The organism is Pradoshia sp. Z6_59 (genome assembly GCF_058267515.1).
Map to the genome: position 1 here is coordinate 1 of NZ_JBZCPP010000021.1, position 57671 is coordinate 57671.

Consider the following 57671-nt stretch of genomic DNA (forward strand, 5'->3'; position numbering starts at 1 on the left):
GCAAGTGTCGTGCCGACTATAACCCAATGCGTGGATAAAAGAGAAGATAAATATATTCCTAACATTAATATGATTAAGCCAACACAAAACAAGATATGAACTTTTCTCAAACTCTTCACTCCCTTGTTTTAATTAGCTAAATTATACCATTTATTATTGAGCTAACCTGCCCCTTTACTTCTATAAGAAATTCAACACAAAAAGACATTAATCCTTCTTGGACCAATGCCTCTATTCGTATCAGAAAAACTTTTTATATAATTCACGTCGCAGTGTCCCGCTTAAATAAGCGTAGATTTTAGTCGTTTCGCTTTTTTCGTGTCCCATCAAATTTTGAATAACTTCTAGTGGTGCACCATTATTCAATAAAGTAGTGGCATAACTATGTCTCAATTGATGGGGGTGAATGCTTTTATTAATACCAGATCTTTTCGAAATCTGTTTTATGATATATCTCATTTGAGATATACTCATCCGATGGGGAGAACGGATGGTTACGAACAGTGCTTCTTGATTATCAGTTCTCTCATCCAAATACCTCTTCAACCAGATATCACATCTAGTGTTAAAGTAAACTTCTCTTTCTTTATTTCCTTTGCCTAAGACAATTACGGACTGATTAGAAAAATTGATGGACTGTCGATTCAAATGAACGGCTTCTCCAATCCTACAACCGGTTGAATACATAAATTCGAATAAAGCATTTTCCAATGTTGTATGACAAGCTTCTCTTAAATGCTCAATTTCTACTTCAGATAAAAACTTTGGTATTCGAATCTCCGATTTTGGTTCCTTGATTTTCGCGGCTGGATTACCATTTAGGACATTTTCATCTTGGGCCCATCTAAACAGCGATTTTATAAAACGTATCCTATGACTCAAACTAGCAGCCTTTAATTGATCAGCCACATTTCCAAGATAGAGCTTTAATGAATCAGTGGTAATTTCATCAAGTGATCGATCACCAAGATTCCGGATTAGCAAGTTTAATTGGATATTATATGCCTTTAAAGTCTGAGCTGAATATCCTTGAATCTGTTTATCAGCTTTATATAAATCCCACGCTTCAGATAGTATCATCCTATTACTCTCCTCATCTATTTTTATCAGTATAGACAAATAGAAAGGAAGTAATACTACAATTTACTTAAACGAATGCCCCCGTTAGTGGAATAAAGTTGTGTTTTAAGCTACTCCCATTCACTAGCCAAAAGACCATAAATTACGTGATCTACATAATGGTCATATAACCACTCTGCTTGTCTTATACGTCCTTCTTCCTTAAAACCAAATCTTTCTGGAAGTGCTCTACTCTTTTTATTTTCAACTGCGACTCTAACTTCAATTCGATTAAGTTTAAGGTCATTAAATCCGTAATCTATTAATGCTTTGAATGCTTTCGACATTATACCGTTGCCTTGGAATTCTTCACCTAACCAATAACCCACAACACCAATTTTATTAGCTTTATATATTTCATTGAAACCGATTGTACCTGCAATTTTGCCATTATATATAATTGCGAACGATTGGGGGTAACCACCATTCTCCATAAGTTCTTTACATCTTGATTGAATATTTTGTGCAGTATCTTCTACACTCTTTGTATAATCGAGCCAACCGAGCCACTCTTTTAAATAGGACTTAGAATTTATCGTTAAATCATAGAACTCACCAGCATCATCTTTATTAAACAATCTCAAAGAAACTTCATCATCCACCTTATGTATTAACATAATCCCCTAACCTCTTTCTTCTTTTTCTAGTAGCAAAGCATTGCTATATTGATTTTACCAAAATTTAATAAATTCACATTAAACACTATTAAGCTAAACTGCCCCGTTTCTACAATAAGGAATTCAACACTAAAAGGCATTAACCCTTCCTGGATCAACGCCCCTGTTAGTTTAAGTATATTCATTCACAAACAAAGACAATTACAATAGTAACTTTTCGTAATCACTTTTAAGTATTGCCATAATAATTTCATCTGAATATGCTTTATTGTAATATAAGGACTGACGTAAGACGCCTTCTTTTACAAATCCAACTTTTTCATACGCCCTGATTCCACGTAAATTTTGACTAAATACTTCTAACTGTAAACGATTTAAATTGAGTTGATCAAAAACAAAACTTAGAACTATATTGATTGCTTCAGTTCCAAAACCTTTTCCTGTTAATGAAGTAGAAGCCATTGATATTCTAAATCCTGCCTTTTTATTCTCCTCATCAATATCGTATATTGATAATTCCCCAATCATTTCATCACTACTTTTTAAACAAATAGCGAAATCATAACGACTAGAATCATTATTTATATTATTTATATGTGTCTTAATTTGTTGTAATGAAAAATTAAAAGAAGTCCCAGTCATATAACGTATTTCTTTATCCAGCGTACTTCCTAATATAATAGGGGCATCTGACTCGCAAAGCAGTCTTAAATAAATTCTCTTGCTCTCTAATCTCATTTAATTATTCTCCTTTATTCTCTTGTTTCAAATTGTTTAGAGTATATGTACTTACTTCGATTACATTAATCTATTAGGGCTATGATATAAAAAAGACAAATTATATAAGTTTTATACATAACATAATAAAATGGAGTATCACTAAACTGCCCCTTTACTTCAATAAGAAGTTCAACATAAAAGGCCATTAATCCTTCTTAGATCAATGACCCCGATAGCTCAATAATTCATATCATTTTTAGAGCTTTGTTTACTGCCCAAATCTGATGATCGTGAAATAATTTTTCTACTGCTTGAATTGGTTCAGCCCATATAAGAAAGTTATCCTCTTCTGTTGGTTCGCTTACTTGCAATCCCATTTCACATAAATAAAAATGACCTTCACTAAGGTAATATTTACATTCATTTGTTGAAAAGAAATATCTCTGAGCACACCCGATGAAACGTCCCAATTCTATATCCATTCCCATTTCTTCTAATGCTTCCCTTTTCATACACTCTTCGTGTGTCTCAGTATTTTCTATTCCTCCGCCAGGAAGAAAATACTTACCATCACCTGTTTCAATTATTGCGATTTTATCCTTCTGTTTATTAAACATTAGACAATAAACGGCAGGTCTTAATATATATTCTTTATCCTCTTCTTTTTGCCCAAATGTTATGACAGCCATATACAATATCCCCCAATACCAATACCAATACCAATACCTTTGTAATACCAAATCAATTATTCTTATTGAGCTAAACTGCCCCGTTTGTTTAAGTATACTTATTCACAATAATAGCAACTACCTTTAGAAATGTTATTTGTATTTATATTTCACTGATTATATGTCCGTCATTATCTAAGAAGTCTATGTTTATGTTAGAAAAGTTTTTTGGTTTATTGTTCATCAAAATCCAAACTCTCGTTTTATCATTGAGCCTAACAATATCTGCCTCTATTCCATTCACTTTTATGATCTTCGTTTCAGCCACTATATCTTTTGGTATGACCCCGTGCAAAAGGATATCTCCATCAGCAAAACTTGTATAGGAAGAACCTCTATCCTCATCGTGAGAATAATAGGTTGGTTTCCAACCGAATATCCCTTTTTCAAACTGGACTAATGAAACAGTATTTCCAACTTCAAATGGCACAAATGTAGAATTCCCAATTCGGTAAAATTCTTTATCACCGATTTCAGTTTCAACAAATTCATTCTTAAACTTTTCAAATGCTTCATCGACAGTTTTAGAACTTAGTTTTGCACTCTCTATACTTGCAAATATCGCATATGTAACAATCATTGATATAACATAAAATGCGATTGTTTTTGTCCGTTTCCCCAACTCATCTCTTCCCCCCGTCTTATATTGTAACTCTTAAATACTTGAATTAACTTTATGTTATTTTCTCAGTTGCTCCTGTTAAGCTAAACTGCCCCTTTTCTACAATAAGAAATTCAACTCAAAAAGGCATTAATCCTCCTTGGATCAATGCCCATAGGTAAAGTAGAAAAGTTCACAATTCATTCCCCCATATGGAAGTGAATATCAATAGCAACCACTATTCCAATAAGTTCAAATACTACACCCTCTTTATAATCACTATTTTCTATATGATAACCATCATTGTTGAATAAATTTTCTTTTATCGTTTCATAAAATAAGGAGCGTTTCTTAATTGTAGTTAAAAGTTTATTTGTACTGTTGTCCCTAACTGTGAAATCTATTGCATCATAACTACCTATTGCTGTTAATAATTCATTGCCATTTGCATCAATAACTTTTATTGATGGTGACTTACCCTTTTGAAGTTGATTTCACAGTGGCAATATGTTCTCCATTTTTCGTGTATAAAATTAAATCTTTATGAAATCCAATCTCTTTTTTTATATAACCTACACTTTTTCCTTCTTCATTTAATAAATCTATTTCTAAATTTTCTAAGATTATTCTCTTAGGTATAGCTAGGAGAATCAGGCTGGCCAGCTTTATCAATTGATTGCCTGACTTTTTCGAGGAATTTTTGGATTCTTGTAATTTCCCTATGGTTTTACCACCTGTATTTATTGAGTAAACTAACCCTTGTTTATTTAAACTTTCAACCTTTTGTAAGTAAATTTTTGAATATCCTTTAATCAAAATTATCCCTCATACCCTCTTTTATATTTGTTACTGTAAGTTCAAATTAATGGGCCTTTTAAACTAAACTGCCACTTTAGTAAGCTTCAATCAATTTAAACTTTGTTAAATATTCGATTAAGGTTCCTTTTATTCCTTTTTACTAAATCACCTATGATTATCTTAAGCAAATTAACAAGCCCAATCGCAAATTGACAATAGCTATTGTAACGATGTTAAAAAGCAAGCTAAATACTAGACGAATTAAGTAACCAAAAGAGGTATTGTTTTATTTAAATCCTTTTATATCAAAAAAATCGCAACGAAATATTGTTGCGTTTTACATTATTAATTGTTGTGTTATACGTCTTGTTATTTCTATTTTTCTCCCTCAAAAGAGAACCCGTTAGTTTGGCAACCTGGTCTTTTTAAAACAGAAAAAAACGCCGATTCATTCGGCGTTTCAGTAGTATATGCGATTTCCTTTATCCTTCTGCTTTTTATAATACTTGTCGTACGCAACCAATGTTAAGACTGCTAGGATGGGATAACACAGTACCATGGAGTTGTATGAAGTATATCCTGCAAAATTAAAATGGAAAAGCAGGAAGCCAATCGTATTAATAACAAGCAACTTCATTTTCAATGAATGGTTTTCTTTCATCTTCATAAAGAATAAGCCAAATAAAAGAATTGTAATCCCGATGGACATGGAAATATAGGAACCCAGGAACATTCCAAATGAATCAAAGAATACCACTGGTATAAATCCACTGAACATCACGGTCAAATAACAGGTTAGTAGCAAGAGAGAATATCTAACATATTGCATGGTTTCTTCCCCCTTATTGATTTAATAGCTTCGTTTTCATTTCTCTGTTCATATCATCCAGCTTCGTTACAAACTCTTTACTGCTGGCGATAATCCTTCTGCTGGATGCTTCCTGGGTCTCAATAGCAGAATAAATATCCTGGTAAGCCTTTTGGAGCTTTTCAATCGAGATAGATGGATTCTCCAAGAGCTTCGTTGTTTTTTCTGTGTTTTCTTTTAGCATTTGCGCGTTTGCCAAAATCATGTTTTCTGTAGCTTCATTCACATCATTGATTGCTGTAATGATTCTTTCCTGATTTTGCAAGGCCAAATGAATTGCAGATGTAACGGGAGCTAAGTTCTTAGTCGTGTCAATTGCATTCCGAATGGCTTCTTTTAATTTATCATTATTTTTCTTGATAATATCAACGGAAGCAAGGGACTGCTGCAGCACATTTACCATAGAGCTCATATTCTTTGTTCGTACAATGATTTTCTCCTGTGCTTCCATGACAAGCTGCTGCTTATTCTGCCACTCCGGATCGTTCTTTTTATCCTCAATCATTTGGAAAAGATGCTGACCCATATAGATTTGTTTATCTAAGAGGTAAATTTTTTCATGGACATCTTTTTTGATGACATCAAGCTCAGCATTATCCTCCTGAAGCATATCTCTTCCTCTAAGTAAGGACTGAACGATTTCATCAATATTCTTTTCCACCGTTTGATACTTAGCAATAAACTTTTCATTTGAACTCTTGCGCAAAAACTTCGGAACAATCTTTGCTATTCCTTTTGTCTGATAGGCATTTGGATTTAGGTCAGATACCGCCTCGCGAAGCTTCAGCAGATTAGTTGGTATATCGTGATTGTCCTTATTGTCCATCATATCTTTAACCGGTCTGCGCAGACTGTTTAATGATTCCCCAGCCATACGTTGCTCATTGCCGCCGAAATTGCTTAAATGCTCTAGGACGGAGTCAATATTATGTGCATCTGTGTCAGATATTTTTTTGACGACCTGAGTTGCTTCATCATTTAATTTTTTCATATCTTCGGGATTTATGAATGATTGAATCGCTGTTTCATCAAATTCCCTATTTTGTTCACTCATCGGTTTTCCACCTCTTGTCCGACATTATTTTTCGTATCTTTGATCGATTGTAGTCAGTGTTTTCTTTAAATCAAATTCCCTTGTATTGTCTATATGCCTGCGAATTTGTGTAATTCGCTCCTGTATGATAATCAGTCGATTTAATGTATCATGTTCATACTTTTCTTGTTGTTTGGATTCCAATTGACTAAAGTCAGCAATCAGCTTACGTAAATCTTTAATTATTGTCTCCTTAACCTGATGCTCATAATCAACATCAGAGATGAGATCCACATGCTCCAGTAAATAACCCAGGCTTGGGATAATTTGAGTAAAGGCATGGTCAATCGGTGAAGATAGATAGTTTCTATTTCTCGCATCTTCCAGCTCATTTATAAGAGCAGTGAAGTTATTGTTATTTTGATATATCGTTTTCATTTTATCTGGCTGGAAACTCATAATGGCCCATCTTAAAAAGAGATCAATCTTTTCTAAATCGCTTTCTTTCTTTAATAGTTGTTCGGAGATTTTCTTTTCTGTATAAACTCTCGACCTGGTATCGTATCGAACATCCAGTAAAGGCTGTTTTGTTTTAGCTTTTTGCGCATTAATCGTAATGTAATCCGGACCAGCCAAGATGGAAAGTATATTTGAATCCAATTCATATACATAATGGGCATAACGATCATCCAATTGCGTGCATACAAACTGGTCTTTTTGATTTTTACCGGCTATTCGCTTCATCACATTTGCCAAACGTTCCTGTTTTGGTCCTGCTGGTTTTGCGTCCTGCAGAAAAACTACAGCTGTAGCTCCTACCAATCCAAGAAGGATCATATAGAACATAAACAGTCACCCCTTTCTAAGGCAATTTTATCATACTATACATACGAACAAACAGAGAGATAGTTTCAAAAAACATTGGTAATTTTCATTTCTTCTAATGGTTTTGTCGAAAATAATGGATAGCTCAAGAAAAACTATATTTATATACTATCTTTTTTTGAAGCGAATATCTTAATATAAAATTTCAGAATAGCAACTTATATTTTTAACTAGAATATGGATAGTTTTGGTAAAATAGAATTAAAAGGTAACCCAAATCGTAAAACGGCCCATCGATGGGTAGTTTTCATTAAAATTCACCCTTTAATTTGAAGGCTATATATGATCTAAAAACGTTCCAACAAGAATGTATAGATACAAATAAACGGAGGATGGTTGCATGTATTTTCCATCAAAAAGAGACATATGGATGACCGCTATTATTTGGTTATTCGCATTTCTTTTTATTCTTTCACCTATTTCATTTCCAAACATTAGTGTTTGGATGACCCCTGATTTCTTAGACAAGCAATGGGTTAAAATTGTTCTGTTAGTACCAGTTGGTTTTTGTTTATTGTGGATATGGTTTAAAACAGGATATACAATATCGGAAAACCTCCTCACCATACGCTACGGTCCATTTAAGAAGAAAATTATGATTGATACAATTATCAGTATAAGAAAAACCAGAAATCCTTTTACAGCTCCTGCCCTATCTATGGATAAAATAGAAATTAATTTTACAGGATATAATACGATTGCCATTTCACCAAAAAACCAAACTCAGTTTGTTCGTCAATTATTAAAGCAAAATCCACACATAAAAGCGGATAACCCATTTGAAGATCGTACGGAGAGTTAGGATAAAATTAATAGATTACTCCTTATTTTAACGTGCAATCTCCCCGTAGCGTCGGTCTCATACCATGAGCACATAAAAAACACCGGAAAACACCGGTGTTTAAATTCATTATCTATTTGTTGCCGATTAGCTTAAAAGGAAAATGCAGTTCAAAATTGGCTTTTCTTTTTTCAGGCTCTTTCTTAATCACTTCTCCTGTATTCAGCCAAGATGCTACATCAAAGTATTTTTTATAATCCACTAGCTCATTTTCTAATTTGGTTTCTATGTGTTGATTTGAAAAACAAATCACATTGTCTAAATGTCCCATTGGCCTAGCCGTAAAACAGACTTTGTTTTTTAAAGGCAACTGATTGAACGTTTCAATACATTCTTTTCTGCACTGATACTGATCGCTGAATTTAAAAAACAGCTGATCCCAATTTATACGTTTAACTCTTTCATTCCAGTCATTTAATGCTGTTTGTTTATACTTATAGGAATAGAAATGGATCTCTACTTTCTGGCCCAACAGCCCAATGGGATAAACACCCGATACACCATCGTATTTTGAATGGAGTGTAAATTTAAGGGGAGATTTCATATAGTGCTCAAAGTTAGATAACAGTTCAATATAATCCGGTGCAAATATGAACATTCCTACAAATGGAGTTTGATATTCCATACCTAATTCATCATAAACTATCTTGCCCCAATCATTATCTGAGACAATCGTGAAATGTCGGTTTTTCACTTTCGTTTTCATATCCAGATGAAAACAGTAACTAGATATCTTTTTTGTTATATTTTGTAGATAACCTTCCATTTTATCTCCCCCTTTCTACATTATTATTACCTTTATTCCTTTTTTTAATAAAAAAATAACATCTAATTTATGGAATCTTACATTTCTCGCTAAACTTTTCCCAAATTATGCCGATATGTGCTATAGCACCCTCTATGACATTTTATGCTGGAGACATTTTTTAGTTACTCATTTTACCCTTATTTTTTTAGGGGTTGATTTAACTGATCTCTGCTGTTGTCTGACAAAAACATATGCCATACAGCTTTGTAAAACTGAGGGAGAATAAAGGAGGATGTACATTTGCAAAATCAAAAGGCAAGCCATAAGCCATTGGTCTATAAGGGTACAACACTTTTATTATCTGCAGGATTTATCCTATATAGCGGGGATACATCATTAAAATTATTGGACACCAAAAAGGCTGAAGCATCTAGTGTTACGTATTACGAAACCACTTCTAATTTAAATTTACGAGTCAGTAATTCTACTAAAAGCTCTGTACTATTAACCATTCCTAAAGGGGAAAAAATTAGCTACCTTTCAAAAAGTGGTTCTTGGTTCAAAGTGAAATTCAACAATCGCACAGGTTGGGTTAATAATAAGTATGTGAAGAAAGCTGAAAATATTACTTCTGATAAAGCCATTATCTCTGGCTATCAAACTACAGCTAATCTTAACTTACGATCCAAAGCGTCTACCAACGGGAAAATCCTGAAAACCATTCCGAAAGGGAAAACCCTAACCTATATTTCCACTAGTGGTTCTTGGATTAAAGTAAAATATCAAACTACTACAGGCTGGGTTAGTTCAGATTATGTAAAAAAAATAAATGAGAAAGCTAAGGTTGAACCTGCTGCTGTGGTTAAATCTGCTGTTGTTACCAGCAGTTCATCTTCATACACAACGAAAGCTAACCTTAATTTACGATCATCCGCTTCAACGAAAGGATCTATTTTAACGACGATTCCAAAAGGGAAATCCGTTACTTATGTTTCCAAAAGCGGTTCTTGGTTCAAGGTGAAATATAGCGGTAAAACCGGTTGGGTCAGCTCCAGTTATTTAAAAGCTAACTCAGCTGCTGCTAAACCAACGAGCAGCACCCCTTCCACTGTGGCAAAACCTACACAGGAAGTGAAGTACCAAACTAATGCTAATCTTAATTTACGATCTTCCGCTTCAACAAAAGGATTCATTTTAACGACGATTCCTAAAGGTAAGTCTGTTACTTATGTTTCCAAAAGCGGTTCTTGGTTCAAGGTAAAATATAGCGGTAAAACCGGTTGGGTCAGCTCCAGTTATTTAAAAGCTAGCTCAGCTGCTGCCAAACCAACGAGCAGCACCCCTTCCGTTGTGGCAAAACCTACACAGGAAGTGAAGTACCAAACTAATGCTAATCTTAATTTACGATCATCCGCTTCGACGAAAGGATCTATTTTAACAACGATTCCTGAAGGCAAATCTGTTACTTATGTTTCCAAGAGCGGTTCATGGTTTAAGGTAAAATATAGCGGTAAAACTGGTTGGGTCAGTTCCAGCTATTTAAAAGGTGTTACACCGGTTAAAAATGAGAGTCCCTCCCCTTCTGTTGAAAAACCAAAGGAGAATTTGACTTATCAAACAACGGCCAGACTGAATCTAAGAACTGAGGCTTCTACCCAGGGGTCTGTATTAACGCTTATCCCAAAAGGAGAGAAAGTTACCTATCTATCAAAAAGCAGTTTTTGGTATAAGGTGAAGTACGGAAACAAAACAGGTTGGGTTAGCTCTGAATTCCTAAAGGAAACAACTGAAGATAAAAAAGAGGAAGTAAAGAATAATGAGATTTATACGACAACTGCTAATTTGAAGTTCCGGAATTCAGCCTCTACCAGTGGAGCTGTCCTTACTACTATACCTAAAGGAAAACAGGTTACGTATTTATCCAAAAACGGATCATGGTATAAGGTTTCCTATAACTCACTTACAGGCTGGGTCAGCTCATCCTATCTGGTAAAAGGAGCATCTACCTCCGACTCCACTAATCCAATCAGTTCAGATTCCTATGTAACGATTGATTTAAGGACAAAATCATCCGTAACAGCTGCACAAATTAATACGTATATTGCGAATAATGCAACCTCCTCCAACAGTGTTCTATTTAACAGGGGAAGCATATTTATTGATGCAGCAAACAAATATGGCGTGAATGCTTTGTATCTTGCAGCACATGCCATTCACGAGAGCAATTTCGGTAAATCAACTATATCACTAGCCAAAAACAATCTGTTTGGTTACGGAGCCTATGATGCAGCTCCATTTGTGGGTGCTGTCAAATTTAATACAATCAAATCAAATATTGAATTTATTGCTCAAATGATGAAAGCTACGTATTTAAATGAAGGTTACTGGTCCTATAAAGGCGCGTATCTTGGTTCTACCGTTAAAGATAGTAATGGGAATAGAATCGACAGTCTAAGCAGCGGGATGAATTTTTATTATGCGACCGATTCAAATTGGGGAAAAGCGATTGCCAAACATATGTCGGCAATGCTTGATTACAATAACGAGGGTGCCAAAAATGCCCCCCCGAATAAAACGGTGCCAAGCAGACCCTCTTATCCTGATGCAAAAGATGTCTTTCCTACTGGTACTATTGCGGTAGCACATACAACCATTAATCTGGCATCAGCAGATAATACAGGTTCAACCGTTTATAAGACAACTTCTAATCTAAATTTGCGTTCTAGTGCTTCAACAAATGGTTCTATTTTGCTCACCATACCTAATGGGGCAACAATAACCTTTCTTAGTGCAAGCGGTAGCTGGTATAAAGTTCAATATAACGGAAAAACCGGCTGGGTCAGTTCTGAATATGTAACAAAAACAAACTCAGGATCCTCTGCCAGCATTAAAGCTGGAGAAACCTTTAATTTGCTAGAAAAACATAATAATGAGACTTTAAAAATAAAATATAAAGGCAACATGTATTACACCTCCAGTTTTGGGTTAAGCAGTTACTATAAATACATGTCCGTTAAAAATCTGGCGCGTGTGGATGCTACATCCTTAAATGTCCGTTCTGCTGCAAATACAGGCAGCAGTGTGGTCGGCACCCTATCTAATTATCAATATATTGAGCTATCGGTTGATTCAAAAAACAATCCGATAACCAGCAATGGATGGTATAAAGTGAACCTTTCAAATGATACACAAGGATGGGTTTCCGGAATGCATATTATCCGTGAGTTGAATAAATAATAGATTGCGAGATTATCATTTCTTAGTCGTAGCCCAGAGATTAACACTCTGGGCTTTTTTCTATAAGAATATATTTGTTTTGTCACAGCAACCTAATTAAAATCCAAGTAAACATTAGCCATTTATCTGCCCTTACGTTTTGTCCAACTCCTCATATATTAATTATAAAGATTTATATGGAGGTGGAAGTATGCAAAGAAGAAGACGAAGACGTCCTGGCAAAGGATTATGTTATCCAGGATATAATTGGTGCGGTCCAGGCTGTTCCGGTCCATGGGGACCTACTAATCAAGTAGACTCATGCTGCAAGAAACATGATGACTGTTATGAGCGGTTTGGACCCACTAAACAGTGTGACGAAATGCTGTTAAATTGCCTTCAATCCCAAATAAACCCTCGAACAAAAATGGGACGAGATGCTCGATTGTTTTACAATGTTATGCGCCTTAGGTATGATCTCCGATATTAAAACCAGGAACTATAAAAAGCCTCTCAAATCTTTCTGGTTGGAGAGGTCTTTACTTTTAACTTATATATTACTTCAGCATTATTAGATGTCGAAATTTTATATTTAGTTTCATATTTCCCCTCTGCTATATTCACTTTTATATATTATATGTAAATTTCTTTCCTTCTTGTTCTAGTCCTTCTTATTAATCCGTATTGCTTTATCGGAATGTTTAATATCAATATATATGGGCAAAACATTTAATATACTTAAAGAAATGAGGGGGATTTATGTATTTTGAGTTTAATGAAACGAAACATCGTCCTTTTCCTCTACCAAAGTCACCATGGATACTGACCCAGGTATGGAATGATATGCTATTTTTACATTATCAATTAGACTCCACCCTTCTCCGTCCATATGTGCCGGAGGAATTGGAAATTGATTTATATGAAGGAAAAGCATGGATTTCAATTATTCCCTTTAAAATAACTAAAATGAGAGCAAGAGGGCTTCCGCATTTTCCATATCTTCATACGTATTTAGAGCTGAATGTACGTACATATGTTAAATACAAGGGTGTACCAGGTATTTATTTTTTTAGTTTAGATGCGGACAAACTATTAGCCGTCTTGGGAGCACAATTAGGATTAGGCCTACCATATAAAAAAGCACATATGTACTTTCAACAAGCAAAGGATCAATTTTATTTTCAAAGTGTACGAGAAAGCAGTAAACAAACCTATCAACTCAATGTTCATTATGAACGTCAGCAGATTTTATATGAGCCCCTGCCGGAATCTTTGGATTTTTGGTTATTAGAACGGTACAGTATGTATAGCATTTTAGGGAATTTAATCATACGAGGGGATATTCATCACGATCAATGGAAAGTTAGTATGGTTCTTGCGTATATATCAACTAATACGATGCTCGATTTTTTACAAGATGAAACGCTCGATCCTACACCACAGCATATGCATTACTCAAGAAGAAAGCGATTTTTATTTTTCCCTCCAAAAATTGTGGGTAGAATTCAACGCTCCACCGACAAATAATCTATATACTGGGTTTACTATCGATTAAATTATGCTATATGAAAATATACAATCTGTAGACTATATAAGATAAAAGGATTGGGTAATTTTTGCCGAACCCTTCTTAATTCATTCTCCTTTTTATCATTCCCTTCTGTTGGGCGCATGATTTCTAGCGGATCTTAATCCCCATCTCGGTATTATTGGTATTCTTTTTGACTTCTTAATAATATTTAAATGTAAACTCCTATTAATCTGTTCGTAATATTGTAACTATATAATGGTACTATAATAGTTTTTCAGAAGGATAGATGAGAAAATGGACATAAAAGAGCCAACGAAAAAAATCGATTCAATAACCATACCTCCGGTTATTAAAGACTATATCGGAAATAAAACTACATTAGAAGATTTAGAACAACTAAAGTATTTAGTTGCAAAAAGATATGCCGAACTAAAAGTCCCCCGTTTCGATTGAGCGGGGTTTTTATTTGCTTAAATTCAACCTCTATTCATACTTTTCTTACTTAGTGTATTCTCAATATTTTTTTATAAATCTTAACCTCTATTTTTCTAACCTAGTTCATCAAACCTGCACCTTAACTTCAATAAATGTTACCCTTTTAAAAAAGATGCCAAGAACACAAATAACTCTCTCCTCAACTCTCCCTGCTATAGCATCCTCTCAACCCTATACTTAATAGAAGAAAAACGATATATTTTACAAAAAGAAATTTCTACCTTCACAAAATGAGGATTCGGATTCTTTACTTCCTAAAAAATGATAGAATCATGACTATTTACTTATACCATTCCTAACTTTCAACAGAAAGATGAATCTAACCACCCTGTACTGATTGCCCTCTTTTTTGTAGTATATGGGAGAAATGATAGAAATTTAAAGGAGAGTGTCGAATGTCAAAATCCAATATTAATCGTTTCTTCGTCCCAGCCTTTCTCGTGTTCCTGCTCCTCTTATCGTTCATTCCTGCGGTAACACCCAAGGCAGATGGACCCATTACTGTTACAGAGGCAATAGCAAACAATACAGGCAATGCTACTGTTGAAGGCTATATCGTTGCCCATACGACAGGAAATAATAGCTACGATTTTGAAGCACCATTCAGCAGTGATTTTAATATTGCGCTCGCTGATTCACCTAATGAAACGGATAAAGAAAAACTGCTTCCTATCCAGCTCCCAGCTAAATTCCGAGCAGAATTTGGGCTGCAGTCCAATCCTTCCATCATCGGTAGTAAAATTCAAGTTACCGGAAATCTTGAGGCTTACTATACAGTGCCTGGATTAAAATCACCTACCTCCATTGTTTTTGCAGAAGAACATGATCCAACTCCGAAAGCTGCCGTTGCTGAGAGCTCAGTCTCTCCCGGACCAGTATCAGCTGGAACAGCTATTTCCTTAACAACAGAGACAGAAAACGCAACCATCTACTATACAACAAATGGGATGGACCCTACCATAGACAGCCAAGTGTACACGACCCCCATCCTCATCACAGAGAACACAACAATTAAAGCAATCGTCATAGCAGACGGCTATAAAAACAGTGATATTGTATCACTAACCTATTACATTGCCACTAGTGGTTTACAGATACATGACATTCAAGGTGCTGAGCACTACTCTCCTTTTCAGGATCAATATGTGGCAGATGTTGAAGGCATCGTAACTTATATTGCAGATGCTAACAACTTCTATATGCAATCTCTAACGGCTGATAAAAACCCTTCCACCTCAGAAGGTATACTTGTCTATAAAAGAAACCATGGTGCACAAGTTGGTAATACCATTAAAGCAAGCGGTCAGGTCAAAGAATGGGTACTAGAAGGTTATGCAGAAAAATTAACAACGGATTTACCGGTTACGGAAATCAATGCTACTAACATTACGATTGTAAAAGACTCACAACCGCTCCCTAAGCCGATTGAGATTAGCCCGCTTAAAGGACAGCCAACGCAAGTCATCGATAACGACCAGTTCGGCAAGTTTGATCCGTATCAGGACGGCATAGATTATTACGAGAGCCTAGAGGGAATGCTCGTAAACATTAAACAGCCAAAGGTCATTGCACCGCAGGATTATGGCGAACTATATGTAGTGTCAAAATATACGTTACTCAACACCTTGGCAGGTGGCTTAAGGATTTCAGAAAAGGATTATAATCCAGAGCGACTCATCGTTGATACTGGAGATTCAAGCTTTGTTACCAAGACAGGCGATTCATTTACGAGAGATATTCATGGAATTGTAAGCTATGGTTTCAGCAATTACCGGATTCTTTCTGATAAAGATCAATTACCGCAACTTAAAAACGGCTCCCTGAAACAAGAGGTAACGAAATTTAAGCAACATGCCAAAAAACTGACAGTCGCTTCCTATAACGTAGAAAATTTCTCCCCTAAGGAGAGCGATGAAAAAACTACAAAACTTGCAAAAGCTATTACAGACAACCTAAACCAACCTGATATCATTGGACTGACTGAAATTCAGGACAATGATGGTGCCACAAATAGCGGTAATACGGATGCAAGTGCTAGCTATCAAACATTAATTGATAAAATTAAAGAGCTGGGCGGTCCCACTTATTCATTCACTGATATCGCCCCGGTAAATAATCAAGATGGAGGCGCTCCTGGAGCCAATATCCGTGTCGGATTTTTATATAACCCGGAGCGAGTGTCACTCACTTCTGCTCCAAAGGGCAGTGCGAATGAAGCAGTCCGCTATGAAAATGGCAAACTGACAGCAAATCCAGGACGAATTGATCCTGAAAATCCTGCATTTGATAGTAGCCGTAAGCCTTTAGCTGCCCAATTTACCTTTAATGGCAAGGATGTTATTGTCATCGCTAACCATTTCAATTCAAAAGGCGGGGACCAGCCGCTCTTTGGAAAAAACCAGCCGGCTATATTGTCTAGTGAAGAGCAACGCATTAGCATAGCAAATGTGGTGAATCAATTTGTAAAAGAAATTCAGTCCAAGGACAAGTATGCAAATATTATTGCTCTCGGAGACTTAAATGATTTTGAATTTACAGATACACTCAAAACACTGAAGGGCAGGGAATTGACGAATATGATTGATTTGATTCCCTCAATTGACCGCTATACGTATGCCTATCAAGGAAATTTACAAGTGCTAGACCATATCCTTGTTTCGAAACCACTAACATTGCGTACAGCTGTTGATATCGTTCACATCAACGCTGCCTTCATGGAAGAACATGGGCGGGCAAGTGATCATGACCCTGTATTAATTCAAACCATGCTAAAATAATGTTCATTAAAGTCTAGAGAAGGTGGTCTTAAAGGATCGCCTTCTCTTCTTTTATGCATGACAGATTTTTGATAGGATACGTCATAGGTAGCGCATCTTAAGCATAAGAGCTCCTGTGGACTTTATACAACATTGGTTTTGTCATCTCTAGGAACTTCATAACTCAAGGCTTGTTGACTGTCTCCTATTCCTTTAGTTGTCGGATCCTGAACAATACCAATCCCAGCTAATATATCCACAAAAAGCAAAACCAATGTGTAACATCATCTTCTGCGACAGACGGCATGACTCCTATTAAACCGAGCAATTTATATATAAAGCTAGTGACTAAAGTAGTAAATGCAATAATAAGATTGGGTTTTTAAACGTACTTTCCACTTCATATCTATCACTCTATTAACTTAGTATGCTTAACTTCAAATATATTTAAAAGGCTGAATGCAGACAGCAAAAAGAAAATCCCCGTACCCCAGTTTAAAGGCATGTCACTCGCGGCATAAGAAACGGCAATGATTAAATAAATTAAGGCGGATAACCCTAACCCAAACTTTCTCATTACATGACTATTAATAACCATGCCAATAACCTTTATAGTAGCTGCAGAAAAGAAAATGAGAGCAAACAATGTCTCGCTTCCCAACTGACTTAAAGTTCCATATAACTCTGGCAATTGCTGAAACATATCATTGTTGAACATACATACCGAAGCAAGGTAATAGCTCAATATACTGACTAGTGCTTCAAAATATGGTATAGACCTTTTCATCATCCACCCTCCTTAGTTCAGTTTTTGTATAGCAAACACAATAAAACCGATAACCGCTGGAATAGTTCCACCTATAACGGAAGCGGTCACAGTTCTTCTTAACCATACAGTATCTCCTTTAATGTCTTTGAGGGTTTCTAAAATACCAGCAATCTGCTGATCGTGTACAATTTGTGTACTGCGCATTTGGTCCAACCGATCTTCCTGCTTGTCCATCCGGAATTCATGTTTTTCAAAACGCACGTCCTGTTTATCAAATTGCCCTTCCGTCTGACGCTTGTACTCTTTGAATTCTTCTGACATATTCATCACCAACTGTTTTAACATCTGTAACCTTCACCCTCATCATATGCGAAGAATCTTTCTTTTGTTCCATAATTAGACTATATAACTATCATTTAATGTCTAAATAGTTGGCCAAGAGAATGGCTCACTTTACACGAGCATCACTTTAGGCAAAAAAAAGAGGACTCCGGCTTGAAGTCCCCTCATACTATGTGATTTGCTCATTATTACCCGTGAAAAAAATCAGTGGTTTATTACTTATAATAGCATTTAAATCTAAATTACCAGCATATCCATCTACTCTTCCTTTGTCTGTAAACTGCCATAAGTCGCAGGCATAGTTTGGTTTTCGGCTACTTGCTCGCTTGCCGTCGTTATGTCCATAAGAAGGTATCCAAACAGCATCAAAGTCTCTTATATCGATATTAAGGGATTTATAAAGATGATTGGCAATATATATTCCTACTTTCTTTGCCCCAAGAGCTCTCAATTTCTTTACATAGGCCTTAACCCCTGCTCTCATATCTTTCATTCTCTTTTCCTCAACATCAAGCCAGTAAACAGGTGGCCTAAATTCTTTAGTCCGGTTATAAAAATCAGTAGCCTCTTTCTCCATATCAGAGATCGAAATCCCCCTTACCCACGCATAAGCATTAGTTGGTACACCACGCTTATTTAATTCCCTGTGATGAGTTTTATAATGTCTGTCGATTGTAGAAGATCCATACTGAGTACGAACAATAACTAAATCCACTTCCTTGGCTAGTTTGTCATAGTTTATAGAAGATGGCGGCTGGTGATGCGAAATATCAATAATTTTACCCATAATAATCACCCCCCTTTTTATTAGAATATATAAAAGAGCCTCGAGGGACTCTTAAAATAAACGTTGTCTACAGTTTTTGATAGAGGAAAGGCGATTTTGCGGAGCATAAAAACTGCCTCTCTTTTTTTTATATCAAATCCTTAAATGGCAAGACTTCCCTCCTTCCCTTAAGGGGTGGTGTACACTATATAGACCGAGCATACACCTGGTTTTATCAGATTTAAAAAAATAAACATTAGAACGAAAAAAGTCTAAGTATTAAATACTCAGACTTCTTTCTGTAAGGTTATTAAACAAATATCAAAAGTGGCTTCAATGAGAAAGTACAACTAAAGTATATCGTCAAAACACAGAATTGTAAATATTGTAATTTTTCCGAACTCAGGCTATCGCACAGTACATACTATTAGTTTTTGAAAAATAATTGTATCGTAATATATTTTCAATGCTAACGATTAGTGCCAATACGCCACTCCCTTCAGAGGCGATTTATTAAATAAGAGGGGAAAAGTTTTTATAAAAAAGAGGACTCCCACAGTGGAAAGTCCCATTAATTTTAATTTTTTAGCTTTTCTAATTCGTTTAATTTTAAATGCAAAAGAAGAATTTTTTGATTCACTTCCTTAGATGATTCCACATGTTGAAGCAAATAGCGTAACCGCATGGTGTGGAAAATACACAAAAGTTTCTTCATATATATTCATCCTTTATCCGACTTACGTTAATAATAGCGTTGGTATATAACTTCAACAAGAGGCTCAAGATGTGGTTCATTTGCCATATACAAATAAGAGGACTCCCACTTTGGAACCCTCTTATTTATTCTTCACATATTACCGCATAGCGTTCCAATTATACTTTAACAAAATTTTCGCACAGGATAATCAATTCCTGTAACTTTTTAATGCTATGGAACGAATCCATAAAAGAGCCAGATTGCCAAAGATACCAATTCACGCTTTAAGGCATACTCATGTTGTTCTACTCCCATAATCAGGAACTTCGAAATACATTCAAAAACGTTTGAGTCATGGATCCATGCAGATCACCGCTGATGTCTACTAAGAAAATCGAAAAAGATACTATGGAGATATTCGAAGATTTCACAAAAGGTAGTGAAAATTTGGACAATCTAAATACATATGATTGCCCCACCAAATAAAAAACCCTCAACACTGGTAGTGTCAAGGGTTTCGGCTATTAATACATTTGAAGATATTGTTCTCTCTCCCATGGATGAACTTGGGTGCGGAACATATCCCATTCAATCTCTTTTGCTTCTACAAAGTGTTCCAGGATATGATCACCTAGACCGTTCATGATGACAGGATTTTTTTGTAATTCTACTAATGCTTGATATAACGTAGAAGGAAGATCTTTAATACCTTCTTCAGCACGTTCTTGCGCAGACATTACATAGATATTACGGTCAATTGGTGCTGGAGCTTTTTTCTGATTTCTTATGCCATCAAGACCAGCGCTAAGTAATACTGCCATAGCTAGGTATGGATTTGCAGTTGGGTCAACAGAACGTACCTCAACACGTGTGCTCAATCCACGGGAAGCCGGAATACGGATCAACGGGCTACGGTTACGAGCAGACCATGCAACATAACAAGGTGCTTCGTATCCAGGAACTAGACGTTTGTATGAGTTAACTGTTGGATTTGTTACTGCTGTGAATGCAGGCGCATGCTCAATGATACCAGCAATGAATTGATGAGCTGTCTCGCTCAATTCGATATTTCCTTTTGTATCGTAGAAAACATTCTTCCCTTCAGAGAATAAAGACAAGTTCATGTGCATACCGGAACCATTCACACCGAACAATGGTTTAGCCATGAACGTTGCGTGCAAGCCATGTTTACGAGCGATTGTTTTTACTACTAATTTGAATGTTTGGATTTGGTCACAAGCTGTAATCGCATCAGCATATTTAAAATCAATCTCATGTTGCCCTGGAGCTACCTCATGGTGGGATGCTTCAATTTCAAATCCCATCTCTTCTAGCTCAAGAACGATATCGCGACGGCAGTTTTCACCTAAATCTGTAGGAGCAAGGTCAAAGTATCCGCCTTTATCATTTAACTCCAAAGTTGGTTCCCCTGCTTGATCTAATTTGAATAAGAAGAATTCTGGCTCAGGCCCAAGATTGAAATCTGTGAAACCTAACTCTTTCATTTCCTCTAACACACGTTTTAAATTAGCACGTGGGTCACCTGAGAATGGTGTTCCATCCGGATTGTAAATATCACAAATTAAACGAGCCACTTTTCCTTTTTCAGCAGTCCAAGGAAAAATTACCCATGTATCAAGATCTGGATATAAAAGCATATCAGATTCTTCAATACGAACGAACCCTTCAATGGATGAACCATCAAACATCATTTTATTTTCTAATGCTTTATCAAGCTGACTTACTGGAATTTCTACGTTTTTAATTGTTCCCAGAATGTCGGTAAATTGTAATCGAATAAATTTTACATTTTCTTCTTTAGCTAATTTCCTAATATCATCCGCAGTGTATTTCCCCATCTTCCTTTTTCCTCCCTTAAATAATAAAGCTTTTTTATATTTTAATTTTAATTAAAAAACCTATGCATATCACCAGATTGGTTGCTGCCTCTCGTTGTAAAGCGGCCAGCCTTTAAAATTTCATCGCGCAGTAATTTTCTTAATTGCGCATTGGTCAATTCTGGCTTTTGTTCTTCTTTGGAATGTTCATCCTTAGCAATTATTTCAGTTTCATTATAAGCAGAAGGTTCAAGAATTTTTTTAATCCCGGCCATATTTATACCTTGATCAAGCAATTCTTTAATTTCCAAAAGACGATCGATATCGTTTAAGGAAAACATCCTTCGATTCCCCTCTGTCCTGGCTGGATAAACCAATTTATGTTCTTCATAATAACGAATTTGCCGTGCAGTTAAATCGGTCAGCTGCATGACAATACTCATTGGAAAAAGTGGCATGGTTCTTCTGATGTTACCGCTCACCACTACATCCTCCTTCAAAACTCTTCTTGATATTGTTAGTTTATGCCATGTGAACTTCTTTGTCAATCGTATGTGAGGTTTTCTTACATGGAATTTCAGGAGTAATGTATCATTTTAACTACTTTACTTCTTTTACCCTATTTGTCAGTAATTAATCTAGTAATTTATCGATAAGATTTTAAAAAAAAGAACTTCCAATTGCTCGGAAATTCTTAAGCTATATTCAACCCCCTGCTTCCTACCGCGCAAAAGGGAACACAAAGTCCATCAAAAGTAACAAGGACCAGATTAACAATAAAATTATAATACTCAACCCAAGAATTTTAGTGATCCTTTTATAATTTAAGTTTTGCAGCCAATAACTGAGAAAATACAATACTATGACTGCATACGGAAGATTATTGCTGCCAGATACAAGTGTGACTATCATTGCAGTTAAAATGATTATCCCCGCAATTATATTCAAGATATGCAACTTTTTACTCATACTCTCACCCTCAATATCTGAAATTTATACTTTAAAATAGATATACTAAGAGTATCACTAATTTCCATATTTTGTATATAAGCATAACCCCTTCAATATTTTCACGAACAAAAAAACTCCCCTATTCTAAAAATAAGGGAGTTATCATTTATTACTTTATTAATCCTTTTTCAATCATCTGATCGATTGCTTTGCAAATAGCTATTTTAACATGGGAGTACGTTAGTCCGCCCTGTACAAAAGCGGTATATGGCGGTCTTAACGGACCGTCAGCCGTTAATTCGATACTCGCTCCCTGGATAAACGTTCCGGCAGCCATGATGACATCATCCTCATATCCAGGCATATAGGCCGGATATGGTGTCACGTGAGAGTTAATTGGTGAAGCAAACTGAATCTGCTGACAGAACAGCACCATCTTATCTCTGTCATGGAATTGAACTGATTGGATGAGATCTGTTCTAGGTTCGTTCCAAGTAGGTGAAGGGCTAAATCCCCATTTTTCTAGCATGGCTGCTGTAAAGATTGCTCCTTTTAAGGATTGTCCAACAACATGCGGAGCCAAGAAGAATCCTTGGTACATTTCTAATAAACTGTACAAGGAAGCACCCGCTTCAGCACCAATACCCGGTGTTGTTAAACGATAGGCGCATCGTTCTACTAAATCAGCTCTACCGGCAATATAACCACCTGTTTTTGCTAAACCACCGCCAGGATTTTTAATTAAGGAACCTGCCATTAGGTCCGCTCCAACCTCAGTAGGCTCCATTTTCTCAGCAAACTCTCCATAACAGTTATCAACAAAGACAACGACATCCTGTTTGATTGCTTTTACAAACTGAATCATTTCCTTTATTTCAGCAATTTTAAATGATGGGCGGTTATCATAGCCTTTTGAGCGTTGAATGCCAATTACTTTCGTATTTGGTTTAATAGCTTTTGCTACTGCATCAAAGTCAACATACCCATCTTCCTTTAAAGCAACAGATTGATAGGATATTTGATATTCCTTCAATGAACCTATACCACTTCCGCGTATGCCAACAATCTCTTCAAGCGTGTCATATGGCTTTCCTGTAATGTATAAAAGCTCATCACCAGGGCGTAACACACCAAATAAAGAAGTTGAAATAGCATGTGTTCCAGATATGATTTGCGGGCGGACAAGTGCCGCTTCGGCTCCAAATACATGAGCAAACACCTTTTCCAATGTATCTCGGCCCATATCATCATACCCATAACCTGTTGAAGGATTAAAGTGGGCATCACTAACCTGGTTTTCCTGGAAGGCTTTTAATACCTTTGCTGTATTAAAGTCTACATTTTCATCGATTTCTAAAAATCTTTCAGCAACCATTTTTTCAGTTTCTTGAACAGTTTCTTTGATTCTCTCACCGTTCTTTAATTGTTCAAACATGTTGTATTCCTACTCCTACTCGTAATTTTTAATAATTCCCATGATTGCATGGTCCGCTAAAGCAAGTCCCTTTAGATGATAGGTCTCATTGCTTTCATGAAACTCGGTTGATTTAACGATTGTCTCATCCTTTAATCGCGCTATAATCTTCCCTTCATTAGCTGGGATCATAACGGAGTATGGTTCCATAAAGCTTTCAACCAATTTTTCCATTTCTAAAAGAAGTTGTTGAATCCCTTCATCCTGACGAGCAGATATATGAATGGATTTTTCCTTGGATGTCGGCACAAATTCAGAATGGGCCATATCTTTTTTGTTATAGACAATCAATTGGGGAATATCCTCAGCACCCAAGTCCTCGATAATTTTTTGAACAGTCTTCTCATGGTTATAAGCATCAGGATGTGAAGAATCCACTACATGTAAAATGGCATCGGATTCCGTCACTTCTTCAAGTGTGGATCTGAATGCCGCAACAAGAGATGTAGGCAAATCCTGAATAAAACCAACAGTATCACTGATAAGGACCTTGTATCCAGATGGAAGAAGACATTCTCTGGTCATCGGATCAAGGGTAGCGAACAATTGATTTTCCTCATAAGAATCCGCTTCAGCCAGACGGTTAAACAAGGTTGATTTACCAGCATTTGTATAGCCGGCCAATGCAATTTGGAAACGATTATTTCGTTTTCTACGCGCTCTGTAACGTTCTCTGTGCTTAACAACTGAATCCAATTGCCTTTTGATTTCATCCAAGCGACGTCGAATGTGGCGTCTGTCAGATTCCAGTTTTGTTTCCCCTGGTCCCCTCGTTCCTATTCCACCGCCGAGTCTTGATAATTCAGTACCTTGCCCTGCCAATCTTGGCAGCATATATTGCAATTGTGCTAATTCCACTTGCATTTGACCTTCGCGAGAACGAGCACGTTGAGCAAAAATATCTAAAATCAACTGGGTTCGGTCAACAATTCTAGTTCCCAGCTCTTTACCGAGATTTCGTATTTGACTGGGAGACAATTCATCGTTAAAGATTACAACATCCGGTTCGAGCTCTTCAACTAATGCAATGAGCTCCTCGACTTTCCCTTTTCCGATATATGTAGCAGGATGAGGCTTAACTCTCTTTTGAGATACTAATACAAGAGCCTGCCCTCCGGCAGTTTCCGTTAATGATTCAAGTTCCTCCATAGAGGATTCAAATCGACTGTCATCAATATCTTCACGCTGACAACCAACTAGTATAGCTTTTTCATATGTTTCTTCCATTATGTCACTTCCCTCAATAGTTCACTATTCTTCTTATCATACCAAAAAAATCACCCGTTCCAAACCTTGTATTCAAATGATATGATAAATTAGCCAGATTTTAAATGATTATTTGAATTTTATTTAAGGAGAAAAAGAAAAAAGTATGACATGGGATGTATTGAGTATTATCGGAACAATCGCTTTTGCAATCAGCGGAGCATTAGTGGCAATGGAAGAGGAATATGACTTATTTGGCCTTTATTTACTCGGATTTGTAACAGCCTTTGGAGGAGGAGCCATCCGCAATTTGCTGCTCGGAATCCCAATTATACATATTTGGGAGCAACATGGATTATTTTTTATCGCATTCATTTCTATAACTATTGTTTGTTTATTTCAGCATTCGCTTTTAAAGCATTGGAACAGGTGGGGGAATTTTTTTGACGCTATCGGTTTAAGCGCATTCGCTGTCCAAGGCGCCTTATTAGCAACGGAAATGAACTTACCGCTTATTGCGGTTGTATTTGCTGCTATCCTGACAGGAAGTGGCGGCGGTATCGTACGAGATGTCCTGGCAGGCAGGAAGCCAATCCTGTTAAGATCTGAAATTTACGCCATATGGGCTGGTATTGCAGGTCTCTTAATCGGCCTCGGAGCGATGACATCCAACCTTGAATTATACCTTTTATTTATCATTATTACCTTTTTAAGAATGCTTTCTTATCTATATGAATGGCATCTACCTGTTGTTAAAAGAAGTTACTGATTGAAAGTACTGACATGGATAGACTACCAGTTCATTTCATAGATTCGTATTTATATAGGATAAATGACAAGAGCCTTGTTGCATTTCATACTTAGCAAGGCTCTTAATCCCTCCTCTGTTGGAATTTCTTTCCAAAAGACGAATAGCTCAATATCAGAATAGCTGTCATTCCAGTTACGTGAAACAGATCCTCCCAGCAATACCGCTTCAACCTTCGGATTTTGGCGATAAACATTAGAAATAGTAGATGCTATAAACGTTAAATCCAAAAAAACCTCTCCCATACGTTCGATATTAAGCTTGGTATCTATTAGCTTAAGTGCCATACTCCACAACTGGCATGAATCCTTTTATTTCATGATCAGAAATCTCTATCAATAAAAAATCATGACGATGAAAAATGGCTCTGGTTTTAGAGGAGAACTCCCTCTTATACTCAACAAAGCGTTTTGTTGTATCCAATTCCCATGCACATAGTTTATTTTCTTCTATAAATAAGCCGTATTTGTAGGTAAGTGCAAAGGTAATTAAATTTCCTGTATCAAAAGGAATTTTCATTGTTCTTTCTTCTTCAAGTTGCTCATTGAGTAATACCAACTCATTTCTCTCTGAATCGATACAAGCATAGGGCTTATATCGAGCATACAGAGGATTATAGTCAAGATTACAGCGGATAGCCTTGTCATGAAAAGACTCCAAACCACTGAATGGAGATACATAGTTCAATATCTCTTTTCCAGCACCCTCGCCATATACACCTTCATCTCCATATATACATAGAACACCATCTTTATAGGGAAATAACTCATGGATATGTGAACCAACCTCAAATTCAGATACAAATTTACCAGTTAAGGATAAAAAGATAGAGTCGTATTGTATAAAAGACAAAAATGGTCCTTTGTGAATCGAATCATATGGTGACCCTGGGGAAGAGTTAAAATAAGTTCTCCATTTAATTGAATTGTATTTTCACCGGTGTTTTTTAACAAAACAATCAAATCTTCTTTTTTACAATCTGCATCAATGATTACCTGTTTGCTTGTAAATATAGATTCTTCTATCAAATTCATATCGTTTACCCTCTACTCTCATTCCACTTTCTCTAACACAATGGCAAGAGACTAATCTAAACACAAACTCTACCATTAAACCCTATGAAACTAACTAAAATTTACCATATCAATAGAATAATTAATAGATTAGTTACACTTGGCAGTTAATAACCTGCAGTCCGAGGTAGTTTGATTTCTTGTATTCTAACCTCCTTATCAAATCAGCATCTTAGAAATCAATTCAATCTATTCCGCAATGACTGTTCTATCAAAAAAAATGCCCCATAAGCTTTATAACAGCTTACAGGGCATTCATCTTTTTTCGTATCTCTTACTCAAACGTATCGAACACCAGGTCATCACTTCGAATCGTCATTAATTCCCGACGTTCATATTGATCCGACAGCAAAAGACGCATTGCCTGAGTTCTGATTGATTTTTCTATTACATTCCTTACATATCTACCATTGGAAAAGGATTTTAGATGTAGAACATTTGTTAAATAATATAGATGATCGCGCAGTTTTCTTTCCGCGTCCAGACTATAAACGTATTGCCTGGCACTTAACATTCGGTTCCCTATATCCATTAATTGATCAACCGTGTAATCCGGAAAATCAATGACAATCGGAAAACGGGATTGCAGGCCTGGATTCAAGGTTAAAAAATACTCCATTTCCCGTGAATATCCGGCAAGAATAAGAATAAATTCATGCTGCCGATCCTCCATATGCTTTACCAATGTATCAATCGCTTCCTTACCAAAATCCTTTTCACCACCCCTTCCCAAAGAATAGGCTTCATCAATGAAAAGAATGCCCCCAATTGCCTTTTTAATTAAATCTCTCGTCTTTTGAGCTGTGTGTCCTATATATTCTCCTACAAGATCTGCCCGCTCGGCTTCGATTAAGTGACCTTTGCTCAGGACATTCATCTTTACAAATAAATCTCCAATAAGGCGTGCAACCGTCGTTTTTCCAGTACCGGGATTCCCTTTAAACATCATATGAAGCGCCTGTTTTTCCGCCTTAAGGCCAGCTACTTCCCGTTGCTTATTCACATAAATCCATGCGTAAATTTCCTTTATAACTTTTTTCATTTCTTCCATGCCTACGAGACTATTCAATTCAGCTTCAATTTCTTTTAGGGCTATATGATGAGAAGGTATATCCTTTGGTAATGGAGGAACATTTAAAATCGGCTTAACCTGAGCCTTTGTTTGACCATTTTTCAGTACAACATTAATCTGCCCATTATTTCTTACTCGCATTGGCTGTTGCTCCATTTGATCACCTCTTTAATGAAGCCGTGTCCCCCCTTTTTTACCTAACACATTCGACAAAGTGAAGGCAAAATAGACAAGGGCACCCCTGAAACTACAAAATTAATTTATTTTTTACCGATAAAGGTGTGCCTGATTGTCACATACTGCGATTGCCCGGAAAATAATTATATTTCCTCTCCTTATTTATATTCCTAACATCCTCTATACAGAATGAAAAAATCAGTAAAATAAAAAACAGACTCACCTTAGAGGGAGTCTGCCGTACTTATCCTTAACCTTCAAGGTCAACTTGTACATTTTTTTGAGGAGCAAATGTTGAAATCGCATGTTTGTAGACCAATTGATGCTTACCCTCTGTTTCAATTAAGACTGTAAAATTATCAAACCCTTTTATCAGTCCGCGTAACTGAAATCCATTAAGTAAAAAGATTGTTACATATACATTTTCCTTACGCAATTGATTTAAAATTTGATCTTGAATATTGATTCCTTGTTTCATTTTTTTGCCTCCTCTTTTCTCTCTATAGTTTATCTATTCGCCTTTAAAGCGAGCATTCCTGCCACTTCAAGCGATATTTCTTCAGAAATTTTTTCGAAATCAGCCAAATTGGTCATATCAAACCAGTGAACATCCATCTTATTTCGGAACCAAGTAAATTGTCTTTTTGCAAACCGACGGGAATTCCGCTGTATTTCCGCTATGACATTTTCTCGTGTTTCAGTTCCTTCAATTAGTCCCTCAAATTCCTTATATCCAATTGCTTGCATGGATTGTGCATCTTTTAATCCTTTTGCATATAGGTTTCTGACTTCCTCTTCAAGACCCTGCTGCATCATTGTTTCGACTCGTTCATTGATCCTTTTATATAAAAGATCACGGTCCATCGTTAACCCAATCAGAGCCACATCATATAATAATGTTCTCTCTGTGGATTGTTCCTGTTCACTGAAACGCTTTCCTGAATCGTAAAATACCTCTAAAGCACGGATAACTCTTTTTGTGTTATTAGGATGTATTTTTTCAGCAGCAACTGGATCAATCTCAACAAGTGTTTGATAAACAGCATCAGGCCCTTCTTGTTCAATTCGTTCTTCCAGCTCTTTTCGAATAGTGGGATTTGCCGTGGTTTCAGGGAACTGATAATCGTATAGGACGGATTGAATATACAACCCGGTACCACCCACTAAAATCGGAAGCTTTCCCCTATTCGTTATATCATTGATTTTCTGCTGGACTTCTTGCTTAAAATCATAAACATTATAGGATTCAGATGGTTCCCTGCAATCAATTAAATAATGAGGGATCCCTTCCATTTCGTCCTTTGTAACCTTAGCAGTTCCTATATCCATACCCTTAAAAATCTGTGCTGAATCGCCACTTATAATTTCACCATTGAACTTTTTGGCCAAATTGATTGATAGTTTGGTTTTTCCCACTGCTGTTGGTCCAATAATCACGACCAATTTCTGTTTTTCCATTTATGCTTCACACTGCCCTATTCATTTTTTTCTTATCTTAACATAAATCATTATAATCTGAACATGAGCGAGTAACATCTAACCAGTATAGTCAGTTTAAATAGTCTTTATTCAAATCTTTTTTCATTCTTTTGTTATTTTGAAATAATTTATACATGAACTTTAATCTTAAGATAAGTTCTATTTTTACTAATCCTATAATTAAGGTGCTTCAGTAATCAATCATATAACAATTACCTGATCAATATTTATTATAGAGATTTCACACAATTGAAGGTGTAATGTTAGTACGTGCAGCAAGTGGTTAATGGTATAACAAAAGCATCTTACCTATATAGAAATGAGGAAATTGTTTTCATGATCCGGTTCATACAGGTCTTAATTGGTATACTTACGCTTCTCTTACTGGGATATATTTTTTCATATAGAGTCTTCTCCTTAGTACAATTGCTTTTTGTTTATTTATTCTTCTTATTTTTGCTAACAGGTATTAGAGAACTTTATAACTCCAAGGCTTTTATTGGTACTGTGTATGTTCTTGTCTCACTTCTTCTTTACTTATTTTTCATCCAATGATGAGTGGGTTTTTGCCCCGTTAATTTTAATAGGACCACTTGCATCTAAGCTGTCATTAATTTAATTTCCCATATGAAACTTACAAACCCATCTAATTCTTCACGTTGGAAAGTTCTTTCTACAGAGATTACCTTTATCTGTAAGAGTCTACATCTCTAATATTTACCTTAAAATAGATTAATAACATAAAAACATTTCAATTTAAAGGTATAATAGGTATTAATTGGGTTATTTTTCTCCGTGTACAATTGCAAAATTAATGTTGATTTTCATGAGGATTTTTACTTTGGATGCAGTTTTACTTACCTTCAGTAAAGTAGTGACGGTATTTCAGAAGGATTTAAATCCAAAAATTGCGCTATAAAAAATTGTGAAGGAAGTGATGGCTTTGGAAGAACAGCTAAAATTCAATAAAGCCCAATGGGATGACAGCCATCGTCCATGGGATCTTCCGAATTTGCCTTGGACAATGAAGCAGACATGGAGCGATCTCTTATTTGCCCATTATCCAATTAAATTTGAGGTGTTACGAAAGTTAGTACCTGAAGTGCTCCCTTTGGATTCATATAATGGGATGTGCTGGATTGGGGTTGTACCATTTCGTATGTCGGGTGTCAGGCTTCGGGGATTACCCCCTGTACCAGGAACAGATCAATTTCCCGAGCTAAATGTTCGGACATATGTCATTCTAGACGGAAAGCCAGGTGTTTACTTTTTTAGTTTAGATGCTGCTAATTGGCTTGCTGTAAAAGGGGCAAGAACATTATACCACTTACCGTATTGGTATACTGAAATGGAAATGCAGACTAATAAAACAAACATTGAATTTAAAAGCAAGAGACTACTTGACCGTGAAATCGAGTTAGCCTGTAGCTATAGACCAATTTCCGAACCATTTCAGGCAGCTAAGGGGTCCTTCGAGGAATGGATGGCCGAGCGTTACTGCTTTTATACTTTAAATTTATCAGGAGTCCCGCTTCGCTGTGATATTTTACATGACCCTTGGATCATACAAGAGGCAGAAGCAGAATTCAGCAAGAATTCCATACTATCCAAGCAGGGTATTGATATTAATGATGAATTGCCTATCTTTCATTTTGCAAAAAAGATTGAGGTACGCGCTTGGCCTTTGGTTCACCATTCCACTAATCGTTTTAGTACATAGAACAGCATAAGGCCTCAATACCAGGGGACTGAATATACTGTCTCCTTAATACACTTCTCTATAGAACCAAATAAAAAGAGATTCCCTCATCCTTTGTTAGATGCTGAAATCTCTTTTTATGTTTAAATTGCTCCATTTTATCCTTCTTTGTTTTCGTCATTCTTGTACTCAAATCAATTGTATATAGACCGCCCCGTAGAGTTTCAGGATTGCGCTTGCCTTCCCTCTCCAATTTCAGCCTATATTTTTTAGCCCGACTTTTACTCATAATTCTATACACCTCAATTTTTCACAGGATAGGATTAGTATACACAAATTTAGGGAAAAAGACATTAAGCAGCCATTCTAATGATTGGCATTTAATTTATTTTCTGGCCAATCACTGAAATGTTGTTAGTTAATGAAATATACCTTAAAATGTAAACAAGTTGTCGTTTAGGAGGAATGCGTAATGGAAGAACAAAACAAAGGAATACATAAATATAAAAAATACATCGATTCAGCCAAAACCTATTTAAATAATACAAAGAAATCAAATGAGCTCTTAGATGAAGCAACTACGAAATCAAATACAAACAGAAATGCACTGGAAGAGGTTTGGGACAATCTGCAATTACTCATCACCATGTTTCGTTCTTGGGTAAAGGGTGATTACAAAGAGATTCCTAAAAAATCGATTATTTCTATAATCGCAGCCATTATCTATTTTGTATCACCTATTGATTTTATCCCAGATTTTATTGTAGGTCTTGGATTTGCGGATGATGCAGCCATTATCGGATTTACCATTAAGCAAATAACTGAAGACCTCGAGAAATTCAAATTATGGCAAGCGAAGCAAGAGCAAACTATTGATATTGAATAATTAAAAAGGTGTCTGATCAGCTTGATAGGCTGATTTGACACCTTTTTTTGCTTTTCTGGGTGAGTTCTGTGTCCCCCGTATAGCTCGGGCATAGGTGCCTCATAGGTGGGGGATAGCTGCTTTCATCCATACTTCACCTACCTTTCAACCACCTTTACCCCGGTATAGGTCGGTCATAGGTGCCTCATAGCCGGGGGATAGCTGCTTTCCCCCATACTTGACCTACCTTTCAACCACCTTTACCCCGGTATAGGTCGGTCATAGGTGCATCATAGCCGGGGGATAGCTGCTTTCCCCCATACTTGACCCACCTTTCACCCACCTTTACCCCGGTATAGTCCGGTCATAGGTGCCTCATAGGTGGGGCATAGCTGCTTTCCCCCATACTTCACCTGCCTTTCACCCACCTTTACCCCAGTATAGCCCGGTCATAGGTGCCTCGTAGGTGGGGATAGGCCCAAAAAAGCGCAGCTTAGGAGCTTTTTTGTATCCAAACTTATATTACAGACACAAAAAGTGGAGGAAATCGACTCGTTTCCTCCACCTTACTTAAAATTTCATACTTATTTACTTACATAACCCGTTTAAACATTTTCTCCAGCTCATAAATTGAATAATGGACGATAATTGGGCGGCCATGTGGGCATGTGAATGGATCGTTTGTATGACGCAATTCATCCAGTAATGCACTGATTTCATCATTACGCAAATGTCGGTTTGCTTTAATCGAGCCCTTACAGCTCATCATGATTGCCGCTTCCTCACGTAATTTCTTGATATCCACCTTTTTCATCGTTAATACTTGGTGGACCATTTCATCAATGATCGTTTCTTCCATGCCAGCCGGGAACCAGGTTGGGTGGGCGCGGACAATATAACTATTTAATCCAAATGGTTCCAAGAATACTCCAACCGCTTCCAACTCTTCTTTATGTTCTTCGAGCTTCACAAACTCATCTGTTGAATACTCCAGCGTCATCGGGACCAACATTTCTTGCAGTTCCTTGTTGACATCTCCCACCTTATGCTTGAAGAACTCATACTTAATCCGCTCTTGAGCAGCATGCTGGTCAATCATATAGAGCCCTTGCTCATTTTGAGCCAAAATATAAGTTCCATGCAGCTGACCAATCGGATATAAGGGCGGGATCCGGCTTTCTTGAATGTCTTGATGCTCTTGAACCGGCTCTAATTCCTCTTCTTTTTGCTCCACGATCGTTCCGATACGTTCGGAACCGGGTTCTGAACTGATTGCCGGGGCAGTTTCTACCTCTTCTTCTACTGACACCCTTTCAATCTCATCCCGCTCAATAGAAATAGGAGCCTCGAATTCCCGCTTCGGCTGTTCAATCTCCGGCGGATCATAAATCACAGAAAATCCTTCAGTTGCCTTCACCATTGGAGGAGTTTGCTTTGGCGGCTCAGGCCGCTTTTCTCTTTCCTCCGTAAATGTAAATTGAGCTTGTTCCGTTTTTGCTTTTTCCTCACGTTTAACAGGAGCGCCTGTCGGAATTAACGTCTCTTTTTTAAATGTATTCCGGATGGCCTCGCTAATTAATGCCATCAGCTCCTGCTCTTTACTGAAACGAACCTCCATTTTGGAAGGATGTACATTTACATCAACCAACAAAGGATCCATTTCGATATTGAGCATCGCAATTGGATAACGTCCAATAGGCAATAAAGTATGGTACCCTTCCATGACAGCTTTGGCGATTAAATAATTCTTGATAAATCGTCCATTGACCAAAATAGTCATATAGTTACGCGAAGCCCTCGTCATTTCCGGATGTCCGGCATAGCCTTTTATTGAAAAATCAAGTGTTGATGCTTCAAATGGCAGCATTTTTTGAGCAGTTTGTATCCCATATATCCCGGCAAGCACCTGAAGTGGATTGCCATTGCCTGATGTTTGTAATAAGGTACGGTCATTGTGTACCAGCTTGAACGATACATCCGGATGAGACAGCGCCAGCCTATTCACGACATCGGTTATATTCCCAAGCTCTGTATGAACACTTTTAACATATTTCAGACGAGCCGGTGTATTAAAGAATAGTTCACTTACTGTAATATCGGTTCCCTTACGGCTTGAATAGGACTCATGGGTAAGGACCTTGCCGCCCTCTAGTAAAAGACGGGTTCCAGGTCCATCACCTGTTGAGGTCTTTAATTCGAATTTGGAGACAGAGGCGATCGAAGGCAATGCCTCACCCCGGAAACCTAGCGTACGAATTCTGAATAAATCGTTTTCGTCTTTTATTTTACTGGTAGCATGCCTGTGAAAAGCATTTAGGGCATCATCCTCTTCCATCCCTTCCCCATTATCAATGATGCGGATGGACTCGAGGCCGGCTTCCGTAGCATAAATCTCAATTACCGTACTGTTAGCATCTATTGAGTTTTCCACTAACTCTTTTACAACAGATGCAGGTCTCTCTACTACTTCTCCGGCAGCGATTTTATTGGATAATAGATCATCTAACAGTACAATTTTCCCCATTTTCTTCTCTCCTCCCTACTTTAATTTTTTCTGTAATGCATATAAGGCGTTTAATGCTTCCAATGGATTCATCTCTAATATCGATAAGGATCTGAGCTCTTCCGCTACCTTCCATTCTTTCGATTGCCGGTTCACTGTGGATCCTTTTTCCTTTTTCTCTTCTGTAAAGAATGATAATTGCGCTTGTTCATTGACCATTTCTGCCTCAGTATCTGTTTTGACTGGCGGCGTAGGTTTTGGTTGCTTGTCCCCTTGCTCAAGGACGTTTAATATCTCTTGCGCTCGCTTAATCACCGTCTCCGGCATTTCTGCAAGCTTGGCAACATGAATACCATAACTGCGATCAGCTGGTCCATCGACTACTTTATGAAGGAAAATGACTGTGCCATTTTGCTCAATTGCACGAACATGTACGTTACTCAGCTTGCTGAGTTGATCAGATAGAGCTGTCAATTCATGATAATGCGTGGAGAAGAGAGTAGCTGCACCAATATGATGATGAATATATTCAATGATTGATTGGGCTAATGCCATTCCATCATAGGTTGACGTTCCTCTTCCGATTTCATCAAACAGAAGCAAACTGTTTTCTGTTGCATTCGTAATCGCATGATTTGCTTCAAGCATTTCAACCATAAATGTACTTTGTCCTGATATCAAATCATCTGCTGCACCGATTCGAGTAAATACTTGATCAAATATTGGAAGGATTGCTTCGTCTGCAGGTACAAAGCACCCGATTTGGGCCATAATCGCTGTCAAAGCAACCTGGCGCATATACGTACTCTTACCGGACATATTTGGTCCAGTAATTAATAAGATTTCCTTCTTTTTATCCAAGAAGCAATCATTCGGTACATATTCCTGCGCTTTTAAAACCTTTTCTACGACTGGATGTCGGCCATTTTTTATACTCATTTGGCGTGTATGAGAGAATTGTGGTTTTACATAGTGGTAACGTTCACTAATAGTAGAGAAGCATTGTAAAACATCCAATTCACTGATTTCCATCGCTAGTTTTTGCAGTCGAGGAATATAATCTTTAATTTGATCACGTAATTCACAGAACAAATCGTATTCAAGACCTGTACTTTTTTCCTCTGCTTCGAGGATGATTGTTTCTTTTTCCTTTAATTCTGGAGTGATATAACGTTCTGCATTTGCTAGAGTTTGTTTTCTGTCATATCGATCATCATTTAAGAGATGAAGATTAGCCTTAGTTATTTCCAAGTAATATCCAAATACGCGATTATAACCGATTTTCAGCGAACGGATACCCGTTCTTTCTCTTTCCTTTTGTTCCAACTGAGCGATCCAGGTTTTCCCGTTCTTGGAAGCATCGCGATAACGATCTAAATCTTCGTTATACCCTTCGCGAATAATACCTCCCTCTTTAATAGAAATCGGCGGGTTCTCATGCAATGCCTGCTCAAGTAAATCAGTCACTTCTTCACACGGATCCATCCGGGATGCGATTTGTTTAGCCGTATCAATAGGCAGCCTTCCAATCACATCTATAATTGCCGGTACTTGCTGCAGGGAACGCTTCAGCTGCAATAAATCCCGTGCATTTACATTGCCATAGGAAACACGGCCTGTTAAACGTTCCAAATCGTAAACTTCATGTAAAAGCTCACGTAGCTCTTCCCGTTCAAAAAAATGATTCATAAATGTTTCGACCATCGATAATCGAGCTTCTATTTCAGATTCACTGACTAAGGGGCGTTCAATCCATTGCTTTAATCTTCTGCCGCCCATGGCCGTCTTTGTTTCATCAAGGAGCCATAAAAGAGAGCCCTTTTTACCTTTTGAACGAATGGTCTCCGTTAGCTCTAAATTTCTTTTTGAATAATAATCTATTTTTAAATACTGCTCTGTTTCATATAATTCAACTGGCTGAATATGTTCAATCGTTCTCTTTTGAGTTCGCTGTATATAATTGAGCAAACGGGCTACCGTGTGCTTCAAGTCTTTTTTTGGAAGCTCGTTAACCAGGTGGTTAAACTCTTCCTTCGGCTCCGAGTCGGCTTCATAAGAGATTGTGACAATCCCTCTGTCTTTTAATAACAATTCTTTTTCTTCGCCGATATCTGGCTGAACCACAACTTCTTTAGAACCTATAACGGAGACTTCATTTAAAACATCTTTAAAATTGGAAAAATGGGTTACTCGATTTTCGCCAGTCGTTAAATCAATATGAGCCACTCCAAATCCCAGGTCATCTATGGATGAAATAGTTGCAAGATAGTTATTCTCCTTTTCGGCGAGACTCTTTCCTTCCATCACCGTACCTGGAGTAATTAACTGGACAACTTCACGTTTAACGACCCCTTTTGCTGCTTTCGGATCCTCTGTTTGTTCGCAGATGGCCACTTTAAAGCCACGATCTACTAGCGTTTCAATATAAGATTGCGCTGAATGATAAGGAACCCCGCACATGGGAATCTTTTGTTCTCCTCCACCATTCTTCGCTGTTAAGGTTATCTCTAATTCTTTTGATGCCTTAATGGCATCCTCAAAGAACATTTCATAAAAATCACCAAGGCGGAAAAACAAGAATGCATCTTGATAATCTGCCTTTATACTCAAGTATTGTTGAATCATAGGAGTATAGGTTGCTACTGCCATTTTCCCAAAACCTTTCTTTCAATCAAATATATAATAGAAGTATTATATCATAGGAGCCAAGCTCGTCTAACAACAAAAAAACTAGAGAGTTTTTCTCTCTAGTTACTTAATCCCGCTTGCTTTTGCTTTTTTTCCTGCCTGATTCATAGGAGCTGGACTCTTCACTGGAGGATTCACTGTGATCAAGGAAATCAGGATTAATTTCCTCCAGTTCGTCATCATCTACCTCAAGCTCCCAGCTTTCCTCATCGGTGTCTGCATTTTCCCTGATTGAAACAGTTACTTTTGTTTCACCAATAATCTCCACTAAAAATTCACGTTCAACATGAACAGAAATTTTTTCACCATCTGGAGTTATTAGACATTCAATACAATTCGGTTGTTGAACTACTTTGGCTATGACTTCATTATCATCATAGACCGTTTGATCCCGATACTTTAATTTGATGGTATCTTTATAAGGAACCTTTTCTGTTCTAACTTCTGTCTTCGTATTATTACTGTATGAATACCAAACATTGATATCATAATATCCTGCAATTTCTACCTTCTTACCTTGCTTCCTGGCTTCATACGTATGATTAATAATCCAGCAGCCCAGTATACTGGTAGGATCGTTATCCGGACAAACCGTATGATTTGCCTTGGTAAACTTACGACCCTTTGCCACTACTGCCTTCGTGATGATTTCTCTATATTGTGACATACAAGGTTACCCTCCTCAACCATTTTCATTTCATCCTATGCATGATAAATGTCTAGCGTGCAAGTTAATTATCAGTTCAACAAGGATTGCATGCTACAGTTTATGCCCATGCTGAAGAAAGGTGACCTTGATTTAAAAATAGGAGCAAGTTATGCGGAATTTAAATAAGAAAGCTAGGAATGATAAAGTGTTACTACTCATTTCCCTTTACTATTAAAAATAGAGGATAGACTTTAAAGCTCTCAACAGATGAACAAGCATTACTACTGAAAATATAATTAACAGAAAAAATGAGGCATTTATCTACGGAGATCATGCCTTTTTGAGTTTTAGTTTTATCTGGAATTAAAGGACAGGTAGAATTATGACAGTTTTTCACTTAAATAGTACAATAAGGAGTATAAATAACACATATTTATAATAATACAAAAGTTCTGTACTCAAACATTAGTACTTAATTATGTAGGGAGGAGGAAATTATTATCATGAAAAAACAGGAGGATGTAATCTTTCGAGAAGTTCAATACCCTCGCCAACCCTTGCTATGGATTTTTATTATAGCTCTCGCTGCATTATTTTGGTATGCATTTATTCAACAGGTCATTTTCGGAATTCCATTCGGTGATAAACCTGCATCTAATCCGTTTTTAACAATTCTTTGGCTTGTTTTTGGAATAGCAATCCCATTAGGACTATTACTGGGATTCTGTAAGCTAGAAACTGAGGTGCGTAAGGATGGATTGTATGTGCGTTACATGCCGTTTCATCTCCATTATAAATCATTTTTATTTAAAGATATGGTTCAATATTCTAGTATTACCTACAATTCGTTACTACGATTCGGAGGCTGGGGCATACGATTTAATTTAAATGGGGATTCTGCATATAATATAGGCGGCAACAAGGGAATAGAATTGCAATTAAGAGGAAATAGAACAGTAGTTTTGGGTTCACAAAATCCGGATGAATTAATAAAAGCATTAAATTCAAAGTGAATATTTTCCACCTTACTCGATATTATGTATGTTTCTTGAGTTTGATGGTGTATTTTTTTGCTTTTTCACAGAGATATTCGGAAATTATCCATACTATCTATAGAGAGAACACAAGAAGTCAGCCAAAAAACTGTTTCTTTTGAATGCTCCTCTTCACAATAAGTTTTCAGACTATTGATTATATTCAGATATTAATATATAATTTCCCATATTAAACAAATTTATCCCTGAGGTGAAATATGAAAGCTTTAGAACGTATCAGTCAATTTGTAAGTAACACCTTTGCAGTATGGGTACTCATTTTTGCAGCACTTGCCTTCTTTATTCCAGATGGTTTTTCTTGGATTGCAGCCTATATTACCGTTTTATTAGGGATTGTCATGTTTGGGATGGGATTAACAATTTCACCTGCTGATTTTAAAGAAGTATTAACAAGACCGAAGGATGTTCTCATCGGTGTAGTCGGTCAATTCTTGATTATGCCCACATTGGCATTTTTATTGGTCAAGCTATTCGATCTTCCACCAGAAATTGCAGTCGGCGTTATTTTAGTAGGCTGCTGCCCAGGAGGAACGGCTTCTAATGTCATGACCTTTCTTTCAAAAGGAGATGTTGCATTATCCGTAACCATTACTTCCATCACAACATTGCTGGCTCCAGTTGTCACACCTGCACTCATTTTCTTATTCGCAAGCGAATACATCGATGTTGCACCTGCTAGCTTATTTATCTCGATTGTGCAAGTAATTGTTATACCAATCGCACTTGGCTTTATTGTTCAAAAATTGTTTAATAAGCAGGCGAAAGCAAGTGTTAAAGTAATGCCTCTTGTTTCTGTTATTGCCATAGTTGCTATTGTTGCAGCTGTAGTTGCGGCAAATCAGCAAAAAATTGCTGAAACAGGATTGCTTATTTTCGCTGTAGTCATTTTACATAATGGCTTAGGCTATTTAATCGGTTACTTATTCGGTAAATTATTCGGCATGAATCTGGCGAAAAGGAAAGCAGTCGCGATTGAAGTCGGTATGCAAAATTCAGGATTGGGCGCTTCATTAGCGGTAGCACATTTCTCACCTTTGGCAGCTGTTCCAAGTGCCATCTTTAGTGTATGGCACAATATATCAGGACCAATTTTAGCAACGATCTTCAGTAGAATGAAGGATAAAAATGAACCTGTTGATCTGGATGAATCGCAATCTATTTAAGTTGGAGCCTCTGCAAAGCGATAGCCTTGCGGAGGTTTTTAATTAAGTCTTTAGCAACAATTCTACGATTCTGCCCAGAAAAAAGGATCCTGCGATAGCATGCAAGATCCTTTTCCTTCTTTTAAACTGTTTTATTTACTGATTTCTTATACCTATATTGCTGCCACTGGAAACGAATAAAGCAACCAATACAGAATCCAAGAATAGCTACAAATGAAGCAATAGCAACCATGGCCGTAAATACATATCCAGCAATCACCCAATCAAACAAATAACTGATCAGACCGCCTGCAAGACAAATTACAGCGATTACTTGATTAAATTGTTGCTGAGCCCACTCTTCCGGAATATAATCAGAAGGTTTTTTCCTTAAAAATAATTTACCTGCTTGCATGATTGGATTAAATCCAAATACTAAACCCATTATTCCTGCAAGTAAGGGCAGTGCTAATATCCATTCAATACCTGTTACCCAAGTAGCTACTACACTAAGGAATATCACCCATTGATTTAAACGTACCAATGGTCTCGGAACCGTGCGCACCGTTTCCTCCATATTTTCACACCTCTCCAATATGTTTTATATGTTATTCCTCATCTTACTCTGTTTAACCATAAATGGGAAAGTAAAAGAATTTAATTAAATTATATTTTATCGTCAAGCACTTTCAGTAATTAATTGTATGTAAAGGCATATTAATGAATCATTCTAATTGACAGCTAGGAAGTTGATAAAGGATAATAACTTTCCCAATCATTTTGTAAACCGAACTGTTCGACAGAATTTCCCTTACCACATCGTTTTATAAAATTGATATTTTCGAAACTCTAATCAAATAGACATAATTAAGAATACCTGTTTCTTAATTGAGAATCTCCTTGCTAACTCTCCTGCTTGCTTTATTTTTAAAGGTAAGATCCCTTCCAATAAGAAGCCTTTCATAATAGTTCACATTAACATTCTTTCATTAAATCTCCTTTTATTTATAATAATTTTAAATAAATAGTATTTTTTAATTGATAATATTATAAAAAATAAATATAATAGGTTTATCTTACGAAAAAGGGTGGTATAACTAATGTCCAAAAAATTAACTACAAGTTGGGGAGCTCCTGTTGGAGATAACCAAAATTCCATCACAGCTGGAAGACGCGGACCAACTTTAATCCAAGACGTACATTTATTAGAAAAACTAGCTCATTTTAACAGAGAACGTGTACCTGAGCGTGTAGTTCATGCAAAAGGCGGCGGAGCACATGGTTATTTCGAAGTTACAAAAGATTTAACTGAATATACAAAAGCTGCTTTCTTATCTGAAGTTGGCAAAAAAACTCCTTTGTTCATTCGTTTCTCTACAGTTGCAGGTGAACTTGGTTCTGCTGATACTTTACGTGATCCTCGTGGATTTGCAGTAAAACTTTATACTGAAGAAGGTAACTACGATATCGTTGGTAACAATACTCCTGTCTTCTTTATCCGTGATGCAATCAAATTCCCTGATTTCATACATACACAAAAAAGAGATCCAAAAACACATTTGAAAAACCCTAATGCTGTTTGGGATTTCTGGTCACTTTCACCAGAATCTTTACATCAAATAACAATTCTTATGTCTGACCGTGGTATTCCTGCTACTTGGCGTCATATGCACGGATTTGGTAGCCACACGTTCAAATGGACAAATGCTGAAGGTAAATCCGTATGGGTTAAATACCACTGGAAAACGGAACAAGGGGTAAAAAATCTATCCACTGATTTGGCTGCTGAGCTTGCAGGTACTAATCCAGACTACCATATCGAAGATTTACACAATGCAATTGAAGCTGGCGATTACCCTGCATGGAAATTATGCGTACAGATCATGCCGCTTGAAGATGCCAACACATATCGTTTCGATCCATTCGATGTAACAAAAGTTTGGTCTCAAAAAGACTATCCATTAATCGAAGTTGGCCGCATGGTATTAGATAGAAATCCAGAAAACTATTTTGCAGAAGTAGAACAAGCTACATTCTCTCCTGGTAATTTCGTTCCTGGTATTGATGTATCACCTGATAAATTATTGCAAGGTCGTTTATTCGCTTATGCAGATGCTCACCGTTACCGTGTCGGAGCAAACCATAATCACTTACCAGTTAACCGTCCTAAAGTTGAAGTTAATAACTATCAACGTGACGGCCAAATGAACCCAAGTATAAATGGCGGTTCTTCTGTCTACTACGAGCCAAACAGCTTTGGAGGTCCACAAGAATCTCCTGAAGATCAACAAGCAACATTTGAAGTAGAAGGTTATGCTGCAAGCACTTCTTATGATAATGATGACTTCTACACTCAAGCTGGAGATCTATACAGATTGTTAAGCAGTGAAGAACGCGCTAACCTAGTTAACAACATCGTTGGATCTATGCAAGGTGTAACTGTACCTGAAATTATCGAACGTCAAATCCAGCATTTCTACAAAGCTGATCCTGAATACGGAACACTTGTAGCTGCAGGACTTGGTTTAACAGTAACTGAAGAAGTTTAATAGAATAATTTAATCCTATTTAACATTCTCAATTAAATTCTCGTATTCTCAATTAAAAGAGGTACTGCTACTTGCAGTACCTTTTTTATAAGGTTGAAAGAAAACAGCCACATCCAGAAAAGTGGTGACTTTACTTATTATTCGATGAGCATAACCATTGCATGTTAACTTAGCCCTGTTATATATGGTAAGTTATCTAACCCCCTTCACCATCTGCCTGATTGCTCCCAAATGATAAGCTGCATGCGCCAATGTCCCTAGAAGAATAGTAGTTGAAGGAGAATCAATGTTTTGCATGCTATTAATACGGTCAATCATCTTCATGTATTCTCTATGAAGTTCATTCTTCATTTGCTCCCATTCATCTTTTGTTACCAATCCAATTTTCCAGCTCTCATCCCAATTGAAATCCTGTCTATTCCCTTCTAATAATTGATTGTATGCCCATAAGTGGTAACGTGTATGATCTGTATGGGCAGCAATTGTCACACCTTCGACTAGTACAGAGGCTTCCACAGCGCTTAATGAATCAATAGTACCGAACAATCCACTCCCAGGCTTTGATTCAGTGAACCAACTCTCATTCCCTTTAGGTCCTTCAAACGTTTCACTTAATAAGGTTAAAATTCCTTCATTCTTCATTAATCAACCTCCTTTTATAAATGATTCTTCACTTAGAAAATAATAATTAATTTTACATTTGTCCTGTAAATTTTCACTTGGTAACCCTACACATATAAAGTTCTACCTTTTATATGAGTGCTAAGATACTAAGATAGCTAGTCAAAAAAAATGCACTGCAAGAGAAATATGCGGCGCCCCCTTCCCACTTCTAAGCCGTATTTTTCAACCAAGTAAGGACTCGAATAAAATGAAACGGCTCAAACCAGCTAATCAAAAAGAACACAATAAAAAAAGAACTGAGTGAAATGAATTTTAACCACCCTTCTTCCTGTTTTGCTATCGCCACAAAACTGAAAACGATTCCAACCACAAAAGATATACTTCCTAAAAGAAATAAAAATTCCACATGTTGATCTATACCTCTGGTTAAACCAAATAATATCAGCCCTGCAATCATCATTCCTATTGACAATAAACTGAATTTTCTCACTAATACACCTCCACTCATAAGAGTACCATCATTTGGAATAATATTACAAAACATTTTCTGATTAGATTTCATTCATATTTAATAACTTGGCAATAAAGATCCATACCATTGTGAGAAAAGGATCTAATACCCTTTCTCCTTCATCCTTAATACATACGTTATGTGATATAAGTTTTTCCGGATGTCTATGGCATAATGATTAAGCAAACCTATACAGAAAACTAAGTAAATGCCTCTTGAAAAGAATTAATTACGTTATTATAAAAATTTGTTCATTAAAATATAGTTCGAATTTACCATTTATTTGAAAATTATGTCGATTGCCTCGAAAACTAATTATAATCAGATATGAGGCCTATATCTTGGCCATATCAAACAAAAGGGGAGCGGTATATGAAGTATCGAGTGAAGTTTTATCGTATGTTGGCCATTATGATAATGGTTGTTGCGCTTGCTGGAACATTGGTTGCGCCGGCTGTGGATGCAAAGACAGCTGATCGCCAGAATGAAACACGTTTTATTCAGGAACTGGGCGTTTCGTCCCAAAGTATGAAGAAACAGAAATCCATATCTCGAATTGATGCAGCTGCTTTGATGGCACGCGCATTAAAACTCGATAACCAGAAAGCTCCAAAGACAAACTTTACGGATGTGCCAAAATCGTCCCAAAAAGCAGTAAACTCATTAGTCTATGCGGGTATTCTTGATGGAAAAAGCAAGAATAAATTTGGCAGCTTTGAGCCTTTAACTCGTGGAGAGCTTGCTGTTTGGATTGCGAAGGCTTTCGATTTGAAAGGAAGCACAGTAACCGACTTCTCTGATGTACCTGCTAAACAAGCGGAAAGAATCGGTTCTATCCTTCTATACGGTATCGCTGAAGCTATTTCCGATACTGAATTTGGATATAACCAAAAGGTTAGCTTATCTGAGCTCATTTCCATGCTGCAACTAGCCCTAAAAGCCCCAGATTATCAATTGCGCGTTCTTCATGTGAATGATACACACGCTAACATTGAAAATACACCACGACAAATTACCGCGATTGATGAACATCGCAATGGAAATACGAATAATCTTCTTCTCCATGCTGGTGATGTATTCTCTGGCACCCTTTATTTTAACGAATTTAAGGGACTAGCCGATCTTGAATTGATGAATCTAGCCGGATTCGATGCATTTACTTTCGGTAACCACGAGTTTGACCTTGGTACTGAGACTTTGCTGCCATTTGTTCAAAGCGCTGAGTTTCCAATTGTGAGTGCAAATGTAGATTTCAGCGATGATCCCCTCATGAAAAGACTTCAGAATAACACATATACTGCTAAACCACATGATGGAAAAATATACGACGGTATCATTAAAAATGTAAACGGTGAGAAAGTTGGTATTTTTGGCTTAACGACAGCTGAGACTGCTAGTATTTCTAGTCCTGGGGATGTCAGATTCGAGGAATATATCAATTCAGCTAAGGCCTCCGTTAAAGCATTCAAGAAACAAGGTGTCGATAAAATTATCGCCCTTACCCATATTGGCTACAATGATGGCGGCGGTGACAATGACCTCGAGCTTGCTAATCAAGTCGAAGGCATTGACATTATTGTTGGCGGCCACTCTCATTCACAGCTGAATGAACCAGTCGTTGTAGATAAATACAAAGAACCGACTGTTATTGTCCAAGCAAACGAGTATTCCAAATATCTTGGTGAGCTTGATGTGAGCTTTGATAAAAAAGGAAAAGTTATCGCCTATGATGGCGAACTGATTAGCATTGACGCCAAGAATGCGGAAGGCTCTTATATCTTTGCCGAAGACCCGGCAGCAGGTCAAATCCTAGCGAAGTATAAGCCTGTTGTTGACGCAAAGAAAAAGCAAGTTGTCGGAACAACAGCTGTCGATCTGATTGGTGGCAATCCTGCTGCAAGGACAGGCGAAACTAATCTTGGCAACTTGATTGCTGATGGAATGCTCGATAAGGCAAAAGCCATCAATCCAAATACTGTCATCGCCCTACAAAATGGAGGCGGTGTCCGGACAACCTTAAAGGCAGGACCAATCACATTAGCTGACGTTATGACAGTCCTCCCCTTCAGCAATGCACTCGCAATCATGGAAATTAGCGGAGCGGAATTGAAAACAGCTCTAGAACATAGCGTTAGTGCTGCCCCAAGCGCTAGCGGTGGATACCTGCAGGTCGCAGGCATGCGCTTTACCTATGATAGCTCTAAACCAGTAGGCACACGCGTGCAATCAGTCGAAATAAACCAGAATGGTGAATATACTTCACTCGTGGATACACAGACCTACTTCGCTGCTACAAACATCTTCACTGCCAAAGGCGGCGATGGCTATTCTGTCTTTGCTGATATTTATGCAGATGGCCGCGTAAGCGAACCCGGCTTCGTTGATTGGGAGATTTTCTCCGATTACATCCAATCCTTCCCTGAACAAACTGTTTCACCTAATGTTGAAGGCAGGATTATGGATGTAGCTAATTAAAAAAACTTTTCGAGATAAGCAAATTAAAGGCATCAGTTTGAAACTGATGCCTTTTTTCAATGAATTTTACATTAATTTTGTTAACCTGAAATAAGTTTGCTGATGGGACATGCCTTTTTACTTATTCCATAAATACCCATTTTAACTTTATAATGAGATAGGATGTTCAATATATTAAATTTATTAGATAGGATGCGGTGATTATGGATTATATTAATTATACTGAGATTATCTTGAGGTACGCTCTCCTGGCAGTTTCCTTTTTTTGCATTTATGCAGTAACCAGGCAAGGAAGTAAAGGCGAACGCTATACAGCATTAGTAATCTACCTAGCTACCTTTGGCTTGTATACGTTCTTAATTATTGCTGAAGTGATTACCCCCTCTGAAGATGCGAATATCGGATTAGGTTTTTCTATATTGCTAATGGGATTTGTGAGCATTGCGGGAATCATCATAGCAGGTATAACCTACCTGGTGAGGAGAATTAAATCTCGTTAATCGATTTACATCACTTTTTTACAGATTAGTAGTTTATCTATTTAAGATGCAATCAAGAGATAGTAAATGACTAAAAGTATTGATAAGATAATGAATAAAATTATTAACTTGGAAAAACGCAGAAATAAAACCTGTAAAGCAGCCGTAAAAAAAGAAGCTCCCACCCTTATTTGCACGATACCCTGGATAAGGACACTATTTATCAGTGTCCGCGATCCAGTGGTATCGTTCATGTTCTGAATGGAAGCTTCTTTTCTATTTTTTTGTTTACCTTTTAATTAATCAATTTCGGAGGAATCCCAATCCAAGAACGTCTTTTGAACAATGGATTGAACATTTTTACCGCCGCCATTATTTTGTACATCTTCTATTAACAGTGCCATGACAGCCTTCGGATTTTTTTGATCATAGGCTACGAATAACCCATTTTCAATGCCATCTTCTCCTTGTGTGCTTTTCAGCTCAGCTGTACCTGTCTTACCTGCTAATTCCAGTTTAGGTGTGTTTGCAGCTTTACCTGTGCCGCTTGTAACAACCTTTCTTAAGTCAGTTTTCAATGTTTTAGCCTGTTCACCAGTAATAAAAGAATCATGCCAAACAGCAGTTTCAGTATCAAGGTAAAGACGAGGCTTCATCAATTTTCCATCATTGACAATGGTACCGTAAATACTGGATAAATGAACTGCACTCATCAATACTTCTCCTTGACCATAGCCAGTATCAGCTAATAATTTACTGCTCTCCAATTTGCCACTGTTTGAATATTGTGATGCGCGGATAGGATATTCGAGTGAGAATTTTTCTTCGCCAATCCCCAATTCCTTAAACCCATTAATCAAATCAGTCTCACCAATCGAAAGAGCTGTCTGAGCGAAATAAATATTATCTGATATTTGTAAGGCAGTCTGCAGATTAACAGGTTTTCCTGGATCGCTTACCCTTGTAATAGAGGCATTTCCCCATTCTTTCCCTTTAGACCATTTTAATCCTTTAATATTCAGCTGTTTTTCTGGGTCAAGCTTACCCGTTTTTAAACCTATTGCTGCGATAATTGGCTTTATCGTTGAACCTGGCGAATAAGCGGCCGCAAATCGATTTAGCAATGGCTGTTTTTTATCATTTTCCAGCTGACTATATTTCTCTGAGCTAATTCCCAGTACAAAGTCGTTTGGATTAAACGACGGGGAACTTACAAGTGCCAATACATCTCCTGTAGTTGGATGTACCGCAGCAAATGTCCCCGCAGCTCCCTTCATATTTTGAAATGCTTGTTTTTGTAATTCAGCATCCAATACTAACCTAAAGCTTTCCCCATCCTCTGCTTCGGTTTCAGCAATGACAATAGGGTCGTCTTCGCGGTTAATATAAATGGTATAGCCATCCTTCGGACGCAGTTTATCCTCTAATAGTTGCTCAAGCCCTCTTTTGCCAATTATACTGTCATTTGAATAGCCTTTATCTTTATTTTTCTCTAGCTCTTCAGCAGTAATGGTACCTACATATCCTGTCAAATGGGCTGCACTTTCCTTATAGGGATATTCCCGAATCTCTTTTTCTTGGAAACTGACACCATTAATCACTTTTAATTTTTCAATCAGCTCTGTTTGGCTATTTTGGATTGTTTTAATCGGCACAAAATAACCTGGCTGCACCCAGCTTTGATTAAGCTGTTTATCAATATAGTCATCGCTAAGATTCAATAATTTTGTTAACTGAACTTTTTGGGATTCATCAAAGTTCTCTGGTGTTATACCTATAGTTTGAGCAATTCCATTTACCGCAAGCCCATTTCCATTACGATCAAGGATTTCGCCCCTTTTACCCGTTGTCTTTTTAATCCCAATCTTATCGTCTGGCTGCAGTTCAGGGAAAATATACGTTGTATCCCAATCTACATACCAATTCTCTTCCTTATCTTTCGTTTCAAGCTTCATAGTTACTTCTTTTTCAAATTCAATCGGTCCTGCAAGGGAATTCATTTTTACTTGAATAGGAAGTGTTATACTCTTTTGATCCTTCAGCTCTTTCTCATCCTTGAATGCGCTTTTAACTGATAAATCTGAAATCTCCAGATCTTTATAGACCTTTTGATATCGATCAACATATTGTTCCTTCTTAAACTTGTCTTTGGCTGAATCTGCTACATAGCCTGAATACATCTTATCAAATTTTTGATCGTTCCACAGGTTTATGTATTCCTTCAATCGCTCTTCTGGACTGGCGGTATCATTACAACCAGCCAAGAGAAGAACCATTATTAACATTCCTATACTTCCCCATATGGTTTTTTTCACCTTCAACGTGAGAGCCCCCTTTCACATACAAGACTATTATACTAAACTAATCATTGATTTTCACAATGTTTCACCTTCAAAAAAATCTTGTAAACAAAAAAGACCTTTTAAATTTAACAACAAATAGTTAATTTAAAAGGAATTAATTGGAATAACACATTTATTTTTTATGTTTATTAATTGAATTTTCATGCTTATACTTTTTTATCAGTTTGATAAAATCAGGCAGAGTCTTACAAATATGAGAAGGCTTTGTTCCATACAGGCTCGTTTGAACTGTGCTAAACCATTGAGCTGCGATGGTTGTTACGTGCGCTGAAGCTCCTGCAGCGATATCAGCCTGGCTATCTCCAACAACTATGGCCTCAGATGAATCATTATGAAGTAAAAATAGTGATTTCTGTATTCCCTCAGGATCGGGTTTAGGTGCTTTAACTTCATCACCAGAAATGGTCACATCGAAATAGTCGTATAGATTCAATAACTCTAGTGAGAGCGTTAATGATCTTCTGCTCTTTCCTGTAACAATTCCCAGATTCATATCCATATCCTTTAATACATCAAGCATCTCCTGTATTTCGGTTAAGTATTCAAACTCACTATTATGCCCTTTTTCATAATGGTCATAAAAATCTTCTATGGCATGTTCTACTTTTTCTTTAGTACGTAAATGATTTCTTATAATAACATCCTCAATGGGACCAAATAATTTAATAATCTCTTCATCAGTTAAATTTCTTTGATCATATTTATTAAACACATACCTAAAAGCATCCAAACTAACAGGCAAAGTATCGGCAATAGTTCCATCAAAATCAAACAGAATGGTCTGGAGACTCACCGTGCCACTTCCTCTCTGTAATAACCCTATCAATAGCTTATTACCCTTTTTATAAGAAGGTTAATACAGATCTGAAAGAAAGATTTACTCCCACCAAATGAAAGCGCTTTAATTTAAATTAAAAAATTATTTATCATATTCATAAGCTATGTAAATCTGAGCGGCTTCTTCAGCAGATATCTGAAAAGACTCACTTGCCATTTTCATAAGCCGATTGTCATAGACTTCCGGATTATAATTAGGAGCTGTACTGAGATGAGCTTTTGCTTTCTTAATATATGTATGTACTGCTTTTTGCCCAACAGAACTCTCCATCTCCACCTTTTCGTTTTCCTTCATGGAACTTTCGGTAGCACTGCACCCTGTAAATAATAATGTTACACCTAGTGCAATTAACATCTTTTTCATTATATGGACCTCCCTTCCAACTATCTACTTCTAGTATAAAAGACTTATAGAAGGAACGTATATACTGTTTTTGAATTTGTCATATTTCATTATTTTTCAAATCAGAATTCAACACCTCTCTTACCTCCTATCTTCGTGGCAAAAAGTCCTCAGGCCTGGATGTTTATACTCTGACCTTTCGTGATGGGTTATTACCAAAATTAACTTCTCCCATTACTAGTTATATTCTAAATTCTATTATTTACTAATTTTGTATAAATCCCTTTCTAAAGGGGTTCAAATGGCAATATTAGTAGATTCCTGATATTGACAACCAATTCTCTTCCATTCTTTTATATAATCGAACCTGTAATAAAAATTTTAAGGAGAGGAAAGATGAAGAAAAAAATCACATCAGTTATACTCACAACCACTTTACTGCTACCTACAGCCTCCGCTTTTGCGGACTATCAATATACGGTTGTCTCCGGTGATACATTATGGAAGATTGCTGTAAAAACAGAGACAGGAATCAGCGAGCTTATTGCAGCCAATTCTCAAATTTCAAATATAAACTTGATTTATCCTGGTCAAAAGATCAATATTCCTACTCAAGACGATGTAAAAGCCTATGAGCAAGAAGTTATAAGGCTTGTCAATGTAGAAAGAGCAAAACAAGATTTGCAGGAATTAAAATATGATTGGGAGCTTGCCAGAGTAGCTAGATACAAGTCAGAAGATATGAGAGATAATAATTACTTTAGTCATACTAGCCCTGTGTATGGTTCTCCATTCGATATGATGAAAAACTTTGGTATCAGCTATAAATCTGCTGGTGAAAACATCGCAAAAGGTCAAACAACACCTGAACAAGTTGTAAAGGCGTGGATGAATAGCTCAGGCCACAGAGCAAATATTTTAAGCTCAAAGTTTACTCATATTGGCGTAGGTTATGCGAAGTCTGGTCACATTTGGACTCAGCAATTTATCTCTAAGTAAAAAGAAAGCCTATTTTGGCTTTCTTTTTCGTTTTCTAAATCCCACCTTTACTTGTCTCAGGGGATAAACTAGCGGGAAAAACGATAGGTGTGGAGCATAGGTGTTTGATAGCTGCTTTCCTCCATCTTTGACACACCTTTGCTCCGCCTTTGACCGGGAATAGCCGGGGCATAGGTGCAGCATAGGTACAACATAGGTGTTCGATAGCTCTTTTCCCACACCTTTGACACACCTTTGCTCCCTCTTTGACCGGGGATAGCCGGAGCATAGGTGCAGCATAGGTGTTCGATAGCTGCTTTCCCACACCTTTGACACACCTTTGCTCCCTCTTTGACCGGGTATAGCCGGGGCATAGGTGCAGCATAGATGTTTGATAGCTCCTTTCCTACACCTTATACACACCTTCGCTCCTCCTTTGACCGGGAAGAGCCGGAGCATAGGATGGTTATTGAAGCCATAGCTAATTCGTTTTATAGAAAAGCCAAACAGCTCTGTAATTATAATGACAGAGCTGTTTTGGCCTAAGATAAATTATGCATCAGCGTTTCTTTTTATATCTATTTCCCTTTTCTTGAAGCACAACCGTACTTAATGCTGGAATAATTACCTTATCCCCTTTCAGTTTATATATGGGTTTCGAGGAAGCCTCATTCGCATTGACGAGTACATTCCATACAGCGTTTCCTGGAAGTACTACCTCTACATCTTTAGTGTTGGCATTATGTGCTACAAAATAGCTGCCCTTTTGCTTTCCTCTTGATGGTTCGGTTACTGTATAGGCAATCATATTTGCCGGTGCATTCAAAAAGCGAATACTTTCCTTTATTGTCCTGGCCTCCGTCATCCTGAATACAGGATGGTTTTTACGAAGCTCAATCAAACCCGACATATATTTCACTTCATTCACAAATTCCGCATTCCGTTTCCAATCTAATTGATTAATTTCATCCGGGGATTTATAGCTATTATGGTCTCCATACTTCGTTCGCATAAATTCCTGTCCGGCGTGAATAAATGGAATCCCCTGTGAGGTTAAAATTATAGACGAGGCTAGTTTATGCCTTTGTTTTTTCTCTTCGTAACTTGCATTGGGATTCGTCAATTCCAACTTGTCCCAAAGGGTGTGATTATCATGCGCTTCTACATAGGTGATGACCTGTTCTGGATCACGGTATGTTGCCTGGTTATCATCATAATCAAGACCGGCCATAATGCCTTTTTTGATACGATCTTCCATATTTAATTTTCCATTTACGAAACCATTATCCTGCTCTTCAAATACGCTGCCCTTCAGTCCGTCTCGAATGTCATCATTGAAATGAGCAATGCCGGGCATTTTTTCAGCATTTTTCTGATTTGCCTTTACGTCTGCTGCAAGCGGAGTATTTAAATCCCAGCCTTCTCCATGGATGATAAATGATGGGTCAATACGCTTCAAAGCCTTCCTTACTTCATTCATTGTCTCAACATCATGGATTCCCATTAAATCAAATCGAAATCCGTCCAGTTTATATTCCTTCGCCCAATAGGTTGAGGAGTCGACTATGAATTTACGCATCATTCTTCGCTCGGAGGCAGTATCATTGCCGACACCGGTACCATTTGCCAATGTACCATCCTCGTTGTAGCGGTAGTAATAACCAGGAACTAACTTTTGAAAGTTTGACTCTGCAGCATCATACATATGGTTGTAGACAACATCCATTACTACACGTAAGTCCTCCTCATGGAGCGTTTGAATCATTTGCTTCAATTCTTTTATTCTCACTTTAGGCTCATAGGGATTGGTAGAATAAGACCCTTCCGGTACATTGTAGTTTTGTGGGTCATACCCCCAGTTATACTGTGGCTCATCAAGCTTTGTTTCATCTACTGTTTTATAATCATAGATAGGCAAAAATTGAACATGAGTCACTCCCAATGATTGTATATGATCAAGACCGGTTGGAAGCCCATTTGGTCCCTTAGTATCTTTCTCAGTAACACCTAAATATTTCCCCTTTTGCTTAATTCCGCTTTCAGACTGGATGGACAAGTCGCGCACATGCAATTCATAAATAATTGAGCTCTCAGGACTCGCTAACTTGGGTTTCTTATGTTTATACCAGCCCTTCGGATTTGTTTTCGATAAATCAATCACGGCTCCTTTTTGGCCATTGACTGATGCTGCCCTTACATATGGATCTACAGCCTCTGTCCACTTTCCACCTATATTCACTTTATATGTGTAAAAGAGACCATCCTGATTTCCTTTTAATTTAGCTGCCCAAGTCCCCTTCTTATCCGACTTCATCGTTATTTCCTTGCCCTTAGGATCATTCCAATTTTCATAAAGAACGAGCTTTGCCTCTTGAGCTGTTGGAGCCCATAAACGGAAGTTGGTCGAAAAACGTGAGTAGGTGTTCCCAAGATCATTACCACTATAGTAATACTGGCGATCAAACTCCTCAGTCCTCACCACTTCTCCTATCTCTACAGCCCGCTCTCCATAGCCCTCAATTTTTATGGCATAGCTGCCACGCACATCAAGTTTCTTGTTTGTTTTTATCTTAAACTTATTTGTTACTGAGTTATTCCCATCCTCAGGGACAATTGCTTGAATTGGTACATTTTCAAGCTCAATCGCTGTCTCATTTATATCAAGTGGCTTATTTGTCGTTACAGTAATTTCTGTAAAGCTATCCATCGCTGCCTTTTTGATGCTTGGCTCGCTGTTTGGTTCTGAATAGTACACTTCATCATCTCCTGAAATAACCCATACCTCCGACTTTCCATCCCTTATTCCTTCAATCCAACGGTCGCCGCCATCTTTTTCCCATGAATCAGTACGAATAATAAAGCCAACCCGCTCATGAAATCCCTCCAGTGTAAATCTCGCAACCTTTCCAAATGCATCTTCTTCCTCAAACTGTTCGACATGGCCTTCTCCATTTTCAGGCCATACCCATAAATTCCAATCCTTCGCATCATCATTCCCCTGATAATGGATGACAATCTCCGTGTTCCTATCTTCTGCTTTTGCACTTAGCTGAGGGAGCATTGTCAATAACAAGCAAAATGTGCCTAGCAACGCGATAATTTTCTTCTTTCTCACAGACATCTTCCACTCCTCCTTCATTCTTCTCTTAGCAAGGCAAACGATTGCATAAACTCATATATGTAATCGTTTTCACAATTACACCCTTCATTCTAGTAAACTAACTATCTGAAGAACAGTTTACGTTTTCCTATTTTTAGAAGAATATGATTCGGAAATACGGACTTTATGCCTATGCCTTTCTATAAATTAAACGAAAGAAGATGAGCAGCAGTTAAATCATTTACCCTTACAATTGAATACCTTCCCTTTGGCAGAAGGAAAGTTGCTCATCAACAATCAAATGTCATTAACTATATGTTTCTGCTACTATTTTGCTGAATTCCCTTAAATAATCGAGATAATTTTCTCCCCAATAATAATCTGATTATTGATTATGAAGTCATAAACCACCCAAAAGAATAATCGTGATATATTCTAATCATATTCTTAAACTCATGGCCCACCTGAATCATTCTTTGGACTTAAGTAAACTAAAGTACTTTATATTTTAAATCAACAAGCAACTAAGCTATCATTCTGTACACAAAGAAAGATGGTCTCTGCATCATACAGAAACCATCTACTCACCACGTAAAATTTTTATATCTCTCATCATTGTTTAGGTTCATTTTTAACATATTCTATCAAAATAGATTCTCTTCTTCTTATGATTTACCTAAACCCCTATTTGAGTCAATATTTCAAAAGAGACAAAGCAGACAACTATTGAACTTCAAGATGAAGATCACCTGCTTTAACCTTTCCAGCCATTTTTAGGAGACGGTGAATCGCAAGGGCAATCATAACAGGAAGCACCATACCAATCCCAACATAGATAAGGAATATGCCCATCCCTTGATTAGCTAAGATGTTTATCGGTGCAATCAACGAGCTTAGCCCCATCCCGCCTAGTTCATACGGTACTTTAAAATCAAAGACCATCGTAGCAATTGGCGCAGCAATTGCGGCAGCTGTAAACGCAGGTATAATGTAGATTGGGTTTTTTATCAAATTTGGAAACTGTACCTTTGGTGTCACGATTGATTGGGCAAGGAAGCCACCTAAATCATTATCTTTATAGCTCATTGCTGTAAAGGCTACAAATTGTACTGTACAGCCAATCAAGGCTGCTGCACTTGATACTGGATCCAACTGCAGAGCAATCGCTAGTGCAGCTGATGAAGCTGGGGTCATTAATAAAAGGCTAAATATTAAGGAAAGGACAATTGATCCAATTAAAGGAGAGCCTTCTACAGAGGCGGTAATTTGTGCGCTTATCCTTGTTAATAATGGTGTTGTCACCGCTGCTAATCCAACTCCTGAAATCCCGCCAATAAAAATAGATGTGATTGGAATTGCCATAATATCCAATTTGGTTTTACCAACCATCCTCTTGCCTATATATGTAGCGATGAGTGCAGCCAATACAGCCGATATGGGTTGTCCAGTAACGATCGTAAAAGCACCTTCTGCTGTTTTTTGAATAGCTGCTCCACCAACAGAGGCACATGCCATTGCACTAAATTGTACTAATGAGTTACCTCCAAGCTGATAGGCAATCCCTGCACCAAGAGCAGGCGCAAGCAAAACCTTTGCCGCTCCTCCAATAGTAAGGAACATTTGCCAATCAAAATAACCCCCAATTGATTCAAATAATAGACCGATTCCTAATGTTACTAAAACGGCATTTGCGATTCCCGTAGATGCCTTATACATTCGATCAATCATATATTCTTTTCTCTTCATCTCCATCGCCCCTTAGTAGTTAATTAAATATTCTGAAAAATAAAGGTGTTATGTTTTCTTTTTTTCTGCATCCTTCCTTTATTGGAGATATTAGTATTTAGATATATTAACACAACTAAAATATAAATAGCAAAATATTTTGAATATTTAATATAAAAAAGTAAATTTGTACTTCGAAATAACTCCATAAACTTCTTATCATCCTTATTTCTCACTTATCTTATACTTTCACCCTACAGTAATAGTTAGTTTCCGGCATTTTCCTTTTTTAATTCTCAACTTTCCACAGCCAATAATTCTATTTTTAAATATAATCTAACATACACATTTTGATTTACGAATACTTATTAATAATTTTAGTCGTAAAGTAACATATAAACAGACGAATACACAAAACTTGTTCTACCTCATAACCAGTGCGAAGTATCTTTAATGATTTTGAGTATTTCTATCTAAAATAGGTGCTGCGTCTAATTTTTTTGGTCAAAAAAAAGGATTTCCGCACTTTTACGGAAATCCTCGCTCTTCTTATAATGATAATGTTAACTTGATTGTCCCATCATTCATCTCATACGATTTAATTTTACCAACAGATATCTTTTTCACGATATCCCAGGAATTAAAATCCATTTTAACCGTCTGATTTGTAGAATCTGAAAATGGCGGACTGTTAAAAATTTTAATTTCATCTATCTTCATATCAATCGGCTTCAAACTCTCAATTTCAAAAATAATCACTCTTTTTTCCATATGAATAGGTTTTAGACTTACTATATATGAACTATTTGTATCTGTTGTACCGCGAATAATCAGATGGCCTGTTGTTATTTCTACTTTTATATCTTTTTGGCCAGATTGCCTTTTTATGAGTTGTTCTAGCATTACTGGCTTCATAGGAACGGTCACTCCATTTTTACTTATTTCGTTAAATTTCTGTTTAAATTTATCCAGCACTGTTGCAACACTCCTAAAGTATTTAGTTTCCGGTTTAATTAACTCCAATTTTTCTTCCGCTTGTTTCTTTGTAATATAACTTGATCGTAACATGGGTAGAATGAAATTCCCTACTAATGTGTCCTCTACTCATTCATAAAAAAGCAAGATTCTTTCTTTGATTATGAAAGAAAGAATCGTGCTTTTCTTTTTATCGAATCATACAGGATTTTTCCTGATTAGTCCTCTATATCCTGATTGACTTCAATGATTTTTCCTGTATATGCATCTACCTCAATATCATATTCTACGTTTCCGTCTTTGAATTCTAATTCATATGTCTTAGTTTGGTCATCATCATCGCTGTCTAATTCAACATTTGTTACAGTGCCTTTAGCGACAGTTGAGGCAATTTTAATGGCTTCTGCTTTAGTGATGATTGCTTTTTGTGTAGTAGCTGGCTGAGATGAATCTGCCTTTACATCATCTTCGTCATCGTCGTCTTGCTCTTTAGATGCTAATTG

The 57671-nt window shown here is 37.1% G+C and carries 52 protein-coding genes (1 of these 52 running past the window's edge); 14 read left to right on the top strand and 38 right to left on the bottom strand.

The window, feature by feature from the left end; genetic code table 11:
* Window positions 1-240 precede the first annotated feature (240 nt).
* From AC4D4B_RS16660 to AC4D4B_RS16700, 9 genes are all read right to left on the bottom strand, one after another.
* Complete coding sequence (locus AC4D4B_RS16660) at window positions 241-1080, bottom strand: tyrosine-type recombinase/integrase (RefSeq protein WP_490558980.1); 840 nt, start codon at window positions 1078-1080, stop codon at window positions 241-243.
* Between the two features lie 110 nt (window positions 1081-1190).
* Complete coding sequence (locus AC4D4B_RS16665) at window positions 1191-1736, bottom strand: GNAT family N-acetyltransferase (protein WP_490558981.1); 546 nt, start codon at window positions 1734-1736, stop codon at window positions 1191-1193.
* A 201-nt stretch (window positions 1737-1937) separates the two neighbouring features.
* Entirely contained in the window at window positions 1938-2474 is a 537-nt protein-coding gene (locus AC4D4B_RS16670) for a GNAT family N-acetyltransferase (RefSeq protein WP_491000552.1), read from the bottom strand.
* A gap of 227 nt (window positions 2475-2701) precedes the next feature.
* Window positions 2702-3145, bottom strand: coding sequence for an NUDIX hydrolase (locus tag AC4D4B_RS16675; RefSeq protein WP_490553217.1), 444 nt, complete (start codon window positions 3143-3145; stop codon window positions 2702-2704).
* A gap of 142 nt (window positions 3146-3287) precedes the next feature.
* Window positions 3288-3806, bottom strand: coding sequence for a hypothetical protein (locus AC4D4B_RS16680; RefSeq protein WP_490994682.1), 519 nt, complete (start codon window positions 3804-3806; stop codon window positions 3288-3290).
* A gap of 453 nt (window positions 3807-4259) precedes the next feature.
* Window positions 4260-4601: a hypothetical protein gene (locus tag AC4D4B_RS16685; protein WP_491000553.1), complete on the bottom strand. Its 342-nt coding sequence runs from the start codon at window positions 4599-4601 to the stop codon at window positions 4260-4262.
* A 442-nt stretch (window positions 4602-5043) separates the two neighbouring features.
* Window positions 5044-5412 carry a hypothetical protein gene (locus AC4D4B_RS16690; RefSeq protein ID WP_490994684.1) on the bottom strand — a complete coding sequence of 123 codons (369 nt, stop codon included), beginning with the start codon at window positions 5410-5412 and terminating at the stop codon, window positions 5044-5046.
* Between the two features lie 13 nt (window positions 5413-5425).
* Entirely contained in the window at window positions 5426-6505 is a 1080-nt protein-coding gene (locus AC4D4B_RS16695) for a toxic anion resistance protein (protein ID WP_066104191.1), read from the bottom strand.
* Between the two features lie 24 nt (window positions 6506-6529).
* Window positions 6530-7330, bottom strand: coding sequence for a hypothetical protein (locus tag AC4D4B_RS16700; protein ID WP_490994685.1), 801 nt, complete (start codon window positions 7328-7330; stop codon window positions 6530-6532).
* A gap of 379 nt (window positions 7331-7709) precedes the next feature.
* Between AC4D4B_RS16700 and AC4D4B_RS16705 the strand changes: the two genes are divergently transcribed.
* A complete protein-coding gene (locus tag AC4D4B_RS16705) occupies window positions 7710-8171 on the top strand; it encodes a PH domain-containing protein (RefSeq protein ID WP_490994686.1) in 462 nt (153 codons plus the stop codon).
* A 112-nt stretch (window positions 8172-8283) separates the two neighbouring features.
* Here AC4D4B_RS16705 and AC4D4B_RS16710 read toward each other — a convergent pair whose 3' ends face one another.
* Complete coding sequence (locus AC4D4B_RS16710; RefSeq protein WP_490994687.1) at window positions 8284-8976, bottom strand: DUF1919 domain-containing protein; 693 nt, start codon at window positions 8974-8976, stop codon at window positions 8284-8286.
* A gap of 282 nt (window positions 8977-9258) precedes the next feature.
* Between AC4D4B_RS16710 and AC4D4B_RS16715 the strand changes: the two genes are divergently transcribed.
* From AC4D4B_RS16715 to AC4D4B_RS16730, 4 genes are all read left to right on the top strand, one after another.
* Window positions 9259-12195 (top strand): SH3 domain-containing protein, encoded by a 2937-nt coding sequence (locus tag AC4D4B_RS16715; protein WP_491000554.1) that lies wholly within the window; start codon window positions 9259-9261, stop codon window positions 12193-12195.
* 190 nt (window positions 12196-12385) lie between these two features.
* Window positions 12386-12664 (top strand): Parvovirus coat protein VP1-like protein, encoded by a 279-nt coding sequence (locus AC4D4B_RS16720; RefSeq protein WP_490994689.1) that lies wholly within the window; start codon window positions 12386-12388, stop codon window positions 12662-12664.
* Between the two features lie 269 nt (window positions 12665-12933).
* Complete coding sequence (locus AC4D4B_RS16725; RefSeq protein ID WP_491000555.1) at window positions 12934-13701, top strand: YqjF family protein; 768 nt, start codon at window positions 12934-12936, stop codon at window positions 13699-13701.
* Window positions 13702-14595: 894 nt separating this feature from the next.
* A complete protein-coding gene (locus AC4D4B_RS16730) occupies window positions 14596-16977 on the top strand; it encodes a DUF6359 domain-containing protein (RefSeq protein WP_491000556.1) in 2382 nt (793 codons plus the stop codon).
* Between the two features lie 122 nt (window positions 16978-17099).
* On the opposite strand, the gene AC4D4B_RS16735 is transcribed toward AC4D4B_RS16730, so the two are convergent.
* The 8 genes from AC4D4B_RS16735 to hflX form a co-directional block, all read right to left on the bottom strand.
* Entirely contained in the window at window positions 17100-17216 is a 117-nt protein-coding gene (locus AC4D4B_RS16735; RefSeq protein ID WP_490994766.1) for a phage holin, read from the bottom strand.
* A 149-nt stretch (window positions 17217-17365) separates the two neighbouring features.
* Window positions 17366-17743 (bottom strand): hypothetical protein, encoded by a 378-nt coding sequence (locus AC4D4B_RS16740; RefSeq protein ID WP_490994693.1) that lies wholly within the window; start codon window positions 17741-17743, stop codon window positions 17366-17368.
* A 12-nt stretch (window positions 17744-17755) separates the two neighbouring features.
* Window positions 17756-18070, bottom strand: a complete 315-nt coding sequence (locus tag AC4D4B_RS16745; RefSeq protein WP_490994694.1) for a hemolysin XhlA family protein — start codon at window positions 18068-18070, stop codon at window positions 17756-17758.
* 166 nt (window positions 18071-18236) lie between these two features.
* Window positions 18237-18854: a glycoside hydrolase family 25 protein gene (locus AC4D4B_RS16750; RefSeq protein ID WP_491000557.1), complete on the bottom strand. Its 618-nt coding sequence runs from the start codon at window positions 18852-18854 to the stop codon at window positions 18237-18239.
* Between the two features lie 1200 nt (window positions 18855-20054).
* Window positions 20055-21389: a type I glutamate--ammonia ligase gene (gene glnA / locus AC4D4B_RS16755; protein WP_490994696.1), complete on the bottom strand. Its 1335-nt coding sequence runs from the start codon at window positions 21387-21389 to the stop codon at window positions 20055-20057.
* A gap of 47 nt (window positions 21390-21436) precedes the next feature.
* Window positions 21437-21850: a MerR family transcriptional regulator gene (locus tag AC4D4B_RS16760; RefSeq protein ID WP_490994697.1), complete on the bottom strand. Its 414-nt coding sequence runs from the start codon at window positions 21848-21850 to the stop codon at window positions 21437-21439.
* Window positions 21851-22488: 638 nt separating this feature from the next.
* Complete coding sequence (locus tag AC4D4B_RS16765) at window positions 22489-23754, bottom strand: methionine gamma-lyase family protein (RefSeq protein ID WP_490994699.1); 1266 nt, start codon at window positions 23752-23754, stop codon at window positions 22489-22491.
* 15 nt (window positions 23755-23769) lie between these two features.
* On the bottom strand, window positions 23770-25020 hold the full coding sequence (gene hflX / locus AC4D4B_RS16770) for a GTPase HflX (RefSeq protein WP_491000558.1): 1251 nt from the start codon (window positions 25018-25020) through the stop codon (window positions 23770-23772).
* Window positions 25021-25165: 145 nt separating this feature from the next.
* Between hflX and AC4D4B_RS16775 the strand changes: the two genes are divergently transcribed.
* Entirely contained in the window at window positions 25166-25768 is a 603-nt protein-coding gene (locus AC4D4B_RS16775) for a trimeric intracellular cation channel family protein (protein WP_491000559.1), read from the top strand.
* A 50-nt stretch (window positions 25769-25818) separates the two neighbouring features.
* On the opposite strand, the gene AC4D4B_RS16780 is transcribed toward AC4D4B_RS16775, so the two are convergent.
* The 6 genes from AC4D4B_RS16780 to miaA all read right to left on the bottom strand — a co-directional run bounded on the left by AC4D4B_RS16780 (window position 25819) and on the right by miaA (window position 29587).
* Window positions 25819-26037 (bottom strand): hypothetical protein, encoded by a 219-nt coding sequence (locus AC4D4B_RS16780; RefSeq protein ID WP_491000560.1) that lies wholly within the window; start codon window positions 26035-26037, stop codon window positions 25819-25821.
* Between the two features lie 46 nt (window positions 26038-26083).
* Window positions 26084-26659: a hypothetical protein gene (locus AC4D4B_RS16785; protein ID WP_491000561.1), complete on the bottom strand. Its 576-nt coding sequence runs from the start codon at window positions 26657-26659 to the stop codon at window positions 26084-26086.
* Complete coding sequence (locus tag AC4D4B_RS16790; protein ID WP_491000562.1) at window positions 26620-26841, bottom strand: hypothetical protein; 222 nt, start codon at window positions 26839-26841, stop codon at window positions 26620-26622. Before AC4D4B_RS16790 ends, AC4D4B_RS16785 begins: the two co-directional genes overlap by 40 nt.
* A gap of 313 nt (window positions 26842-27154) precedes the next feature.
* The gene (spoVK, locus tag AC4D4B_RS16795; RefSeq protein WP_491000563.1) at window positions 27155-28108 is read right to left on the bottom strand and encodes a stage V sporulation protein K; all 954 of its coding nucleotides are present in this window, start codon (window positions 28106-28108) and stop codon (window positions 27155-27157) included.
* A 271-nt stretch (window positions 28109-28379) separates the two neighbouring features.
* Window positions 28380-28607, bottom strand: a complete 228-nt coding sequence (hfq, locus tag AC4D4B_RS16800) for an RNA chaperone Hfq (protein WP_066104248.1) — start codon at window positions 28605-28607, stop codon at window positions 28380-28382.
* A 29-nt stretch (window positions 28608-28636) separates the two neighbouring features.
* A complete protein-coding gene (gene miaA, locus AC4D4B_RS16805) occupies window positions 28637-29587 on the bottom strand; it encodes a tRNA (adenosine(37)-N6)-dimethylallyltransferase MiaA (protein ID WP_490994704.1) in 951 nt (316 codons plus the stop codon).
* A gap of 946 nt (window positions 29588-30533) precedes the next feature.
* Here miaA and AC4D4B_RS16810 point away from each other — a divergent pair.
* The gene (locus AC4D4B_RS16810) at window positions 30534-31328 is read left to right on the top strand and encodes a YqjF family protein (protein ID WP_491000564.1); all 795 of its coding nucleotides are present in this window, start codon (window positions 30534-30536) and stop codon (window positions 31326-31328) included.
* 58 nt (window positions 31329-31386) lie between these two features.
* On the opposite strand, the gene brfA is transcribed toward AC4D4B_RS16810, so the two are convergent.
* Window positions 31387-31596 carry a ribosome rescue factor BrfA gene (gene brfA, locus AC4D4B_RS16815; RefSeq protein WP_490994706.1) on the bottom strand — a complete coding sequence of 70 codons (210 nt, stop codon included), beginning with the start codon at window positions 31594-31596 and terminating at the stop codon, window positions 31387-31389.
* A gap of 183 nt (window positions 31597-31779) precedes the next feature.
* Between brfA and AC4D4B_RS16820 the strand changes: the two genes are divergently transcribed.
* Window positions 31780-32193 carry a YkvA family protein gene (locus AC4D4B_RS16820; RefSeq protein WP_490994707.1) on the top strand — a complete coding sequence of 138 codons (414 nt, stop codon included), beginning with the start codon at window positions 31780-31782 and terminating at the stop codon, window positions 32191-32193.
* Between the two features lie 571 nt (window positions 32194-32764).
* Here the strand turns inward: AC4D4B_RS16820 and mutL are convergent.
* The 3 genes from mutL to cotE form a co-directional block, all read right to left on the bottom strand.
* Complete coding sequence (gene mutL, locus AC4D4B_RS16825) at window positions 32765-34696, bottom strand: DNA mismatch repair endonuclease MutL (RefSeq protein ID WP_491000565.1); 1932 nt, start codon at window positions 34694-34696, stop codon at window positions 32765-32767.
* 15 nt (window positions 34697-34711) lie between these two features.
* The gene (mutS, locus tag AC4D4B_RS16830) at window positions 34712-37324 is read right to left on the bottom strand and encodes a DNA mismatch repair protein MutS (protein WP_491000566.1); all 2613 of its coding nucleotides are present in this window, start codon (window positions 37322-37324) and stop codon (window positions 34712-34714) included.
* Window positions 37325-37430: 106 nt separating this feature from the next.
* Window positions 37431-38030, bottom strand: a complete 600-nt coding sequence (gene cotE, locus AC4D4B_RS16835) for an outer spore coat protein CotE (protein ID WP_490994710.1) — start codon at window positions 38028-38030, stop codon at window positions 37431-37433.
* A 485-nt stretch (window positions 38031-38515) separates the two neighbouring features.
* Between cotE and AC4D4B_RS16840 the strand changes: the two genes are divergently transcribed.
* Together AC4D4B_RS16840 and AC4D4B_RS16845 are read left to right on the top strand one after the other, a co-directional pair.
* Entirely contained in the window at window positions 38516-39025 is a 510-nt protein-coding gene (locus AC4D4B_RS16840) for a DUF6141 family protein (RefSeq protein ID WP_491000567.1), read from the top strand.
* Between the two features lie 239 nt (window positions 39026-39264).
* Complete coding sequence (locus AC4D4B_RS16845) at window positions 39265-40230, top strand: bile acid:sodium symporter family protein (RefSeq protein ID WP_491000568.1); 966 nt, start codon at window positions 39265-39267, stop codon at window positions 40228-40230.
* A 121-nt stretch (window positions 40231-40351) separates the two neighbouring features.
* Here AC4D4B_RS16845 and AC4D4B_RS16850 read toward each other — a convergent pair whose 3' ends face one another.
* The gene (locus AC4D4B_RS16850) at window positions 40352-40786 is read right to left on the bottom strand and encodes a DUF4395 domain-containing protein (protein WP_491000569.1); all 435 of its coding nucleotides are present in this window, start codon (window positions 40784-40786) and stop codon (window positions 40352-40354) included.
* A gap of 523 nt (window positions 40787-41309) precedes the next feature.
* Here AC4D4B_RS16850 and katA point away from each other — a divergent pair.
* The gene (katA, locus tag AC4D4B_RS16855) at window positions 41310-42758 is read left to right on the top strand and encodes a catalase KatA (protein WP_490994714.1); all 1449 of its coding nucleotides are present in this window, start codon (window positions 41310-41312) and stop codon (window positions 42756-42758) included.
* Window positions 42759-42950: 192 nt separating this feature from the next.
* On the opposite strand, the gene AC4D4B_RS16860 is transcribed toward katA, so the two are convergent.
* Window positions 42951-43400, bottom strand: a complete 450-nt coding sequence (locus AC4D4B_RS16860; RefSeq protein WP_490994715.1) for a hypothetical protein — start codon at window positions 43398-43400, stop codon at window positions 42951-42953.
* Window positions 43401-43590: 190 nt separating this feature from the next.
* Window positions 43591-43944: a hypothetical protein gene (locus AC4D4B_RS16865; protein ID WP_491000570.1), complete on the bottom strand. Its 354-nt coding sequence runs from the start codon at window positions 43942-43944 to the stop codon at window positions 43591-43593.
* A 321-nt stretch (window positions 43945-44265) separates the two neighbouring features.
* Between AC4D4B_RS16865 and AC4D4B_RS16870 the strand changes: the two genes are divergently transcribed.
* Both AC4D4B_RS16870 and AC4D4B_RS16875 read left to right on the top strand, forming a co-directional pair.
* Window positions 44266-46368, top strand: coding sequence for a 5'-nucleotidase C-terminal domain-containing protein (locus tag AC4D4B_RS16870; RefSeq protein ID WP_491000571.1), 2103 nt, complete (start codon window positions 44266-44268; stop codon window positions 46366-46368).
* A gap of 203 nt (window positions 46369-46571) precedes the next feature.
* On the top strand, window positions 46572-46868 hold the full coding sequence (locus AC4D4B_RS16875; protein WP_490994718.1) for a hypothetical protein: 297 nt from the start codon (window positions 46572-46574) through the stop codon (window positions 46866-46868).
* 278 nt (window positions 46869-47146) lie between these two features.
* On the opposite strand, the gene AC4D4B_RS16880 is transcribed toward AC4D4B_RS16875, so the two are convergent.
* The 3 genes from AC4D4B_RS16880 to AC4D4B_RS16890 all read right to left on the bottom strand — a co-directional run bounded on the left by AC4D4B_RS16880 (window position 47147) and on the right by AC4D4B_RS16890 (window position 50411).
* The gene (locus AC4D4B_RS16880; protein WP_491000580.1) at window positions 47147-49162 is read right to left on the bottom strand and encodes a penicillin-binding transpeptidase domain-containing protein; all 2016 of its coding nucleotides are present in this window, start codon (window positions 49160-49162) and stop codon (window positions 47147-47149) included.
* 160 nt (window positions 49163-49322) lie between these two features.
* Window positions 49323-50003 (bottom strand): HAD family hydrolase, encoded by a 681-nt coding sequence (locus AC4D4B_RS16885; protein ID WP_490994719.1) that lies wholly within the window; start codon window positions 50001-50003, stop codon window positions 49323-49325.
* Between the two features lie 126 nt (window positions 50004-50129).
* Window positions 50130-50411 (bottom strand): hypothetical protein, encoded by a 282-nt coding sequence (locus AC4D4B_RS16890; RefSeq protein WP_490994720.1) that lies wholly within the window; start codon window positions 50409-50411, stop codon window positions 50130-50132.
* 375 nt (window positions 50412-50786) lie between these two features.
* On the opposite strand from AC4D4B_RS16890, the gene safA reads away from it, so the two are divergent.
* Window positions 50787-51389: a SafA/ExsA family spore coat assembly protein gene (gene safA / locus AC4D4B_RS16895; RefSeq protein WP_491000572.1), complete on the top strand. Its 603-nt coding sequence runs from the start codon at window positions 50787-50789 to the stop codon at window positions 51387-51389.
* Between the two features lie 538 nt (window positions 51390-51927).
* Here safA and pulA read toward each other — a convergent pair.
* From pulA to AC4D4B_RS16915, 4 genes are all read right to left on the bottom strand, one after another.
* Window positions 51928-54489, bottom strand: a complete 2562-nt coding sequence (gene pulA / locus AC4D4B_RS16900) for a type I pullulanase (protein WP_491000573.1) — start codon at window positions 54487-54489, stop codon at window positions 51928-51930.
* Between the two features lie 702 nt (window positions 54490-55191).
* Window positions 55192-56220, bottom strand: a complete 1029-nt coding sequence (locus tag AC4D4B_RS16905; protein WP_490994723.1) for a PTS sugar transporter subunit IIC — start codon at window positions 56218-56220, stop codon at window positions 55192-55194.
* A gap of 522 nt (window positions 56221-56742) precedes the next feature.
* Window positions 56743-57261, bottom strand: a complete 519-nt coding sequence (locus AC4D4B_RS16910; protein WP_491000574.1) for a hypothetical protein — start codon at window positions 57259-57261, stop codon at window positions 56743-56745.
* Between the two features lie 125 nt (window positions 57262-57386).
* Window positions 57387-57671, bottom strand: partial view of a PepSY domain-containing protein gene (locus AC4D4B_RS16915; RefSeq protein ID WP_491000575.1) — the end only. Its footprint extends 345 nt past the window's final position; only the last 285 of its 630 coding nucleotides appear in the window; the start codon falls outside the window, past its right edge — the gene reads right to left on this strand; the stop codon is at window positions 57387-57389.

Bases quoted from the DNA above. Each gene is read 5' to 3' on its own strand.
- AC4D4B_RS16660 (WP_490558980.1), bottom strand. From the start codon at position 1,080: ATGATACTATCTGAAGCGTGGGATTTATATAAAGCTGATAAACAGATT.
- AC4D4B_RS16665 (WP_490558981.1), bottom strand. From the start codon at position 1,736: ATGTTAATACATAAGGTGGATGATGAAGTTTCTTTGAGATTGTTTAAT.
- AC4D4B_RS16670 (WP_491000552.1), bottom strand. From the start codon at position 2,474: ATGAGATTAGAGAGCAAGAGAATTTATTTAAGACTGCTTTGCGAGTCA.
- AC4D4B_RS16675 (WP_490553217.1), bottom strand. From the start codon at position 3,145: ATGGCTGTCATAACATTTGGGCAAAAAGAAGAGGATAAAGAATATATA.
- AC4D4B_RS16690 (WP_490994684.1), bottom strand. From the start codon at position 5,412: ATGCAATATGTTAGATATTCTCTCTTGCTACTAACCTGTTATTTGACC.
- AC4D4B_RS16695 (WP_066104191.1), bottom strand. From the start codon at position 6,505: ATGAGTGAACAAAATAGGGAATTTGATGAAACAGCGATTCAATCATTC.
- AC4D4B_RS16700 (WP_490994685.1), bottom strand. From the start codon at position 7,330: ATGTTCTATATGATCCTTCTTGGATTGGTAGGAGCTACAGCTGTAGTT.
- AC4D4B_RS16705 (WP_490994686.1), top strand. From the start codon at position 7,710: ATGTATTTTCCATCAAAAAGAGACATATGGATGACCGCTATTATTTGG.
- AC4D4B_RS16710 (WP_490994687.1), bottom strand. From the start codon at position 8,976: ATGGAAGGTTATCTACAAAATATAACAAAAAAGATATCTAGTTACTGT.
- AC4D4B_RS16720 (WP_490994689.1), top strand. From the start codon at position 12,386: ATGCAAAGAAGAAGACGAAGACGTCCTGGCAAAGGATTATGTTATCCA.
- AC4D4B_RS16725 (WP_491000555.1), top strand. From the start codon at position 12,934: ATGTATTTTGAGTTTAATGAAACGAAACATCGTCCTTTTCCTCTACCA.
- AC4D4B_RS16730 (WP_491000556.1), top strand. From the start codon at position 14,596: ATGTCAAAATCCAATATTAATCGTTTCTTCGTCCCAGCCTTTCTCGTG.
- AC4D4B_RS16740 (WP_490994693.1), bottom strand. From the start codon at position 17,743: ATGAAAAGGTCTATACCATATTTTGAAGCACTAGTCAGTATATTGAGC.
- AC4D4B_RS16745 (WP_490994694.1), bottom strand. From the start codon at position 18,070: ATGTTAAAACAGTTGGTGATGAATATGTCAGAAGAATTCAAAGAGTAC.
- AC4D4B_RS16750 (WP_491000557.1), bottom strand. From the start codon at position 18,854: ATGGGTAAAATTATTGATATTTCGCATCACCAGCCGCCATCTTCTATA.
- glnA (WP_490994696.1), bottom strand. From the start codon at position 21,389: ATGGGGAAATACACTGCGGATGATATTAGGAAATTAGCTAAAGAAGAA.
- AC4D4B_RS16765 (WP_490994699.1), bottom strand. From the start codon at position 23,754: ATGTTTGAACAATTAAAGAACGGTGAGAGAATCAAAGAAACTGTTCAA.
- hflX (WP_491000558.1), bottom strand. From the start codon at position 25,020: ATGGAAGAAACATATGAAAAAGCTATACTAGTTGGTTGTCAGCGTGAA.
- AC4D4B_RS16775 (WP_491000559.1), top strand. From the start codon at position 25,166: ATGACATGGGATGTATTGAGTATTATCGGAACAATCGCTTTTGCAATC.
- AC4D4B_RS16790 (WP_491000562.1), bottom strand. From the start codon at position 26,841: ATGAATTTGATAGAAGAATCTATATTTACAAGCAAACAGGTAATCATT.
- spoVK (WP_491000563.1), bottom strand. From the start codon at position 28,108: ATGGAGCAACAGCCAATGCGAGTAAGAAATAATGGGCAGATTAATGTT.
- hfq (WP_066104248.1), bottom strand. From the start codon at position 28,607: ATGAAACAAGGAATCAATATTCAAGATCAAATTTTAAATCAATTGCGT.
- miaA (WP_490994704.1), bottom strand. From the start codon at position 29,587: ATGGAAAAACAGAAATTGGTCGTGATTATTGGACCAACAGCAGTGGGA.
- brfA (WP_490994706.1), bottom strand. From the start codon at position 31,596: ATGAGTAAAAGTCGGGCTAAAAAATATAGGCTGAAATTGGAGAGGGAA.
- AC4D4B_RS16820 (WP_490994707.1), top strand. From the start codon at position 31,780: ATGGAAGAACAAAACAAAGGAATACATAAATATAAAAAATACATCGAT.
- mutL (WP_491000565.1), bottom strand. From the start codon at position 34,696: ATGGGGAAAATTGTACTGTTAGATGATCTATTATCCAATAAAATCGCT.
- mutS (WP_491000566.1), bottom strand. From the start codon at position 37,324: ATGGCAGTAGCAACCTATACTCCTATGATTCAACAATACTTGAGTATA.
- cotE (WP_490994710.1), bottom strand. From the start codon at position 38,030: ATGTCACAATATAGAGAAATCATCACGAAGGCAGTAGTGGCAAAGGGT.
- AC4D4B_RS16840 (WP_491000567.1), top strand. From the start codon at position 38,516: ATGAAAAAACAGGAGGATGTAATCTTTCGAGAAGTTCAATACCCTCGC.
- AC4D4B_RS16845 (WP_491000568.1), top strand. From the start codon at position 39,265: ATGAAAGCTTTAGAACGTATCAGTCAATTTGTAAGTAACACCTTTGCA.
- AC4D4B_RS16850 (WP_491000569.1), bottom strand. From the start codon at position 40,786: ATGGAGGAAACGGTGCGCACGGTTCCGAGACCATTGGTACGTTTAAAT.
- katA (WP_490994714.1), top strand. From the start codon at position 41,310: ATGTCCAAAAAATTAACTACAAGTTGGGGAGCTCCTGTTGGAGATAAC.
- AC4D4B_RS16860 (WP_490994715.1), bottom strand. From the start codon at position 43,400: ATGAAGAATGAAGGAATTTTAACCTTATTAAGTGAAACGTTTGAAGGA.
- AC4D4B_RS16865 (WP_491000570.1), bottom strand. From the start codon at position 43,944: ATGAAATCTAATCAGAAAATGTTTTGTAATATTATTCCAAATGATGGT.
- AC4D4B_RS16870 (WP_491000571.1), top strand. From the start codon at position 44,266: ATGAAGTATCGAGTGAAGTTTTATCGTATGTTGGCCATTATGATAATG.
- AC4D4B_RS16875 (WP_490994718.1), top strand. From the start codon at position 46,572: ATGGATTATATTAATTATACTGAGATTATCTTGAGGTACGCTCTCCTG.
- AC4D4B_RS16890 (WP_490994720.1), bottom strand. From the start codon at position 50,411: ATGAAAAAGATGTTAATTGCACTAGGTGTAACATTATTATTTACAGGG.
- safA (WP_491000572.1), top strand. From the start codon at position 50,787: ATGAAGAAAAAAATCACATCAGTTATACTCACAACCACTTTACTGCTA.
- pulA (WP_491000573.1), bottom strand. From the start codon at position 54,489: ATGTCTGTGAGAAAGAAGAAAATTATCGCGTTGCTAGGCACATTTTGC.
- AC4D4B_RS16905 (WP_490994723.1), bottom strand. From the start codon at position 56,220: ATGGAGATGAAGAGAAAAGAATATATGATTGATCGAATGTATAAGGCA.
- AC4D4B_RS16910 (WP_491000574.1), bottom strand. From the start codon at position 57,261: ATGTTACGATCAAGTTATATTACAAAGAAACAAGCGGAAGAAAAATTG.